This is a genomic window from Pseudoalteromonas sp. GW168-MNA-CIBAN-0100 (genome assembly GCF_040309225.1).
Lineage (GTDB): Bacteria > Pseudomonadota > Gammaproteobacteria > Enterobacterales > Alteromonadaceae > Pseudoalteromonas > Pseudoalteromonas arctica.
Genome location: NZ_JBEOOL010000005.1, coordinates 113517 through 171187 on the forward strand (window position 1 = coordinate 113517; position 57671 = coordinate 171187).

The window sequence follows — 57671 nt, forward strand, 5'->3', positions numbered from 1 at the left end:
AAAGTGATGCTGAAATAGAATCATACATAGAAGTTGTTAATCAGCTCTATGCAGGGAGGCGCATTTAGTGGCTAAATTTTGCGGAAACAGAAATTCAGAACACCTATTAAAAAACATAAAAGAGTTTAAGCAAAACTGTTTAATTGAAAGTAAATCTCTATTAACAGATGCTGTTATTTGGACAAGTGAATATTGTGAAGAATTAACTAAGTACTTTGTAGATAATCCTAATGCAGGTGAGGGGGATTTTTTTACAAAACTTGAAACTCAGCTAACAGATGCCTCGGCTGATGCCAAAGTACTTGCAGCTGAAATGCTGTGGCTAATGTTTTTATGCCCAAGTAATACAGGTGCAGCATCAAAGCGTGGGAGTGTTGAGCGAGTATTTGCTTGGAGTGGCTACAAAAGAGCTGAAGCCACAAAAGAGCGTTACTTATCTGACAATGCGCTTACAGGTGTTGGTAGTGCAGGTACGGCCTACAATACAATGCGTTGGCGTGAGTTAGTGTATTTAATTCGCTTCACAGAGTTGTTTTTAAAGCTGGATAAGCCTAAAAAAGAAGAGCTATTAAATAATCACATTAAATTTGCCCAGTGGTTAGAGCAAGTCCCTGATAATGAAAACCGCCAACTCCGTCACATGTTGGTGTTTTTATTCTTCCCTGATTCTAATGAACGTATATTCGGTAATACCGATAGATGTTCAATACTCGTCACTCTAGCTGGCCTTACTAAACCCCAATACAATAAAATGAAGTGCAGTGAAAGAGATGCTGCGCTTTTAAAGCTGCGCAAAGAATTTGAACATGAGTTTGGTACTACCGAGCTCGATTTCTATATTGAGCCGCTAAAAAGTAAATGGAAGAATACAGAAGTAAACACTGCTAAAGATGTGCAAGAACCTAAAGAGGATTACACTGTGGAAAAAACAATTAACAATACCACCAGCAGTTTAAACCAAATACTTTACGGGCCACCGGGTACAGGTAAAACCTACAACACAATAAATAAAGCGCTTGAAATAGTAGCCCCTGACTTTTTTGCTCACCACAAAAATGACCGTACTAAAATTAAAGCTCGTTTTGATGAGCTTATGAAGAAAAACCGCATAGGCTTTGTTACGTTTCATCAGAGCTTTAGCTATGAAGACTTTGTTGAGGGGTTAAAAGCCAATAGTAACAAAGCCCACCAGATAAGCTATGAAATTGAAGATGGTATTTTTAAGCGCATGTGTGATGCTGGTAATGCTCATACCGTTATATCTCAGCAAAAGCGCCCTGTAGATGTAACAGGACGGAAAGTTTGGAAAATGTCTTTAGGTGACACTCAAGGAGATGATGCTTACATATATCAGCAATGTATTGAGAACAATTATATTTTACTAGGTTATGGCGGTAATATTGACTTTAGCTCTACGAAAGACCGAAAGTCTGTTGTAGCTACATATGAAACGCATGGTATTAAAATAGAAAATGAAAGTAATGATTATAGTGCTATGTCAGTGGACTACTTTAAGAATGTCATGTCAATTGGTGACTTAGTTGTTGTATCTGAGGGTAATCGTAAGTTTAGGGCCATAGCTGAGATTATAGGTGATTATGAATACGCGCCTTCAGCAATTGATGATGAAAGTTACTCTCAAAAACGGGAAGTGATTTGGCATCGAGTTTATGAACCTTCGTTACCCGTTGATGAATTATTTACTAAAAATTTATCTCAAAGGACATTATATCGACTACAAGAGCCGGTGCTTATAAGAGACAAACTTAAAGAGCTACTTTCTGGTGATGATTTAAATAGTGATTCAATTCCGTCGTTGGCTGTAGGATCTAAAGTTTCAACTTATTTGGTTGAAGGTATAACAAACGAGATTATTAGCTTGAGAAAGCCAAATGGTGCTCTGCTACCAATGCCGCGAGTTATTGTTGACGAACTTGTGCTGTTGGTTAAACAAGGTAAAGCTTCTATTAGCGATATTCGTTCTAAAAAAGTGTTCGACTGGAACACTAGTACTGAAATGGAAAAATATATTGTTAACGGATACCCAAATGTTCTTGCGCCTTTAGTTGAGTCAATTGTAAATCATGGTATTAAAGATAAAGCGTTTAATAACTCAGAAAAACGAGTGTTGATTATTGATGAAATTAACCGAGGTAATATCTCTAATATTTTTGGTGAATTGATTACTTTAATTGAACCTAGTAAGCGTGCTGGTGGCTCTGAATCATTATCGGTAAAATTACCTTATTCAAAAGAGCCTTTATCAGTTCCTTCAAACTTACATATTATTGGCACTATGAACACGGCTGATAAATCATTGGCACAGGTTGATATTGCATTACGCCGCCGCTTTGAATTTGTAGAGATGATGCCAAATCATGAATTACTCGACGATGTTGAAGTTGATGGAATTAAAATAGCAAAATTACTAAAAACCATTAATCAACGAATAGAGCTTTTATATGACCGCGAGCATACCATTGGGCATAGCTTCTTTTTACCTTTAAAAGATGAGTCAACAATCGAGCGATTAGCAAAAATATTTGAGTTAGAAATACTTCCTTTACTTGAAGAATATTTTTTTGAGGACTGGGAACGTGTTGGCCAAGTGTTAGGTGATCACTTAAAAACAGATGCTAGCTTGAAATTTATAGAAGAAAAGTTCACTGACACTTCTATTGCCAAGCTTATGGGTCCTGAATGGCAGCAGGAGGGGATAACACCCTATAAGCGCAATGTTGAGGCATTAAACAACCCAGAAGCGTATATAGGTGTTTATGAAGCACTCTAAGGTTAATGATGTAATTGTTAGAGAGTATGCGCTTTTAACTAACGGTGGTGTTGATTGCAGTATTGATTGCCACTCAATTCCTCAGAGCGCTTTTGATTGGTTGTTAGTTAATGGTGTTAGTAATAATGAAAAGCAGCGTGAACTAGTTAAAGTAAAGCGACATGGTAAAGCGATTGCGTTACAAGTCGTGAATTTTGTTGGTGTACTAGAAACACCTTGTAAAACCAGAATCGAAATTTTACCTAAAATATCTATTCAAGACAGCAGCCCTAATAACTCACGCAAAGTATTAATGAAAATGCTTGCGAGTGTCGAGAAATTAACATTACAAGAGTTTCAACAATCGCATTTAGAGGTATTGAAACAGCCGCTGTATGAGTTGCTAATTAGTCACTTTTTAAATGCAGTATCTAAATTGGTAAAGCAATGCATACGTAATGAATACCAACGAGTAGAGCGAGAATCGACCTATTTAAAAGGTCAGTTGTTAGTAGCAAAACAACTTAGGCAACGACCGGGACGTAATCATCACTTTCATGTTTCTCATGATGTTTTTACATCTAATAGAGCTGAGAACAGGTTAATACACTCATCCTTAAAGTTAGTTTTAAAGTGGTCAAGATCTAGCGCTAATCAGCGCTTAGCGAGAGAGCTATTATTTGTATTCAATGAGATTGATGAATCAAAAAATATATCAAACGATTTTAGAAACTGGAAGACTGACCGCAGTATTGCGCACTACCGCCCACTTAAACCATGGTGTGAGTTAATTCTTAGTTATAAGTCTCCTATAGCTATGATTGGTAATCACAAGGGAATTTCGTTCTTATTTCCAATGGAAAAATTATTTGAGCGTTACGTAGCTAATCAGCTAGCTAAACAACTACCACCAGCTTTACGTTTGAAAGAGCAGCCCTCTACTTTTGGTTTGGTTGAGCATAAAGGTGATAAATGGTTTAGGTTAGAACCAGATATTGTTGTTTACGATAATGCCAGAGTAGTAATGACTGTTATAGATACAAAATGGAAGCGCTTAAATGAGTCACTGGGAAACGCCACTGATAAATATAATCTAAACCAATCTGACATTTACCAGTTATTCGCATATGGTGAAAAATACTTACAGGGCAATGGTGAGCTGTATTTGGTTTATCCCAAGTATGATGAGTTTAAATCTTCTTTAGATGACTTTTATTATCATGAAAATTTAAAGCTTAAAGTTGTGCCATATGACTTAGAGAGCGATAGTTGCTTTATTGATTTTTAAGTAGCTATAAAAGTATGCGTTCTAATGTATGAAATTAGGTAAGCAGCTTGTCATTATTTATTCGTAACAGCTTAGGTCCTGTCTGTATTGATAAAGCCTATACTTACATCCCTTAGCTTAACTTCTCTTCCATGAGCTTTATGTGCAACCTCTAAAAATGGGCGCATAAATTGCTGGTAATTAGGTATCACGAGCAGTCCTTTGTGTTGTTAGTACAATGGCCGACAATACAGCGCACTGTAATTTTTATACTATGTAGGTACAGTATTGTAATTTAACTACAGATACTCATTTTCAATATTCTTAGCTAATTGAATCAACAAGTAATGTTGCTTAGGGTTATCTATTGCTTCAATCGCTGAGCTATTCAGGTCGCCAAAGTATGACCCTAACCAAAGTACAATATCCCAGTCGAAATAGTATTTACTTACCTGTTCAATAATAGGTTCTAAAATAGGTTTAACGCGTCGTTTATAGATATCAAACTGAAAGGCGGGGTAGCCCTCATAGCCTGCGAAATTTGGTGCTGTTACAAAAAAGGCCTTATTTTCATCGACTAAGTTTTTTAAATCTTGTTCAGTAAATAGATTAGTGGGTGTCGAGAGTAAATCAATGACTTGAGCCGCCGATAAAAGAGCGTGATGCGATAAGAATAAGTTGATTTGGTTGTAATAAATACGGTGTTGCTCAGTAGGCGCATTTGTAAGTTTATTAAGTTTGAGTACTTCAGTAAAAAACTGGATGTACTGCTGAGTTCGCGAGAAATCATTCATTTTAATGCTCCTAAAAAGCGCTTTATATGTTGTTTTTTATTAGTACGAATAAAAAAATCGAGTTCCTTTTCGAGCTTATTCTGACCCTCTGGTGATTCAAGTAGATCAATTAGCGTTGTCATTTTGTTAAATTTTTGCTTTTTTATAAAAAAATAAAAATATTTTTTTTGAGAAAAAAGTCTGCTTTTAATCAGCTTTTCGAATAGTTTTAGCTTCGATTCAGTTATTACCATTTGGTTTACCCTTCCGATTTATTATTGATTAACTACTGCTTATATTGTTGTTATTTGTCGTTTTTTTAAGCTTTGTTGAGTCAAAAAAACTATGCTTTGTAAGAATGAGTTTGGTTGACAAACTTAAAATCCGTGTTATTAAGTTGCTGATTTATATGTGTTAATTTTTATTTTAGACTGTTTTTTGTACTTGACACTATTTTTTTGTGTATATAGATTTAAATACATATCAAGAGAAGGTTACGGGTATGAAAAATTATGAAGATATTAAAGACGGCAATAGTGGCTTAACTGCGAAAGAAAAAAAATCACCACGTATAACAGCTCTGACGTATAGGAAGCTAGAAGAGTGGAAGAAAAGGTGCGAAGAAAAAGGTTATTTAGTCCCTTACTTCCCAACTAAAGCAGTTTCATCTGTTGGATTAGCCACAAAGCATGCCCCTTCAGAAAAATCCATAGTGCCACTAGAGGCATTATCTAAATTAGAAAGTGGTTTTTTAAAAGCCCTGCTATTTTTACCAAATGTGAAAAAAATAGCGATGCAAATACCTTTAGATGATATTGATAAAACAGTCGAAATTGCCAAGAAAAAAGGCATTAGACATCCTGCCTATAAACCTAAAGGAAATATTTCGAAAGAGCATGCTGTATATCAGTATACTCCAATGACTACAGACGTTTTAATGAGGTACACCGATGCTAATAATATCGAAGTGTGGCATGCAATCTCATTAAAATGTTTGAATCGCAATGGTAGGTTAGGTGCCACAGATAAAAAAATTGAGCGGATAAACGATAAACATGAAATAGAACGCCAATATTGGTTAGATAAAGGAGTTAGCTGGAGCTTAATTACAAGCGAGCATTATTTATTAGGATATTACTTTCAAGAAAATTTAGCAGAAGCTTATATATTGGGACGCAGAGAGCATCCAAAGCAAAAGCTTAATAAGGTTAAAAAAGAAATTGTTATTATTTTTGAGCGTAGTGAGTATATAACTTTGCTCAAGTTATGCGAATTAGTTTCACAGACCACTAAAATTGAAACTAGCTTAGTAAGGGTTATATTTTGGTACCTTATTTGGCATAACGAAATCAGTGTTGACTTATATAGGGAGATTGGTAGTTACCACATTCTTTACCCTAAAAAGGGGGATGTATGGTCTTAAAATATCTTAAAAACCAGGTGCTCAAATATCCAGTAAAGAACGCTCATTTAAGTGTAAAGAATAATAAATGTAATGCAGTTAAAAAAGATATTAGATTTACGATCGTTGAATATCCATTTCTGAATAATTCAGAATGCATATTACTTTCCTTACAAGATAGAAATAAAATAAAAAAGCCATTTATGCATCAATTAAGTAAACCACTCCTTGGTTTTAGTATTGAAGAGTATGAATGTATCGGAAATGATTTTATTTCAGGAGAGCGCCAGCAATGGTATTCGGATCTATTTTTAGCGTCGAAAATGACTAGAAAAAAGAATACAGAAAAACGTGAGAGAGCTAAAAAGTTAAAAGAGCGATTAAATAAAAAAATGGATATGATTTTTGACTTTTTATCAATTCCTGATGCATTAGAGTTATATGTAAAAGGAACTTATCCAAGTCAAAATTTAAGAAAAATTTCCGAGAAATATAGTGTAAATTTATCTACTGTTTATAGAGCATTAAATACTTACTTTGCCTTTGGTCGTTGTAAGGATGCGCTTATTCCAAATAATCATAGAATAGGTAAAGGACGTGAAATTCCTAAAAATTTACACGAGGCTAAGACAAAGTATCCTTGTGGCTTAGGACGACCTAGGTTTGATGGGAGGTTGAATCAACGTGTTATAACTCAACTTGAACACGATGTTATGGAGAGTTTTGCTAAAAAACTATCCCTTTCTAGCCCTAATAAATTACATCAGCTATTCACTCTTTTTTGCATAGATTTACAAGACAGGTTAAAAAAAGATAATCCTTATCTGGATTGGGATAGTTACAGAGTTACACGTAACCAATTCCTCCAATTGTTTAATAAGTATGTAAGTAATAAGCAATTATCCATTGCAAATAAGGGCGTTAAGAATTACAAAAATAATCAAAGAGCTCTTACTTCAAGTGCACGCCACAATATTCCTTTTCCTACCGCAAGATATGAAATTGACTCAACAACTTTAGATTTATATCTACAATCTTTATTTACAAGTTTAGAGGGTAAAAAACCACTTAAGCGACCTACTCTTTATACCGTTTATGATACCTATAGTGGGTGTGTGGTCGGGTTTTATCTGACCTTAGATGGGAATACGGAAGAGTCACTCCTAATGGCACTCAATAATGCATTTACTAATAAAGTAATTTTTGCTGCATTGCATGGAGTTAAAATTGAAGAAAAAAACTGGCCTTGCCACCATATATGCAGTGAAGTTTTATTTGATCGTGGAACCGAATTTAAAGATAAAAAAGTCACTGAGTTAGTTGAGTCACAATTAGGAGTATTAGGGGTCTCTTTTACAGAATCTTACATGGGGAGTAACAAAGGCACTGTAGAGGGAGGCTTTAAATCGATGCAAGAGTCTATTACAGAATTTACGTCGGCTAGGATAGATAAAGATAAGCCTAAGAGTACACAGCATGCCTCTCAAAAGGCGCTACTTACAATGACTGATCTATATAAAATTTTAATAGCTCATTTTATTTTTCAAAACCACTCTAGAAATGCTATTGAGAAGCGAGATTTAGAAGATTGTATTAATAATGTAGAGCCAACACCTCAAGCTATTTTTAACTACAACTTAAATACAAAAGCTAATGGAGGAGTAGTTAGGTCTAACCAAGAGATTATGATGGCATTATTGCCGCGATGTAAAGTAAGTCTTGTAAAGCAATCGTTTAAGATAAAAAGACCTATCAAAGGTAGTGGTTCTATGTCTCTGAATTATGAAACTAGTAACCATGACCTTAACAAATATCGAGAGGTTGCGTGTAATGATGATGGGGATGGTGTTTGTGAGATTGAGGTAATGGTATTACCTAATTGGGTTGATCATGTTTGGTACTGCGGGCCGATCACGGGAGGAGAATGCGTTGAGCTTAGGTTAGCAGATAGGAGTAAACGATTTGCTAGTTTGTATGGTGATGATATCGAAAGTTTAATGAATCAAGATTTAGTATTTGATCGCCAGCTTAGAAATAAACGTCAAGATTACAAAGTATGTCTCGCAAAATTTATCAAAGAATCTGAGTCAAACAGAACGAAAGATTTAGAAAACGTTAAAAAGACAAATAATAAATCAATATCAAAACATCTAGATGACAATACCAAGCCCGATTTAATTGAAGAAATTCTATGTAATGCGCAAATGGTTTCTGCCACATTGATGGGCGGTAATTCCTCACTACTTGAAGGAGATGATTGAAGATGTTTAACCCATTAATTAATGCTTTACCTAGAATTGAAAGTAAGTCTAAATTTTATGAGGCTATGAGTAAGGCTAAAAATACCGAACTATCTCATCATTGCTATATATCAAGTCAAATAAAAGAGCATTTTTACGTTCCAACTGAAGATGCTTGGAAAGTTTATAAAGCTATAAAAACAATGATAATGGAGGGGTATAGGTATAAAAATATTAATAGCTCGGAATATTTTAAGGATGTAAATAAAGCTCTTTTTAATGAGGAAGATAAAGCTAGTGGTCACATCACGAATAAAGTTGAGTTCGGTGGATGTTTATTCGGGGAATCTGGTGTTGGTAAAACAAAATTAGTCAGGGAGTCTTTACGTTTATTTCCACAAAAAGTTAACCACCAAAGTTCGAGCAGCGTAACGAATACACCTTTAATTCAAATCCCTTGGATAATGATAACGTGTGAAGCAACAAGGAAAGCAACCCTTAGGTTAATTATTGAGGAAATCGATAGAGTTGCAGGAACTTGTAATTTAGCAAAGCTGAGTGAACGTGAGAGTATCCACAAATATTGCAGTGTAATACGTTTACTTTGTATTCAATATTCAATAGGGATTATTGTACTTGATGAGAGTCAGTGGTTTGATCAGAAATCACAATCGAATAGAGACTCTATTAACAGCTCTTTTTTACAGCAAATTTATAATCGATTTAATGTCCCTATTCTGCTTATTGGTACTCCTCAATTAGTTCAAGCTCTAATGCAAAGTCAAGCCACGTTGAGGCGTTTTAAAGAAGCTATATATCATGAGCTTCATTATTTTGAATCAGACTCTGAGGAATGGAAAGTAGCTATACAAACGTTATTTACTAATTTTATTTTCAATTCAGCGAAAAAGCCTCTAACAAAAAAGCAGTTTGATCTGATAGATGATTTTGCTTTTGGTTGTATGAATGAATTAATTCATCTCGCTTGCAAAGTATCAGAGCTTGTAGAAAACGGTCAGGCTAATAAGCCTACGGAAGCTATATTAAAAGCTTCTATTAAGGCACTTAAAAATAGTAATACAGATTTTAAGGTTGGCCTAAAAGGAGTCTCTAGAGCCAAGACTAACTCGAATCATACATATGAAGCTTTAAAAAATATCAAAAGGAGTAAGCGTACAAAAGATAAAGAAGAGCCGTATAAACCTCTAGATTTAGATCAATTTATGTAGAGTAAGGTGCCCAAATGACTGCTATTAAAGATTTAGGCAACTTCTTTCCTATTCAACCTAATGAATATTTTCCCGCCTATATAATGAGATTACGCTATTTAGGAAAGCATTTAAGCTTACCTAACGAAATGCTTATATCCGATATAAAGGCTTCAACAATACCCGATAATATCTATCCACGCTCCATTATTCCTTGCATAAAGATATTGGTGCCAACAAGTATTGAAAATAACAACGGGCCTATAAACCGCGCAGTATTAATTGATCATTTTAGTGCTAATTATTGGCAAGGCTTTATTAAACCCGGTGAGCTTAACCTTTACAATACAGCGATTATAAATGGTCACAAGGCAAGTAATAACCTATTTGAAGGTGAGCAGCTTTTAAAAGTATTTAAACCTCTTAAATTTTGTAGAATGTGTGCTGAAGATGATAGGAAATCAATAGGCTTGTCGTACTGGTACAGTGAGCATCAAATACCGACAATTTACACTTGCTCAAAACATTCTTCAGCATTAGAACATGCCGTATGGGAGCATAAAAAAACCTTAATCGATAATCCCATTATATCTTCTAATAATGCGTGTAAATTACCTAGGGTAGTTATAACTCCCTTACATGTTTGGTTGGATAAGCAATCTAAATATTTATTAACTCAGCCCTTACCAAACACTAGGGCATGGGTCGCCTCAGTTCGCGAAACTTTATATGAACTATTTGAGGCAAAATATACGTCAAGGGGCGTTGTGTTTTCATCTAGGTTAATTAACCAATGGGGTTTATTTCTAAGAGAATCATTTAACAAATTGGAGCCTACTAAGCGTTATAGTGCTGAACTTAAGAAATTTAAAATTCAACATATTTTATTTCCTAAAGCGAAGCAGACACACCCTATGATATTTTTGCTTTTAATTAAATTTGCTGAAGAATATACGGGTGAAAATATAGCTAGCTATCGCACTGAGCATTTTAAAAAATATTCACTTAACTGTAATTGGCTACTGAGTTAAAGCTAATGAATATACTGCCGTTGCTACCTGATGAGACAATATATTCATTTTTAGCACGGCTCAGAGTTTACTCGGGTAGCTATAATCATCGTTCAGCGAGCTTGCTCTGGTTTGAACAATATGGGCTAAGTTTAGACCAAAAGCTAGCCACCCACTTAGCGTATTTTTCTGCGCAAACGAAATTCCCAGTAGAACTATTACTTAATGATCATACTTACTACCCCTTATTTTCTTTAGCGGGTAATGAGCCTAAAAAGCTTAAAGACGTTATGCTCACTGGTCCATCTTATCGATTAGGCAATTACGCTAAAATCACCCAATCGGGTCTGAAAGCATTGAGCAAGGATAAATACTGTTTATCGTGCATAGAAGCTGATAAAGAGAAGTATGGCGTTGCTTATTGGCACCTGTCGCACCAGTTCACAGGCATACAAAGTTGCCATATACACAATACGTTACTTGTCGACACTTCGCCTTCATCAAGAGTATACAGCTTGCCTCCGCAAGCAATATCATCTTCTGATGTACCAGCGAGTGATTTACAGCGGTTTTTCACTACTTATGTGTTGGAAGTTAATGAGTCGGCTAAAAGTCAGAAGCGTAATGATTTGTTATTGGACAAAAGTAATTTGAATGCCCTGATTAGACAAAAAGGGTTTATGAGTAATGACAGTATCAGTATGCAACGTTTAATAGCAGTTATATCAAACATAACTGTGCGCCTGTTTAATAACGATGTTTTTACTGAACACGTAGTAAGAAACCTTATTCGCAAGCCTTACTACGCATGTCATCCGCTTAAACTTATATTATTTCGCTTTGCCTTGGAGCAACAGCCTGACATAGCGGCGCAAGAGCATTTACAGTTATTGAAACCAACAGATAAAGATAAAAAACGTGAGAAACAGTGTCTATTATTACTACAAGAAGGTGAATTAAATTTTACTGAAATAGCTAGGCGTGTCCGCTGCTCCATAGGTTATGTGATTAAGCTAGCTAAACAAGAAAATATAGCTTATTTAAAACGGACGCAATTTATTTCAGCTGATATAGAAAAGCGAATTTTAATGCGTTTAGTAAAAGGTGATGCTAGAGATGCAATAGCACGCGAAGAGCAAGTATCTGTTAGCTCTGTTGAGAAAATATGTGGTGAGCATTATCAGCTTTCAGAGTGGCGACAATACTTAAGGGCACTGGGTAAAAGAGACAAGTATCGTATTGAGATGCGTTCAGCCCTTAAAAAGCACTCCTTTTCTACACGTGCCGAAATTAAAGCTATGTACCCAGCTTGTTATATGTGGCTTTATAAATACGATACCCAATGGCTATATCTGCACCTACCGCCAGCATCCTATCGTTCAAAATAATTAATAGAGGTGTGAGATTGATGAGCCACCAAATCATTTGTATTCAAGTTAGCGAGCTAAATAAGAGTAGCCTCTATATGCATCATCGACTAACAACGCCTAGTTTATGTTTAATTGAATATAGCGATGATTTAATGGCTCAAATCGAACGCGCGCGGCAGGTACTTTCAAGCAATGAGCTAGAAGAAGTGGTATTAAAAGTAACGGGTATTAATTGGTTTTTTGAACTTACAAAAAGGTATGGGCACAACACAGTATCGTACTTACATGTAACACCCTACAAGATTGCTTTTTCAGGGTTAGTGCCACCTAATAAAGAGCCTTACTTTACCACTCCTTATATAGCTACAACTGACATCTTAATAGACGGTTGTACTCTTAAAAAACTCGAGCTAGATAAAAGACGCTATACGCTGGCTTTATCGATGGTCAAAGAGCTTGAATTAAAAGAAGTTGAACTCGAAGAATTATCTAATTTAATTTGGCGTTTAGACGAAGTAGGGAGCTCAATACACGAACTGGATAATGATTGTATAAATAGTTTATCCGCCGCTTGTGATTCCACTTTGCTAAGTATTAACGAGGAGATTAATCATTTAGAAGCAAGGCTGGAAAAGCTAGAACTTTATATAGAGCAGCTTCTAAGGCGTTTAGTAAAGCGCTTGTTTGGTATCGATTACGGTGATTGGTTAACACATATTAGTGCTGAGACAGGAAGTAAAGTCAGCTTACGTTTTGAGCATTGTAGTTATCATAATAAAGTAATTACATTTAGTGGTGTGGGTATTACTAAGGCAGGTAAAGTGGGTAAACGCTATCAATCAATTAGTGTTGATATTAGGAAAGAGGGATGAATATCCAATCCTTGATTTCAAAGCTAAAGCAAGCCAAAAAGCGCCGAGTTATATTCGATTACCATCGCTCACCGAAAAATGGGGTTGATATAAGTACCGAAGACTGGATATGGATAGCCCCTTTTTTGTATGGACTGTTTAAAGAGCTTAAATCAATGAAGTACACCATTACGATAACATGGTGGGGAGAGATTTTTGTTATTTACAAAGATGCTGATACTGCATTTGAATTGACTTTAAATTATCAATCCTCCGTTCTCTATACTTTTGAGTTCACGCAGCGATTACGAGATAAGACTCATGTAATACATACGATTTCAAATAGACAGACTGCTTTAAATTTGGGGCTGAAAGCCTATCGTACGGGAACCAAATGGTTCTATATACCTTTAAGGGAATCCGCAGTTACTCCAGCTAGTGCAGCATGTAAGATTAACGAAGTGATGCAAGCTCGACTAAAAGAATACAGTTTTGCTGGCTGGTCAGTAAAACCTGACATAGCGACTTCAGATGACATTGCAGCTGTTATTCATTATGGAGCAGCCTTATTTGGCTTAGGCTCCAGATTTGATTACATCTCTAAGAAGCTTCTTGAATTAATAATTTACCAAGACATTGAGTTAACCAATAATGCTATATACATAAAACGTAGCCCATATCTAAGCGGCTATGAGTTTTATCTAGATATTAAACACTTCTCTTTTATAAAAAAGTATTTACCCCTTCAATAACTTCATCCCTAAAAAGCATACTAGATATTTTAAATTTAAGTTCTACACTTTTAAATAAGCTTATTTGAAGTGACTTTGTATATATTAAAATTAAGGATATTTAAGATGGATCTATATTATGTAAACAATAACTCGCAGACTACTGGTGAACATGAAGTACATAAAAATGGCTGTAACTTTATGCCTTCAAATAAAGCAGAGCTAGGTATGCACAGCACATGCTCTTCGGCAGTACAAAAAGCAAAGAATATTTATCCTAATGTGGATGGGTGCAAGTTTTGCATTCCTAATTGCCACACTAGATAGCTGTTCCTTAAATGGGAAATAAAGGTGCTTTTTCGCAAACTTATTTATTTTTTTGCTGCCCGCCAGCCCAATAAAAATGGAGGGGGTATTCGCAAACTTATTTATCGTAAACATGAAAAAATTCCATGGTAAGTAAGTCCCATTATAGTTTGGGAATTTATCAAAATTATAAAAGCCGTTGCAGCAATGCAACGGCTTTTTTGTGTGTGGTGATTCCCCATAAATAATATGGGCGTAGGTTGGGAAGAGTGAAACGAAACCCAACAAATCACAAATATACTTACTCGCTCACAACCCAAGAGTATGTGTTATTTATTGTAGGCGTTTAGCTTGCTGACGCGTTGATTGTTAAATCAAAATTCGGTATTCCTTAAATATAATTGCACGCATGTAGCCTTTGGGCTACAATTGTTTTATGAAATATCGTATTAAGAAAACCGACGAGTTCGATAAATGGCTTAAAAAGCTCAAAGATCGTCAAGCTTTTATGGCAATAGCTAAACGTATTACACGTGCCATAAATGGTAATTTTGGCGATAGCGAATCTGTTGGTGGTGGCATATCTGAAATGCGAATTTTCGTAGGGAAAGGCTATCGTGTTTATTACATAATTAGAGGCGGTGAAGTTATTTTACTACTCAATGGTGGCCACAAAGGCACACAAGGTAAAGACATTACCAAAGCAAAAGCCCTTTTAAGAGAATTGGAGTAATTATTATGGCGCTACAAACATCAGATTTTAACCCGTTTGACTATATGGAAACACAGCAAGAAATTAATACATTTTTAGAAGAGTGTTTAGCTGATGATGATCCAAATACCTTTATTGAAGCACTTGGCTTACTAGTTAAAAAACATGGCGTGAGTGATATTGCTAAAGCAACGGGATTAAACCGTGAAAGCTTATATAAGGCAGTTAACGGTAAAACCAAGCCACGTTGGGAAACTATTTTTAAAGTGATGAAAGCACTTAACTTTCGCCTTACAACACAAGTAGCGTAAGTTAGGTAGAGTGAAACGAAACCCAACGAATCAAAAATATACTTACTCGCTTAAAAGCCAAGAGTATGTGTTATTTATTGTAGGCGTTTAGCTTGCTGACGCGCGGGCGGCAGCCCGAATAAGTCTTTGAATAGATGTTTGAGGTTTATCATCACCGATAGCGCGAATACGTTTCGCGTTTCACGCTTCTAGAAATTAGAAACCTTATTCAAGGTTTTTTGCCAGATTGCTGGCGGCAACCAAGGGGCGGCTACCGCCGACCGCCCCTTGGAACCCCACGGCGCCCCGAGCATCACGCTTAATCCTTCAACCACAATCGATGTAAACGTAAACGCCATGAAAGCACATCCATGTGCAAGCATGGCTTTCATTTCTCCATGAAATGAATTATTCATCAATCGCTTGTTTTCAGGGCGTAATGACGGGGAAGGGTGTTAAACGGAAAATTTGTATTTAATCTTGGCAATAAGCAATACTTGACCTTATTGAATTCACGGGAGAATATGCAAAAGCTAAGATATTTAATATTATCGAAAAGCTACAATCCTAAAAAATCGCCATTAATACACTGGCGATGTTTCACCAGCTAAGTTTAAATAAGCGTATTATTCTGAGTTAGAATCGGTCCAGTGTAATTAGGAAAGTCCACCTAACAGTCATCCCTTTTTTCTGTGGAACCTGACTTGGAAAGTTATTCTAGTAATTTAAATATTCATTTAATTACCTATTTATTTCAAAAATCGGAGGGATCCATATGAATGATGGAAAAAAATTTGAGCGTGAGGTTGCTGATGCTTTCTTAGCTTTAGGCTATAAAGTTGAATTAGATGTTCAAATCGCAGGTAAACAAATAGATTTAATTGCTCGCACTAAAACTCCAGGAATATCAAATGAAACGAAGCTGTATGTCGAGTGCAAGAATTATGTTAAGTCAAATTTGAACTCGGAGGATATAGATAAATTTTCATATTCTTATTCTCGGGTTAAAACATCAGTACCATCATTTACAGGCGGAGTCCTAGTTACACGAAAGGCTCTGAGCCCTAAAGTCGCGAATTCTATTGTTAACGCAGAGCTTTCAACAACGACACTATACGATCTTAAGAATGAATCCGTTGGAGTTTTAAGAGAGTTACGTGAATATTTATCTTCGTACAAATCCGATAAAGAAAACGAAGTCTACATACCTTTAAAGTATTCAAAAGCAAATCAACGGCAAGACTTATTGAAATATACTAATGATTGGCTCGAAAGTGGAGAAACGCTACTAGTTTTATTAGGTGATTTTGGTACAGGTAAAAGTACTTTCTTAAAGCGATTGAAATATGAGCTAGCAAGAAGTTATTTAGGTGAGCAGGCAAATCTGATTCCGCTTTATATAACTTTAAAGAATTTTGATACTTATACAACAGTAGAAAGCTTTTTTGAAGCTCAGCTAAGCACAGAGTTTTCTAGAAGTATTCGATTTGAAGAGTTTGCGAAGTTATCGAAAGAAAAAAACTTTGTTGTTCTGTTGGATGGCTTCGATGAAATGGGGTTACATATTGATAGTGAAAAAAGAAAAAAACATTTTGAACAGTTAGTTAATATTATAAGTAGATCGAAAAAAAGCATTCTTACCTGCAGACCCTCATATTTTTTGTCTAAATTCGAAATGACAAGTGTATTGGACTTGGTTAAATATCCCATCAACTTAGATTCTAAAAAGTACAAAAAAAACATTAGGGAAGAATACAATGATTTTGCTAAAAGTGTCTTTTCGGCGATTTCTAATGAAAAAGAATATACGGCAAGAGATTATTATTCTGTACTAAATTTGTCGGGTTTTTCTGCTGAAGATATTGATGAATATTTGAATAAATTTTATTCAAATGAAAGTAGCGATTTTGTAATCGAAATACGAAATCGGATTAGAAATACTTATGATCTGGAAGATTTAGCTAAAAGACCTATTTTACTATTTTTAATTGCAACCTCATTGCCTAATCTTTCTAATGATAAAGAGGCGACACCGTCACTTATATATTTTGTTTATACCAGCGCATGGATGAAAAGAGATGAAGATAAAGGTGAATTTAGAAAGTTAATAACTCAAGAAAATAAAAGAGATTTTGTATGTAACTTAGCCTGGAATATGTACGAAAATAATGTACTTGAATTAAGTTATCTTGAATTGCCTCAAGTTGTTCAGGATTATTTTTCAGATAAAGGGAATGCATTCGAGTACTTTGTAACTCATATTCAATCATGTGCGTTTTTAAACCGAGATGAAAGCAATGTCTTCAGGTTTGCCCATAAATCCTTTATGGAGTTTTTTGCGGCTTTGCATCTTGCGAACTTTATTAGTAAAGAGCGCGATTTTAGTTTGTTAGAAAATCTTAAGTTATCTAAAGAAGTTGGTTTTTTCTTAGGAGACATGTGTTACACCCAACCTGAACTTCTAAACTTGGTAGAAGAAAAATTTACAAGCGCAATTAAGAGTAGTTCAGCAGCCTCTGAAACATTAAAATCTAACATGTTATCAATTTATTCAAAGTCCAGAAAGCCATTCCCTAAGCATAAAATCTACGATTTAAAATTTAGCGATTTGGATTTTTTGAAAAATACATTTAGTAATTCAATGTATGGGTGTACTTTCACGAAATCAATCTTTAGAGAATGCGTATTTAAACAATTAGAGTTTATAAAACTTAGCTCTATTACTTCCACCATAAAAAAGAACTCTAGCTTAAAGAATGTATCTATCACATTTTCGGAAGAAGATAACGTATTAGATGTAGAGGATAGCCAACTACATAGTGTTGTAATTCAAGGAAGTGCAACCTTAACAATAAAAAACTGCAAAATATATGAGTCAAAATTTTCACAAATTAAACAACTGAATATTATTGGAACTGATATATTAAAATCACAGTTTGACACGTCAAAAATAGAAGGCGAGCATAAAGGAAGTTCACTTAAATCTTGTGTGTTTTTTAATTCTTCATACAAGGCACTTGGAAAGCGTAAAACCTTATCTTCTGCCTTTAAGCTACAAAAAGTGACTTACACTAATTGTACGTTTGTACTCTTAGATTTTTCAGTAATTAATATGGATAACTGCCTATTTAAAAATTGTATATTTATAGGATGTTGTTTTAGTTATCTAAAAGGTGAAGTATTCACGTCGGGAATGACTTTTGATAAATGTAAGTTCATGTTTTCAAATATCTCATTTAACTCTTGGCTTGAAGCTGAAAGTAACTATTTAGAGGTTAGGGAGTCGGAATATTATGAAGAGCTTTCTGATTTACGAAAACTAATTAGTATGAATAAAGCAAATAAAGAGAAATATAGTCGGATTTACAAAGAGAAAGAAGAGAAGCCACCTAAGCTACCACCTGAGCCGAAAACATTATCGGATAGATTTATAACCAACCTAGAAATGTGTATAGAAGCTAAAAGAACCGACTTGATCGTAGACGAAAAGTCTTTACCGTATAGCGAATGTATAACTAAAGACGTTAATTGGATTGAATGCGGTAATAATTTGTTTAATGTTTTTCTGAAGTATTTAAAGTAAAAGTTCAAATCTAAACTAACAGTCACCATTAGAAAAATGGGTAACTGTCAGATCAAGTCTGAGCTAGTACAAATAAAGGGCAATATTATTGCCCTTTTTTATGCGCTTAAATTGGTAGTTATAAACTATAGCGCGACTAAGCTTTGCTCTATCATTGCCTTTATTTTTTTACTATTTTGATCCCTTTGGCTTTGGTCTTCTGCGTTTACAAAACCTCACCAAATACGCCTCTGTTATTTATAAAGCCTAAGACTACTTTACTAATTAAATAGTTGTTTAATGCCATCTCATTTAGGATTAATATTAGGAACTACTTAAAACAATAATAAAAGTAAGAAGCAATGTGCCCTTACTAAAGAGGTATACATGGAAGATGTATTCATAGCCGTATTTGCAAATGTCGGCGTTATATTAATTTTAGCTTTAACATTAAAAGCATTTAATAAAGTCGATATAAATATAGCGTGGTCTTTAATCTCATTAGGTATTTTTACGTGTTACGTTTTTGCTTTATTTAGAGGCGCCGAGGTTATTCCTTTAGATATATTTTTTACTGATATGGCTTGGAATTGGTCAGGTAAAATAGCTGTAATTATCCTGTGGGGAGGTGTAATCCTAGCCTTAGCGAAATATAAACATGGCTTTCGTATTGCTGATGCTGGTTTTACTTTCAAACAAAGTGAAGGCTCTTTAAAACCTGCTTTCATTGTTTTGTGCTTGTTTGTAATTCTCCAAGTCATTGTTTCATGGTTCTGGAATGGAGAGCCTCGCTATGATTTAGAAACATTACTTTATCAAGCAACCATGCCAGGGTTTGACGAAGAGCCGATGTTTAGAGGGGTCTTACTATTTTGTATTTCTTTGGCAATAGTATCTAAGCGATACAGTTTGGCAAGCGCGCCGATAAATATAGGTGGATTACTGCTAGTTTTATTATTTGGCTTGGTGCACGGCGTTATGTTTAGCGATGGCGAGTGGTATTTTTCGTTTACCTCTATTTTATTAACTGGAGGTTATGGTTTTATTTTACTGTGGCTAAGAGAGCGAACGGGAAGCTTGGTATTCCCAATTATCGCTCATAATAGCGTTAACGTTGTTGGGCAATTAATTTAGGGGGAGGTTAAAACGTTTAGTTGCGCTAGATATTCCAGAATCAGCAAGGTTAGGTGTTTCTTTTTGCCTTTTGTGATTAAGGAAAAATGCAACACCTGCCCCTAGTAACCCCATTTAAAAAAGGGCAATGCTATTGCCCTTTTTACGCGCTTAAACTTGTTTTTATAACCTATAGCGCGACTAAGCTTTGCGCTAGCATTGCCTTTATTTGTTTTACTATTTTAGCTTCTGTTTCAGGTTCGAACTGTTGTATACGTGGGGTATGAATATGCCCTGTAGGTATACTTGAATTAAGCGCATCGCGCAGGCGAATACTTCGGTACGATATTTCGTTAGACAGGTAACCACCGCCGCCGCCATTAACCGCAATACTATTTTTAAGCTCGCCGTAAGAACCTGCTTTATAGGTTTTTTCAAGCGTGGTGACTTCGTGATTGTCGATAACTTTATAAGGGCCTTTGGCTTGTTGCATGGAATTTACAGGCAAGCTAAATTTTACAAACTCGTTGCCCGGGAGTGGTCGGCCATTAAGCTTTGGTATTACTGGGCTTGTTTGCGTTCCACCATACACAATATTGGCATTATCGGGGGCGGTTACACTGCGACGCTTACCTGGGAAGTGCTCTAAATCAAATTCTGTTCTGCCCATACTTACGGTTACTACCATGTCTACATTATTAAGTGCGTAGTAGGGAGCAAGTAGCGATTCTATTATACCTTGATCAAAATCTTCGTAGCGCACAGGCACCATAACGGTGTTAATTTCTGCGCTGGTGCCGTTGTAATTAATAACTTGGCCATCGAGTAATAACGCCGCAACACCTGAAGGGTTACTTTGGTTTATGTTTTTATCGAGTAAAAAAGGGTCAAAGCCCGTTAGTAATATTTTTTTAGTGCTGCCTGATGAAAAAGTAAGATCGGTACGACCTCTGCTACCTTCCTCAAGTAGGGTTAGTAAAGTATTTAGTTGAGCCTGTGTAATTGAAAATTTAGGTGAAGTTGTGCGTATTACTTTACTTGAAAGCAGGCGCGCCCAGTAAAGCTCTCGGTCGTCGTAGTTATTGGTTTTTATTATGCGTTGTTTGGCGTTTTCCCACAGTTCAAAGCTAAAGCTTTGTACTAATGCTTTTGCACTTTTAAAGTCGTTTAATTCTTTAAATTGTTGCTCAAAACTTGATACTTGTGGGGTGAATGCATTTAAAACATTTGGCATTGCTGATTGTGCTTTGTTGATACGCTGTTCTTCAACAGTTAAAGGATTACTTAAAGCAGCGAATGAAGAGGCAATTAAGCTGGTCGCTAATAATACTTTGATCATAATACTCCTAAGATAAAGCTATTGTTTTATGTGTAATTTACTATCCTACTATTGCTAACTTAGGGCAACCAATTAACGTTGAATCGACTGATATTTGCTTTTGCCGTGCATTAGTATTGTTTAACGGCCAATTAGTATCATCGGCTAATAAAAATCCCTGAGTCAAAAATTGATCTTTATAGGTACTACTTTAAGCTCTAATAAAAGTAAAAAGCCGTTACAGCAATGCAACGGCTTTTCATTATGTTTTTATGCGCTTCGACGATACGAGCGAAAGGCTTTATAGTCCTTTAAAAACCTCGTTTTAATCATCAGGTCCTTTTAAGGTAAACACTAAATGTTTACGCATATCTTTTAAAATCACGCCCTTTTTAAGCATTGTGCCGCTTAAGCGTTTTTGCCACTTTAATAAGTCAGGCTCTGCGGCCGCTAAGGCTTGCTCGTTTTCAAACTGAAAGCACAGCAGTAGTGTACTTGGAAATAAGTGGTATTCCACATCAAACCAGCATTGCAGCATGCCTGGGAGCTCAGCGCGGCCTTGTTCTTCTAATTTTTCAGCAGTATTAAGTACAAGTGCTTGCTGCTTTATTTGCACTGCAGAGAGTTTTTTCATTATTAAAATCCAAGTTAGCGGCTAAAAAATGCAGCCGGAATGCGTGCATTATACGCAAGCTTGTAGGTAAGCAACAACTTTGAAAGGGAGTTAATATTTAATAGAGTATATCTGTTTAAAATCTAGGAGGTCTTGTTGGAAAGCGCCTTTGGCTTTTACAACTTGCGTAGGTCGGATAAGCGGCGCAGCCGTGCCATCCGACATTTTAAATTTAACCACAGAACCCCGGTTTGGATATTAATATGTTTTTTAACTCAATAGTTAAGTAACCTCAAACAAGGTGTTTGCCAGGTTGCTTGCAACAACTAAGGAGTAGCTGTCGCAAGCCGTCTTAAGAGCCTTACCGTATTACGATTAATACTTATAAGAGGTATCAATCGGGTTGGTTTATTTGGATCGGCGCTTGTCTAGTACATAACGTACGGCCATTCTTGCAACACCCGCACCAATACCTGAGACCACTGCCCATGTAACGGCCTCTTTAAGATCTGTTTCTTCGCTTGGTCTATCTTTTGGGGCTGGTTCGTTGGTAACCTTTTCCCACGATTTTTGTAAAGTTTTCCTTGTTAACATACCTGCAGATGCAGCGGCGAGATCTATACCTATCGTTGTAATTAGCTGTTTATTACTCATAATGTTCTCCTTTTTATAAATAACGGCAGCGTTATTTATGTATAACTCTTTAAGTAAGAATATTAATAACAGCAATTTACGTACCGATATACGCCTGGGTAATAAGCACAGTTATATAAAAAACTCACTCAAAGTTTTACAAATTTAAGCGTAGAGCTTTGAGTGAGATTACGACAAAAGTAAGAGCGTTTAACTGAAAGGTTATTTTACTCACGCTTAGGAGGTTTATTAAGCTTGTGCTTCAGTTCCTAGTAAGGCACCGATATAGGCGAGTTCTTCGCTAAAAATACCATTCAAAAGAGCGTTTTGCTCAATTATTACAGCGTCATTAGGTTGGGCTTTGTATTCTTGCTGGCATCTTGTGAGTTCGGTGGCCAGCCATTGGCAAACATTAGTAGTTAATTTTATTGCTGTTTTTAAAAATAATGACCATTTTATTTTTTGTAAATTAAAGCGGTAAAGCGCGACAGCAATAACACCATAAGCTTGCTGTTCAGGTGTTGGCATGTTGTTAGTATTTATTGAAGTGCTGTTTAAAAGCTTGGTATTGACCATCGCTTGTTGCAGTGCAGCTTGTTGTGATTGACTTAAAAAGTGGTTTTCGTAATCCATGGGCGGCCTATATCTGCTGATAGCAGGGCAATATAAAAAAGAGATTTAGCACAGTATTTTACGATTCATGCGCACCGAAAAATGAACCACAGTGATAACAAAATTAGGCTGACTCTTTACTGAATTAATAAAACACAATTGTAACTGGGTAGGGGAATTGAAGAGGATAAGCGTCTTTGTTTTAACCTTCAAATCGCATGAAAAATAATGCTCTGTTGGTGTTTTTAATTTTATTGGTAAGCACGGTAATAACCATAAACAAGAGAGTGATAAAAACCTCTCTTTATTTCGTAAGGAATTTTGTTTATGTAGATAGGAGTTTTTTACAAAATTTAGCAATTTTTACTCTAATAATAAGAGTGTTAGTACAGGGCTTTGTTTTATCTTATTGATTTTAAATGATAATTTACTTGGTTTGAGTTTTGCTTGGTAGTAAGTGTATTTTCTTAAATAAATAAAGGAGTTATTATGAGTACCGTTATTACTGGGTTATTCGAAAGTGCATCACAAGCAACACTCGCAATTTATAGATTAGAAGCTTTAGGTATTAATGAAGCTGATATTAGTATTGTAGCCAACGACTCATACGCAAAGGAAGATTTTGCTGTAGACGAAGGTACTAAAGCTGCCGAAGGCGGCATTATAGGCGCGGCTTCAGGTGGTATTCTTGCTGCAATTATTGGCGGATTTACTGCCGTAGGGACTGTAGCAACAGGTGGTACGGGCTTATTAGTTGCCGGTCCATTAGTCGCTGCATTTGCTGCTGGTGGCGCAGGCGCTGCAGTTGGTGGTACTTTAGGTGCCGCAGTTGGTGCGTTTATCCCCGAGCACGAAATTAAGTATTATGAAGATGCCATTGAAAAAGGCTCTATATTAATTGGTATTAAGTACGATAGTGACAACAAAAACGCTATTGAAGAAATACTTAACAATGCAGGCGCAAGTAACGTTTCTACAGCGTAATGCTAGCTAATTAGTTTCAAAATTAATATGAAAGGTGAAACTTAGTTTCACCTTTTTTATGCTTTTTTTGATTAGGCATAAAATCTAACTTTAAGTAGCGCTTACAATTAAGTTATTATTTTAACTGTATTAATACCAAGCCCGAGAACACTTTGAATTATTTAGCTCACCTTTATTTAGCACAGTCTACAGCCGATTCTCACTTTGGGAACTTGTTGGGCGACTTTGGTGGTAAAAGGCATGTAGAGTACTTACCAAATACGGTTAAAAACGGGCTCGATAACCACTATTTAGTCGATAAATTTACCGACTCCCACCGCGCAGTTAAACACGCTAAACAGTACTTTTCACCTGAGCGTAAACGTTTTGCTGGTGTGGCTATTGATGTGGTGTTTGATCATTTTTTAATTGTGCATTGGCAGCGATTTAGCAAGCAACCTTTAAGTGATTTTAAGTACACCAGCTATCAGCTTTTGAATAATCGCATACCTGTTATGCCGCCGCGCATGCAGCATGTTGTAACAAGTATGACTAAAAACGATTGGTTTAAAGAGTACGAAACCGTTGAGGGAATAGGAGTAGCACTTGATAATATTGCTAACCGCATCCGTTTTACTAATAACTTTGCGGGGGCGGCTGATGATATAACGCGTAACTACGACGAATTAGAAGCCGTGTTTTTAGCGTTCTTCCCGGAGCTAATTAAGCATGTAAGTGAGTTTGACCTTGAAAGCACCCCAAAAAATGACATAAAGCGCATTATTTAAAGTTTTCATCAATTGTTAACCTTTTGTGATAATTTAAGGTGAAAAAAACGCTACTCTAATACAAATTAATTTTTGAGTGTTTTTAATGAATCGCAATTACTTGGTTATTGTGAGCTTTGCTGTTTTAGCGGCATTTCAATCTGGTGCTGTATTGGCTTTCGACTTTGACTTAAAGTCGGTACGAACCACTATTTCAAACCCTAACACTAGTCACGCGTTAATATACGACGACTTGGCTGGGAGTAATCAAAAAACACTGTTTTCGTTAGAGCCCATAAACAATCAACGTGTGGGTGTGTTTTTTGATATTAACGACATTGAAATTGGTTATTCAGCCGATATTTTCGAAGATGATGTTGAAACAAAAACACAAGATATACTGCTTGCTTATAGAAAATTTGAAAATTCTAAAATCACATTTAACTATCAAACGCTTGAAGGGCTGCAAAGCACGGCTAGCAATTTAAGCGGCAATCAAACGGATCAAATTTTCTCGCAAAATATACGTTCAACCAAGTTTGAGCTATCTGGCCAACACAACTTCTATACCTTCAATAATAAAGAGTCTTTGTTTGAGCATTTTTTTCTTAATAGGCCAAAGCTAAGCAGCAAATTTGATTTGTCGTTAAGTGTTGTTGGTGCTTGGTCTTTCAAGCATGTATCTCTTGAGAATAAAGATAATATTGTGTTTCAGGCTGATTTTTTAAATTCATCTGCACCACAGGTCACTAAGTTAATTTCTAATTCGTATGGGGCGAGTATTGGCTCGCTTTTATCATTTTCGTTACCGCATAATGTTCACGTATTTGCTGAATACAAAGTAGGTAAGGGAAATATTCGAAATACAGACCCTGGACTGGGGTTAAAAGATTCGGGCGGCGAAAAAGTTGAAGCATACGGCGGTGGAATTTCTTGGACTTCCGACAATAAAAAACTTATGGTTGTACTACGTGCGTGGGAGCAAACAGGCCGGCATATAGATACTTCTTTTGGTGATTTGTCAGTAATTAAGTTTTTTTAGTATTGAGCACCGAAATAGTGAATTTACCAGGAATATTATGAGTAAGAATAACGATGTACCTCAGGCTTATGTTAAGCAAGAGGAAGGTTATAGAATAAAAGCCTTAAGATTATACCCTTGGGTATGCGGGCGTTGTGCTCGTGAGTTTGAATACTCAAATTTACGTGAGTTAACGGTGCACCATGTTGATCATAACCACAGTAATAATCCTGAAGACGGTAGTAACTGGGAGTTATTGTGTATTTATTGCCACGATAATGAGCACAATAAATACCACGAGCATATTATGTATGGCGGGTCGACTACAGATCGCAAAGTGGAGGCTGCGACGCATTCTCCATTTGCCGATTTAAAAGCGATGCTTAATAAATCAAAGTAATATTAGTTAAATTAAGAGCTTAAACCTAAAATTTTATTAATTTAAATGGCTTTTGAGGATGAACGGTTATAAACCGAAGCAACCTCAAAAATTAACTTTAAATTGGTTTTATTAAAGCTCTTTAGCTGTTTTGTCTTTTATGTCAAACCAGTTTGAATCGGCTGAAGTAATAAAGCCAGGTACGTCTTTTAGCCATTGTTTTTGAACCGATTTATCAAGATTTAAATAAAGTTTGTTTTCAACAATTTTGAAAGCCTCTGGATCTACGTCAAACTTTTTCTCCATTGATACACCAAACGCACAAAAGCCACCAAATTGTGGTGCGTATTTTTCTGGGTTAGCTCTAAATAAGTCGCGGTGCTTAGCTGAGCTGAACTTATAAATGGCATTTTTATGCGTTGCAGTATATTCAGAACTGCCTGTTACCGCCTTGTTTTGGGTAAAGTAAGCAACGGTATCGTAACCACTAATTGCAATGTCGTTAACGTCGGCATTTGCGTCTATGTCTGCTGCAAAGCTTAGTGAACTTGCAAGGACTGATGCTGCAAAAAAAGCTGATTTAGTGAGTGTCGAAAATTTCATGTGTATCTCCAAAGGGTAATTTAATTAGTATGTTTGTTTAAAACTCAACTGTACTTTATCGTTATTGTTTGGTTAATATGCGTCTATTAGTCTGTATTTTCATACCAATAATCCAAGGAGGCGTTTATGGATGTACTTTCGAGTGTATTGAGTCACTTTTCGCTTAATGCCAATGTGTTTTTTAGTGGGAACATGTGCGGTACGAGTGACTTTAGTGACGATCAAGGTGTTGGGCATTTACATTTATTACGCTCAGGTACGTTAAAAGTGCGCAGTAATAGTGGCTTTGAAGTTGTTTTATCTACGCCTTCGGTTATATTTTTTCCTCACTCTACAGGGCACTGTTTATTTTCGGATAAGGGTGACGGTGCTGATTTAGTGTGTGCACAAATTAGCTATCAAAGTGGAGGGCATAGCCCTTTATTGCAGGCGCTGCCTTTTTGCTTAAATTACGAATTAACGGGTGATGGATTATTAGCGCAGAGCGCTTTTTGGATTTTTGATGAGGCATTTAAAGACGCCAGCGGTAAGCATTTAATTATAGATCGCTTATGCGATGTATTTTTAATTAGTGTGCTGCGTAAAGTACTAGAAGAAGGCGCAATTAAAAGCGGGATGATGGCAGGGCTTGCCCATCCTCAGTTGGCTAAGGTATTAATAAAAATACACCAAACCCCAGAGCAAAACTGGTCGCTTAGCGCTATGGCTGAGGAGTGTGGCATGTCGCGCTCTAAATTTGCCGATACCTTTAAACGTGTAATTGAGCAAACACCGGCTGATTATTTGGCTGATTGGCGTTTATCGGTTGCTAAAAAGCTTATTTTAAAAAATCAAAATATGGATTTAGTGGCTAATCAGGTTGGGTACGAAAATGGCTCTGCGCTTGCCCGCGTTTTTAGAAAAAAAACAGGTCAAGCGCCAAAAGAGTGGTTATTGAGTCAGCAGTAAGCTTTTATTTTTGTAAGCTTACTGCAATTAGTTTTTAATTAAATACTTTGAATCGAGCGACCAAAAGTTATTTTCGAGCTTTTGCAAAGGTCGTTTTTTAGAGCCTGGCGATGCTTTATATAATATCAAATTAATCAGATCAGAACTGACCGCAGGATCACTATGAAAGTAGTCATGGCCAATTAGGCTGCCAGATTTAGGTACTTTAATGAGGCTTACATTACCCACAGAGGTAAATATATCCTGCTCGTTTATACTTACATCTTTTGTGTTTAACCTGCCAAAACTCAAGCTGTTTGTTAGCCACTGTGAAATACCCAATGCACTATCTTCTTGAGAGGTGTAAATGGTAATTTTTCCAAATGCAGCTCCAAATTGCTCTGCCATCAACCTTTGCTTAATAATACCAAAATCGAGATCAGGGGCTGCTAAAATTAAGTTTTCAATACGCAGGTCTTCGCGGGGATTTCCGCCACTGGCTCTGTTTTCAATTATAAGCTCTCTAAGTGTTGTGGTTACTACATCTGTGCCACGGCTATGCGCAATAATATGAATGTTTTCAATTTCAGGATTTTTAAAAAGTAGTCGCAAGGTTTCTTTTAAATGAAAAATAGTAAATTGACCAGACTCTTTATCTTCAAAATAGCCGGTTAATCCTGTGGCAGCGGCAGGCCAAGAGTAAACAATAGGTACGCCTTGTCGGTTCAAAAAATGCCAAATACCGGCAAGGGTAAATACCGATTCGTTAAAGGTATTATTAAAGCCATGCACAAACAAAATAACATCTTTATTATTACTGTTTTTTAAACGCTGATTAATGTTTTTGTTTAACTGGGTTTCGTGAAAAATCTTTCGCTCTAAAATATCTTCGTCAATTTGGAGTTTGTCTCCTACACGTCTAAATTTATAAGGCGATAAAGGAAAGCGACCTAATTCATCTGCTTTTTCCATTACGTAAGTTAAATTAGCGGAGCGATTTTTAAGATTACTTTGCTGTAATAGCTCACGCCATTGCAAAGATTTATCGCCAAAATTTACTTTTGCTACACCGTATGCAATTGATGGCGAGCGACTTGCGTTATACATAACACCTTCTTTTTCAGAAACTGCACGGTCTGTAACATAGAGTAATTCCATACTTGTAGTATGTAAGTTTTTAGGTACTTGGGCTTCTGAATAAGGCGCACTTACATATATATTGGGTGTAGGCATTAAAGCTGGGTTTGAAGTACAGGCAGATAGCAAAATAATGAGCAAAAGACCGAAAATAGAGGATTTACCGTGAGGATGAAAAAGCATGCTTATTCCTTATTTCGGTTTGTAAATTATTTTAAAGAGGTTAAGTATAAAATTAGCATATAAAAAGTAACATATTTATTACCTTTCACACACTCTATACTAATTTTACAATTTATTGTTGCGTTAACGAGGATTTAAAATAAAAATACCCGAGCTTATAAGTAGAGAAAACTGCGGGCATTGTTTTTTGGTGAGGTTATAAAGTTAAATCTTAGTAGCCTCAGTAGGTGTTGTTGATAATCCACTAAAATACTTCATTACCAATTGGCCTTGACTGTTTTTTTCTATTACTAAGTAATTGTTTGAATTAGGGTAGTAAAAGCTATTTTTAGACATGGTAATAAGTTTTATTTTATCGCCACCAGTGCGCTTGGAGTACAAAACGTCATTTTCAAAAATTAGGCTGCGTAAGGTGTTTTTATCAATACGGTAATCACCTAATACGGGCGCTAATTGCTGCGCTGTTACCTCTGCTTTTTTAAACTCGGGGAGTGCAATGCCTAGTACTCTGGCTGTGAGTTTTTCGTTGATAAAAATAGGGTTTATGTGGTTTGAATTAGCCAGCACTGCAACATATAGCTTTTGCTCTGGTATATAGCGTGCATGTGCCAAAAAGCCATTTATTCCGCCAGTGTGTCTAATTACGGTGTATTCATTCAAAGGCTCAATAATTAATCCGTAACCGTAGGATGAAAAGCTGCCGTCGTTAAGTTTAAAAGGGCTGATCATTTTTTCATAACTTGCTTTACTAATAAGCTTGCCAGACGATAACGCATTAAACCAAATATTTAAGTCAGTTGGAGTAGATATAAGCGCACCTGCGGCATATGGCCAATCCATATTAATGTAGCTGGTGTTGATAAATCCTTGCTCTGTTTGTTCATACCCAGATGCGCGATGGGCAACAATTTCTTGTCCTTCATAACTACTCTGGTTCATTTTTAGCTTTTTAAATATGTGTTGTTCAATAAAGTCTTTGTAAGACTGGCCACTTGCTACTTCAATTATTTTACCAAGCAGTGAATAGCCCGTGTTCGAATAAGCCATGGCTTCGCCGGGTTTAAACACCATTGGGTGTTTGGCAAAACGCGCTAACGTATCGTCAACGCTGGTGGGTACTTGTATTTCTTTATCAAAGAGATCGTCGTCATCTGTGTAGTTGGCGATGCCTGAGGTATGGGTTAATAAGTTTTCGATTGTGACGAGGTTGCCCTCTGTTGGGAAGCTTGCAACATACTTATGAATATCATCGGTAACCGCTAGCTTACCTTGCTCTTGCAGCATCATAATTGCAGCTGCAGTAAATTGTTTTGAAATAGAACCTAAACGTAAAACGCTTTGCTCATTAAGTGCGATGTTATGTTCAAGGTTGGCAAGCCCTCGCGCTTCTTTAAAAAGGACTTTGCCATTTTTGCTTATAATTACCGATACCCCAGGCTCATTTTCAACTAGGTTCTCGTTAAGAATTTCCTGATACTGCGAGGCCGTCGGGTTTGCTTTTACAAGGCTGGGTGTTAATAGCGAGAGGGCTAACAAACAGCTAGCGTAAAATGGCTTAATCATATTCATCCTTTTTAGTTTTTATACCAAACCTGTAGATAGGCTTAGCGATCCCTGTGCTTCATTTAAGCGGTTATTTACTTTAATTTATAAGTATTATTTTTAGTTTATAGCCAGTTAATATTGCACAGCTAAAAAGTAAACTCAACGCTTCGCTTTAGTTACCCATATACATTCAAATTTTTTGTTAAATCAATAAACGCGCATAACCTTGGTGGCATATGCCGCTTAGTTAAATAGTTTAAGTAATTAGGCACTCCTCCCATTTTATATATATTAAGTAGCTACGATGATTTCAGCCGCTTGGATAAAAACAAGGTTGTTACATCAGCTACTTTAATAAGTGACAGTTTATCTGCATGGCTCCATGAAATTTTTGAGCCAACACTTTCACAACAAATAACACCTAGTGGCTTGTTATCAATAAAGTAGATGTAATCAAGCAAGGAGTAAATGTTTGATGGTTCAAAATAAACTTTGGTGAAGTTTTTAGTGATTTCGTGGTTTCTCGCATCTGATGCGTCTAATACTTTATGATCTAAAATATAGTCAAAGTATGCAGGAAAGTCTTCAGCTTTTAAAACTGCATTACTTACTATTTCATTTTTTTCATCAAGGCAAATTAAGCTATTAATGGCAGTATAGTCGTGATTAAACAACCAGAGACTGACTCTGTCGGCATTTGGAATTAACTTTTTTAGCTCATTGCATATCTGTTTTAGCTTACGTTCACTCGTAATGTTTGGGTTACTAACTTTAACTGCTAAATTTTTGAGATTTGAGTTTTTTGGATTATAGACATTGAGCAAGCTATTTAAATGCTCTTTATTAAATGGCTTCGTTAAATAGCCATCCATACCAATATCTAAATAGTGTTCAATATCTTGTTTCATGGTGTTGGCTGTCATGGCAATAATTGGCGTTGTTTTACCTGTTTGTTGCGCTCTAATTATTTTAGTGGCTTGCACTCCATCCATCACTGGCATTTGAATGTCCATAAAAATCAAATCAACATGGTTGGCAAAAAAGTAATCAACGCATTCTTTGCCATTTTCGGTAAATATTACTTTCGCATTATGGGCTTGTAGCATTTTACTTACGACAACTTGATTTACTTTATTGTCTTCGGCAACCAAAATAGTACACCCTTGTAAATCGGTTATTTCTTTATTTGGTTTTAATAATTCATCGAGTTCTGATGTTTCAAAGCTTTGTTGGTAAGTAAATACAGAACCTTTATCTTCTTTACTCGTGAAGTTGATTTTGCCATTCATTAAATCACTTAGCTTGGTGCAAATGGAGAGGCCAAGGCCCGTGCCCCCGTACTTTCTAGATGTAGATGAATCAGCCTGATGAAACTCTTTAAATAAATTTTGCTGTGCAGCTTTACTAATACCAATACCTGTATCGATTATTTCAAATACAATATTTTGCGTGTTTAAGGAGTTCTCTTTTACAGTGACTTTAAACTCTACCTGGCCTTGTTGTGTAAATTTAATCGCATTTGAGCATAAGTTATTTAAAATTTGTGAAATTCTGACAGGATCGCCTTTTAAGGTTGTAGCGATATTTTTATCTATAGATGGAATAAATTTTATTCCTTTATCTGTGGCTTGTTTCATTAGTGGATTAATTACATTGTTAATGACTTCGCTCAGGTTAAAGTTAATATTCTCAATATTTAATTTACCCGCTTCAATTTTTGAAAAGTCTAAAATGTCATTTACAATATTTGATAGTATATTCGCGGAGCTTAAAATACTTTTTAAGGCGTTATCTTTTTCTATATTTGAAGTCTCTGCCAGTCCAAACTCAGCTAAATTTAAAATACCGTGCAGCGGAGTTCTTAGCTCGTGTGACATATTTGCTAAAAATCGACCTTTTAGAGTGTTAGCTGTATCAGCTTCTTTTTTTAGTTCTTCAAGATTTTTATTATGTATTTGTTGTTGTTTTAATGCAGTGGCCAGCTTTCTGTTGTTTAACCTGAGCTCAAGTTGTGCGATAACTTCTTTGCCAAGTATTTTCAGTGCGTTAATTTGTGTTTGAGTTAGCTTTTTTGGCTGGTCGCTGATAACACATAATGTACCAATTGTGCTGCCACTAGGTGTAACTAGCGGTGTGCCCGCATAAAACCGAATGTTTGGATCGCTGGTTACTAGAGGGTTATCATAAAAACGTTCATCAAGTAGAGCGTTTTGTATTTCAAATACTTGGTCTTGCAGTATTGTATGAGAGCAAAATGCGATATCTCTTTCGGTGGAGTCTACATCGATACCATACTTTGATTTAAACCACTGCCTTTGTGGATCAACTAAGCTTATAAGTGATATGGGGGCTTCACAAATATCAGAAGCAAGTTGAGTTAAATCATCAAATACTTTTTCGGCTTCAGTATCTAATATTTCATACTCATACAGGGCTTTTAATCTAAATTCTTCGTCTACTGGTATTTGTGCTTTTATCATAGTATTGCTCAATATTTATATAGATTCACTATAAGAGTAATTTAGTGATAATGACAACTTTAACATGTAAATCAGGCTAATAAATAGATTCTGTATTTTGTTACTCTCTTATTATTTTTTTGAAGTGTTTTTTATAAAACCAGCGAAAGTAAAAAGGATCTTTCCATACTGAACACTCTCAGTAATTAACATCGGAATTAATAGGGATTAAACTAGTCTATAGTTTTACATCATCTGTAAATTTTGAAACTCAGCAGCTCTGCTGGTGGGCAAATTCTGCAACCTTGTGAATCATAAATTTCTAAAAGCATGTGATGGCTCGAAAAGGCTGATATTTTCCTTGGCATAAGTGATATTCACTAATGAAATATCACGAAATACTCACAATTGAATCACGTTTTAACTGTATATTTTACCTGGTTAAAACTTAATTTGAACACCCGCTCAAGTTGTGCTTTAATCGTTGCTCAATTATTGAGGAACTTTACATGATTAAATTTTATTTTCACCATACTCCTAACCCAATGAAGGTTGCACTCTTTTTAGAAGAAACAGGCTTACCGTTTGAACTTGTTCCTCTTGATACTTTAAAAGGTGAGCAACATACACCTGAATTTAAAGCAATTAATCCAAATGCTAAAGCACCTGCAATAGTTGATGGTGAAACTCGTGTATTCGATTCGAATGCTATTTTAATGTACCTGTCTGAAAAATATGGAAAGCTAGAAGGCAAGGGCGATGACCGCGCTGAAATGCTGTCGTGGTTAATGTTTATCGCATCTGGTTTAGGTCCGTATTCAGGGCAAAGTGTACACTTTAGGCACATGGCGCCAGAAGGGCTTGATTACGCGGTTAATCGTTATTTACGTGAAGCGCAGCGCCATTACGAAGTACTTGATACTCACCTTGAAGGTCGTGACTTTATTGTGGGTGACACGTATACCATTGCTGATGTATCTGCATGGGGCTGGATTGATAAAGCACCGGTTGTATTAGGTGAAGAGGGCTTAGCACCGTATCCAAATCTTAAGCGTTGGTTTGAAAGCATTGATAGCCGCCCAGCGGTTGCACGTGCACGCGTAATTGGTACTGATGTAGCCTTTAAAAAAGAGTTTGATGAAGACGCTAAAAAAGCGTTTTTCCCTTCAAATTACCCTAAAGTATAAAAAGTACTTAATTCTAAACAGCAGATCAGCTAGCTGATCTGCTGTTTAGTATTTCATGGCTGTGTTAGCACCTCTTTATTTTCATCTGCCACGAATAAATTAACTTCCTCTGTGTGCTGGCTTACGCTATTTCTTTTTAGGGCGATGTATAGGTCTGAGTGAATATATATACCTTCTTTTCCCGACTTCATTCCTGCAATTTCAAACCACGAAAGTAGTTGGCGTTTTCTACCTGCAAGCTCAAGCCTTATATCGCGCTTTTTAAATATAACATCTAGATCGGCAAGCATTGCCATTACGCTTAAATCTAAGTGAGTAAAGCAGGGCACAGCATCAATTATTACACAGTGGGTGTCGTCTTTTTGCCTTGCGTATTGCTCAAGTAATCTGCGTTTAAAGTAGCTGGCATTAAAGTAAGTTAAAGGTGAATTAAAGCGGTAGATAAACACGCCTTGCACTGCTTTTGCTTTATCTGTGGCGTCTAAACTTCTTACTACACCGTTAACATCTACGCCGAGTATATTGTCGGTTGGGCGCATTACAGTGCGAATAAATTGAAATAACCCCAGTAATACAGCAAGTGTGATCCCTGGTATAACGCCAATAAATAACACCGCAAGTAAGGTGGCTGAGGCGAGATAAAATGCCTGTTTATCTTTTCGTTTTAGTTGCCAAACAGCTTTTAAATCGAGTAAGTGTACAGAGGCAATAATAAGTACAACACCTAGCGCTGCGCTTGGAATAAATTCAAGTGGGGCTGTTAAAAACACGGCTATGACCGCAATAATGGCCGCTGCTATTATTGATACTAACTGCGTTTTACCACCTGTTGCATCGTTAACAGCGGTGCGTGAGTCGGCGCCACTGACTGCAAACCCTTGCGAAAGAGCTGACGCTATATTGGCAATACCTAGCGCTCTAAATTCTTTATCGGCGTCTATGTCGTAGCCATTTTTAGCGGCAAAGCTGCGCGCAGTTAGCATCATACTAACAAAACTCACGATGGCTAAGTTAAGTGCGGGTACCACTAGCTCACGAATAATCCCTAAATCAAAAACAGGGGTATTAAAAACTGGAAGCCCGCCAGTTACGGTGCCAATAGTTTTTATATCAAGTTGTTTTAAATCAAAAATCCATACTAAAATCGCACCAAATGCAATGGCAAACATTGATGCAGGCCACGTGGATTTTATGCGTTTCATGGCAAAGTAAACCGCCAATGTGAACAAGGCCATTAACAAGGTGGGAACATGTGTTTGCGCTAGGTATGTGGGTACACCACCTAGGCGTTCAAGTAGGTAGCGCTCGTCAAAGGTAAAACCGAATACTTTAGAAAATTGACCAACAATAATAGTGATGGCTACGCCATTTAATAAGCCCATTAAAATAGGTTTAGATAAAAAGTCGGCTAATACACCTAACTTAAATTTACTGGCTATAAAGCACCAAAAGCCGGTCATAGCGGTCATGGTGACAACAAGTTGCCAATGTTTAAAGCTGTCACCTGCAGCAAGAGGGGTTACTACTGCTGCAATAACGGCGCAGGTGGCGGCATCAGGGCCGACTATTAATTGTTTAGAAGTGCCAAAAAGCGCATATAGCATCATTGGCAGTATGCAAGAATATAACCCTACGGCGGCGTTAACACCGGTTAGTTGTGCGTAAGCAATGGCAACAGGTAAAGCTACGGCAGCTACCGATAGCGCCGCTCTTACATCATCAGCAAACCATTGTCGCTCGTAGTGCAGCAATGTATCTAAACCCGGCATAAAATTATATAAACGCGACAGCACTTCAGTATCCTTGCTAATAGTTACAACGTTTTGATAGTAAATTTAATATTCAAATAAGTATAGCTAGGAGGGAGTGTTTTTTACGTAATATAAAGCCACTTTTTTATAGACGTAAAAAAGCCTGCATAAAAGCAGGCTTTAGTTTCCAGGGAAAATTAAAATTTAGCGCGAATACCAAAGCTGTAACGGCGATCCGCTTCAGTGTACTTCCAAGTACCACCTAGTTCAGATAGGTAGATTGAAGGCTCACCCGTTAAGTTGGTCGCATTACCTACTAGCGTAATGTTTTCGTTAATATCCCAGCTTGCAGAGAAATCTAACTGGCCTCTGTCGTCACGGTAGTTATTACCGTAAACAGTGCCTTCTGCTGAAATACTGCCGTCTGAGTTAATATTTTCTACGCGTTTCTCGTTTTCAGTATCTAAGAAACTGTCACGGTAGTTATAAGCTATACGAGTAGAGAACCCTTCGTATTCCCAAAATACTTGTAAGTTGTACGTATTTTTAGAAATATCTAATAATGGGTTGCCGTTTGGTTGTTCGCTGTCTGCATACGTGTAGTTTGCATTAACACCTAAGCCAGAAAATGCACCCGGTAAGCTTGTGAAGAACTGTTGGTAACCAACTTCAAAACCTTGTACTGAGCCGTTTTCACCGTTTACATTTTTAACTGTATCAATACCCGTTAGTCCTGCGTCACGCAAGCCTGCAACATGGTTAAAGCCATCTATATCTACAGGGTAGTCAGTCGCATCTGAGTAAACTAGGTTGTCTTGAGATACACCTGCAACGTCAAGCTGACATACTTGGTTCCACTGAGTTACGTTTTGACCTGTTGAAGTGCTTGATGCTGCTACACAGCTACTTTCGTTACTTAAGAAAGACTCAACATCTTTATAAAATACTGCGAAAGATAGTACGTTACCTTCATCAAAGTAATGCTCTACAGATAAGTCGTATTGCGTTGCACGGTATGGTTCTAAATCAATAGAGCCTTGCGTTGCACCTGTAATGTCGTTATTAACGTCAAATGCAGGGCTTAGCTCGCTAAAGTCAGCGCGGCGCATAACTTTTGCAGCAGCAAAGCGGAATAATGTTTCGTCTGAGTAGTTATACGTAACGTTTAAGCTTGGTAAAAAGTCGCTGTAGTCATTGTCACCAGTTACTTTTTCGCCATTAAGAAATACGCTTGATTCTAAATCTGTAGTCACATAACGACCACCCACAATCGCAGTGATGTTATCAAAGTCTAAGTACGCTGATATGTACACAACAGCTGTATCTTCAACTACGTTACGGTATGCGCTTTCTTGGAACTCTTGGTTATCTGAAAGACTCCCCGTTGACGCTAGGTTAGTACCTGCAAGTAACTGCTGAAGTTGAGCGTAAGTATTTGCAGGGTTAGATAAACCGTTGTAGCTTAAAAACGTTAGTAGGTCATTTTGTCCCGAATGACCTAATTGGTCAAAAGAGTTGTCGTGTCTAACTGTTGTGAAGCTATTTGAAAAAGCAGCGTTGTAGTCATCAACCCATAAAGCAGCTAATGAACCATCTGAGTCGTTAAATGCATTTTTGTAAATGTCTTTAATTTCTACTTTGTATTGCTCATATTCGTAATCGCGGTTAGTAACACGTACACCTGCTTTTACTTTAGATACCCAGCTTAAGCTGCTGAGAGGTTCAAACATTTCAACGTCAAAACGAATAGCTGTTTCGTCATTGTCTGTTCTTCTATCTTCACTTTTGAACGTACGTAGTGCTAAGTTTTGTGGGTCAGTAAATGCATTTGGATCTGAATGAATGATGCTTGGTAATTTATTACCGTCTTGAGAAAATGCACCATCATATAAATGATTTGTTAGCTGAGTTCCGCCACTTGCTTCAAATGTTGATTTTTCGATTGGGCGAAGTGTAAATTCAGAATCAGGTCTTACGCTTTCTGATGATGCTACTGCAATTTCACCAGAGATTTTTATACTGTCAGTAAGGTTCCACTCTGCACCAAGTGCATTTGAAAACGAGTCAGTTTCACGAAAGTCACTGTATGTTTTAGGGATACCAAATTCGTTTGTTAGCGTGTAATTATTTACGCCGTTAGCATCTTGAGTTGTATTTGCATCTGTTGATAACGAACCCGCAACACCTAATATAGAGTTACCACTTTGCTCACCAGAGCGTTTAGTGCCACTTAAATCTAGATACACCATGCCATTACCAGATTGCGGTGCCCATTGAAGTGATAAATTTACAGCAGTACGTTTACGTTGTTCTACATATTGTTCAACACTGTGCTCGTCTCGTACGATAGCGTTGCCACTTGGTGTATTACCTTCTTGGCCATTAATATCAATGTCTTGAGGTTTAACACGGCTAGACGTTTCATCTTGACGAATTTCACGATCTTGATACGAAAACATAGCAATGGCACCAAAGGTACCCATTTCGTCAAAGTCCCAGTTGTTACCAAGTGAACCGCTAAAAATAGGCGCTACTTTTTCTGTTTTATCTGCGTATTCACCATCTAATGAAACTGCGCCAGTTAGTTTATCTAACTCTAATGGGCGAACTGTTTTTAAGCTAACTGTTCCGCCTAATGCACCTTCAATCATATCGGCAGTAGGAGACTTAACGACTTCTACTGTTTTTAAGAAGCTTGATGGGTAATCTTGTAAGCTAATACCGTCACGAGAGTCGCCAATAGTAGAGCGACCGTTTAATTCAACACGGTTTTGAGGTAAGCCACGAATCGAAACACTGTCACCCACACCAAAATCGGTATTAATAGATACACCTGTAATACGTTGCAGTGCTTCTGCAATATTATTATCAGGTAACTTACCAATGTCTTCAGCAACAATCGCATCTACAATACGTCCGTCAGTACGCTTAAGCATAGCGGCGGCTTTCATACTACCTAGCATGCCTTTTACTTCAATAACTTCAATATCTGCAGCTGCCGTTTCTGAAGCTGCCGGAGCCTCTTGCGCTGCAATAGTAGAAGAAGCCATTAATAAAAGGGCTGCTGCACTGATTGTTGTAGAGCTACTTCTTTTATGTTTATTAATTAATGTTGAAGTAATTTGATTGAGTTTCATGTATCTCTCCCGTTTGGGTACGACTTACGTCATTGTGTGTGTTGTTACTTGGTTTGGTTAACCAATTTAACTGCTGTTTCCCTGTAGCGTGTCATACAGGTGGTGTGGTTGAAATTAGTCCAATTCAGCTTTTATTACAACCTTTGTTTACCAAAAATTCACAAAGTGTATTACAAAGTGCTCTTTTGTTTTGCTTATATTTAATAAATTTAACGGCTTATGATGTGTTTTTATTTTTTATATTTTGAATGAATTTTATTGAAGTATGTTTACCAAAGACGTTTTTTTATATTATTTGTACTATTAAATACACTTTTTAGTGCTGTTTTTAAATTTTATGCCGCACTTTTATACGTATTTAGTTTGTTTTTTAAGTGATGTTAAAATAATAAGATGTTCATAAAAGGTTGGGTATGGCTTATAAATTTGCGAAATAGTAAGGAGTATAAAATCATTCAATTTTATTTTGGTTATTTGTTTTGGTAATACCAATTTTCTATTTTTTTTATATGGGTTTTGTATTAGAGCTTACTGATACATATCTATATATGATTATAAATAGAGTGATTTTTACGCAAAAAAAAGCCCAGCATATTAATGCTGGGCTTTTTTAGATTAAATATATTAGCTTTTTAACTCGCCTGTAGATGATTCTAAATGGGCTCTAATAAACCACTGAAATTGCTCTAGGTCAGCTAGTTGGCTGGTGATCATATCTTCAGACACCGGATCTAATTCAGAAAGAGTCTCAATTGCTTTGCGGTGATCGCCATTAACGCCGTTGTATACTTTATCAAGTGCGGCTAAATGCTCGGTTACTAACCCTTTACCTACTGAGTATTCGTTCCATGTACGACGATCTACAATTGATTTAGGCGTACCAACAGGCACTCCACCAAGAGTCGCAATTCGCTCTGCAATTGTATCTGTCATTTCGCGCACAATGTCTACTTGTGGGTCTATCATTTCGTGTACGCCAATAAAGTTAGGTCCCACTACATTCCAGTGAATATGCTTTAAAGTAAGCTGTAAATCTATCAATGCAACCATGCGGTTATCTAGCGTAGCTATTGTTTTTTGAGCTGATTCGTCACTCATACCTGGCGCGGTAAATTTAGTTGTTTTGTTTGATTCGTTATTGTTACTCATAATTTCTCCTACTTAAGTAATGTGTTGCTCATATAATATGTTGCGTTATGAGCATGACTTAAACTTAGTGAAGCAACTGTTATGCCGTAAGCTGATTGTTTTTAAAAGTGATTTAAAAACATGTGGTTATGTTTTTATTTAAGATTTCAGAGGCTGGAGGGGGGATTGGATTTTTGAAAAGCCTGCATACATTTGTAAAATCTGCAGACTTTAATTTAATAACGCTTAAGTGTATTTAAACTTTGGCTATATATTCGTGCGCTTTTAAAACATCGAGCGGCACTATTTCTAATGATTTTTTATTTGTGGCTTCAAGTACCACTGGTGGCGCAACGTTTGCTGAAATAGCATGAAGCCATCTTACTGCACACAAGCACCATTTATCACCGGCTTTTAAACCTTCAAAATCGTAAAGAGGGTTTGGGCTTATTAAGTCGTTACCTTGTGATTTTGAAAATTGTAAAAACTCGTCAGTCATAATTGCACACACACTGTGATTGCCAAGATCTGATTCTGGTACATAACAAAATCCTTCACGTGTGTAGCCACCATTACCGCAACATAGTTTTAAACGTGTGCCAAGTACATTAAATTGATTCGCCATGAAATACCTTAGTTTGTGGTGTTTAATAAATTTACTCTATCAGGAGTAACTCGCTTGAGATAGCTATAAAACTTAAAAGAGGGAAGGGGGTCTACACAAACTTAAGCCCGCAGCAAAATTGCGGGCTTAGTATTATTTATTTAATACGCAGTGCCATACAATCGCTATGGCCGTTTATGATCATGCTTTTATCAACACGTACGCCACCACCAGAGTATTTTCCGGCGGCTGTAAAACTACATATTTGTACAAAGTAGTCATCTACTTTAGGCAGTGCAAATAGTTGTTGGTATATTTGGTCTTGCTCGGCAAAGTGCCCCATTGTTTTTTCTATAACTTGCTGCTGTTCATCAACAAGTTGAATATTAGCACCACAACGTCCTACTATTGGTTTAACTACATAACCGGTTTGTAATAACTCGTCGTTAAGCTCAAACGCGGTATTAAGTAAATATTTATGATTAGGGAATAAACTCCACAGTATTGGTAAAATAGCCTTGTTACTTGGGATCAATGTCCACAGCGGTTCAAATACCATCACGTTTTTACGCAGCAGTACATCGACTAAGCGTGGCGTTTCACCAATTTTGAATTGTGGTTCAAAGTTATCACCTAATGATTGGTCGGCTTCACATTCTTCACGAATTTGATCAAGTGCGGTTTCCCACGACCACGTTTTCCACACGTAACTCAGTTGTGCGCCATCTGCATCTACTATGTTGCCTGATTCATTCCAGCGAAGTGTGCTTAAGCCAATTACTAACTTACACTCAAAGCCCGCGGCTTCAATGGCTTCTTTCATAAATAATGCGTGATAATGCTCTTCTGGTTCATCATCTTGCAGAATATGAACAAGACCTTTTACTTCACTTTTACGCCATGCTTTTACGAGATCTTTAAATAAATTTTGGCCTGCATCTACACCTGTTTTAACACCAAAGTGTTTTGCCCATTTACCCTGAACTTTGCCGCTCTCCATATAACACGATGCCGAATCGCAATTGTATTCGTAAACTTTTAAACCTGCTGCTGTTAAAGCAAAGTCAAACCGACTGGTAATTAATTGGTTTAAGCGGTTATCCCACGATTGGCGAATTTTATTAATCACAACATCGGGTAAATTAAACTTTTTTAATAACTCAGGGTGCTGCAGTACATAGTCGGTTGCATGCATAAATAAGCCATGCAGCTCATTTGTTGCATGCTCAATGCTTTGCTGCGCCGTTTGAGATATCGCAAAGTAATTATGCTGATCCTCAGCGACTGATGTAAGTTTATGACCTTGCATCATTTCTACGTAAGCAGCTTCATCGTCATTCGCAATATTTAACCATGACTTGTTTGCTTGCCCTGTATCTGCTGCTTTATGTGCTTCTATAGTAAATAGATCAGTGTTTAGCTCAGACGTTGGCTCAGCATATTCTGTTTCATCAGTTTGTGTCATCCAACCTAAAATAGTGGCGTCGCTGTAAGAGCACTCAATCCAATAGTCGTCATCTTTGGTTACTTTTGCTTTTAGTTCACGACACCAGCTTTGATCTTTTGGCCATATTTGATGTCCTACATTTTGCTCAGCAAGGCGTATTTTATCTTCATATACTTCAACAACGACAGCAACATGGCCTGTTTCTTCAAACTCGCCGCCTTCCTCCCAAATAAGTAAACTACCTACTTGAGGATGGTGTTTAGCACCATTTTTAAACGCGTTTAGTGGCAATCTGTTTTGGCTATTTACATCGCGCACTGAACGCAGCTCAAAAATATCGTAAGCCATAGCAATATCCTCAAAAATATAGCTATGGTTGAGATACATCCATCGACGTGCAAACTCAACGCATTGCCATTTATAGCCCATGTAAATGCCATCAAGGTAACTACGATAGGCGCTACGATTAGGATAAATGCTTTCGTCAGCCGTATCATAATCAGATGAATACACAGCAACATTACCAGGTGCATAACCTAATAAGGTACCAAAATCACTAGCAGGAGCAGAAGATTTCATAAACAAAGATGTTCAAAATAAAGGTGTGATAATTTGCTGACTATATGAGCGAAACTGCGTTATAGCAAGATATAAAATATGTTTTTACGAAGGGGGATAAGTAAAAAATTACTCATTCATTAAAGAGTGAAAATACGGGAGAGTACTTTTACTAATAGTGTTAGGTTTGGTGCTTTTTTGACTTGTAACTGTTTGAAAGTTATTGATACTTTTGAAGTGATTATTACTGTTTAAATCTCAACTAAAAAATGGAGAAGCTATAGGTAACTTCTCCACTTTTATTATTCATATTTAGTGATTTTTATAATATGTAAAGCAGGTTAACGCGCTGCTAAATCATTTCAGCATCTATATGGCGTATTAGGTTTGATACCCAATTAACATATTGGCGGTGAATTTTTTTGCCGTTGTAGTTTAAGTTAATAGAGTCTTTATAGTTGATTGAGTATGCCGTTTTTTCATATGCAATATCGACAGTTAATTGGTGTGTGCGAATATCCAGTACACCTTTTATTTTACCTTCACTCATAGGCGTACACTTCCAACCAAGCTGAATACATGCCTTTAGAATACCTTTTTCTACGTCAGCTTCACTGTTGGTAATTGTTGATGTTTGCGGAATAGGGTTTTGTTCAAAGTCTCTTACTGCAACAGATGTTGAACAACCAGCAAGTACAGTAAGTGCTGCCGCTGTAAGTAAAATTGAGTACTTTTTCATAATAATCCTTTGTTTTAATTTCATCCAATTGTGTTGTCTCGCCAATATATGCGCGCTTAGGTGAGATTATCGGTAAATTTATAGATGAGTGCCAGCAATAATTAGAAAATTAAAAGAGTTAACTGAGATTTATCTCGGGTATTAGCTTTATTTATGAACTAGTTAAAGTTTAATTATTTAAGCTATAAACCAAGGGTTAAAGCAAAATTATGTGTTGAAAGATTTACGTGAGCGATGACATGTTTTGAGGGAACGCTCTTTCTTTATGTTTTAAATTACTCCTATAGCCGTACTTTAGTTAATTTTTTGTTAAACTATTGCGATTAGTATGGATTGAAGTCAGTTAAAAGTTTTTAAAACAGGAAAAACAATGGAAGACATAATAAACAACATTGATATTAATCAATATTTACCCGCTGCAATTACGTGGGCAACCAACATATTACTGGCGATTGCAATTTTACTTGCGGGCTTATGGTTGGCAGGCAAAGTACGCAATTTAATTATTGGCTTATGCCATAAATACACTCATCTTGATGATACGCTTTTTCGCTTTTTAGGCAGCATGGCTCGCTACATCATATTAGCGTTCGTTATTATTGCTGTATTAAATCGCTTTGGTGTACAAACAGCCTCTATTATTGCTTTGCTAGGTGCTGCGGGACTTGCTATAGGCTTGGCGTTACAAGGTGCAATGTCGAACCTTGCCGCGGGCGTTATGTTGCTAATATTTAGACCTTATAAAGTGAATGACTTTATTGAGGCTGCAGGGCGTTTTGGTAAAGTAACAGAAGTAGATATGTTTACTACTATTTTACAAACGTTCGATAACCAACAGGTTATTATTCCAAATAGTCAAATTTGGGGCGCGCAAATTATAAACCATTCACATCATCCAATTCGTGGTGTGGATATGCATTTTGGTGTTGCATACGGTGAAGATACAACGGCTGTACGTAAAGTTATAGATGCCGTACTTGCAGCGCACCCACACATACTAAAAGATCCAGCTCCTTTTGTTGAAGTAGAAACACTTAACAACAGCTCAGTAGACTTTTTAGTAAGACCTTTTTGTAAGGGCGAGCATTACTTCGATATTCTTTACACTGTGCCAGAGTTAATTAAAAAAGCACTAGATGAAAACAACATCGAAATACCTTTCCCGCATCGTAAAGTTATTTTAGTTAACGAAAGCAAAGATTAACTAAATTTAAACCGATTTAAACTCAAGGGCACTTTTAAAGTACCCTTTTTTTGATCTTGAAAAACTTACAGGGCTCTGTAAGTTTTTCTATTTTTAATAACGCTTAAAACTCCTCTTTTAATCTGTACCCCGCGCTTTCATTGCTCTTATTGTTTGGTCTTTATTTTGCATTTAGCTCTGTTGCTTTTGCTGTTAAGCAAACTTTAAAAACTACCCCAATCACTTAAATTGTAATGAAGGATTAGACATGGCTGAATCATTTAAATACGCAGGTAAAAAAGGAAATGGCGGCGAGCTGCGCCAAAGTGCATCAGACGGCTACCCAACAATGACCACAGCGCAAGGTTGCCCTGTGAGCGACGATCAGAATTCGTTAAAAGTAGGCGAACGCGGTCCAGGTTTGATGGAAGATCAGGTGCTGCGCGAAAAGCTTTTCCATTTTGACCACGAGCGTATTCCTGAGCGAGTAGTGCATGCACGAGGTTACGGGGCACATGGGTACTTTGAAACTTACGACACGCTTGAAGATTTAACCTGTGCAGATATTTTTCAGCGAAAAGGTGAAAAAACCCCAGTATTTACTCGTTTCTCTACGGTTGCAGGTAATAAAGGGTCTCCAGATTTAGCACGTGATGTACGTGGTTTTGCGGTAAAATTTTATACCCAAGAAGGAAACTGGGATTTAGTGGGAAACAATATACCGGTATTCTTTATTCAAGATGCGATGAAGTTTCCTGACTTAGTTCATTCAGCTAAAGCCGAGCCAGACCGTGGTTTCCCCCAAGCGCAAACAGCACATGATAACTTTTGGGACTTTGTGAGCTTGTCGCCTGAGTCAATGCACATGGTTATGTGGGCAATGTCTGATAGAGCTATTCCGCGCTCTTTACGCTTTATGGAAGGCTTTGGCGTTCATACATTTAAATTTATTAATGCCAAAGGTGATGAGAAATTTGTTAAATTTCATTGGAAACCAAAAGGCGGCATGCAATCAGTAGTATGGAACGAAGCACTTAAGCTAAACGGCGCGGACCCTGATTTTCATCGCAGAGACATGTGGGAATCTATTGGCAACGGCGACTTCCCTGAGTGGGAGTTAGGGGTACAAGTATTTGATCAGCAATTTGCTGATGAGTTTGAATTTGATGTATTCGATGCCACTAAACTTATACCAGAGGAACAAGTACCAGTACAAATTGTTGGCCGCATGGTGCTTGACCGTGTTGTCGACAACTTTTTTGCAGAAACAGAGCAAGTTGCATTTTGTACACAAAACATTGTACCAGGACTCGATTTCACCCCAGATCCATTACTACAAGGGCGTAATTTTTCATACCTTGATACTCAAACAAAACGCCTTGGTGGACCTAACTTTACGCAAATTCCGGTAAATGCGCCTAAGTGCCCAATGAGGCATTTTCAGCAAGATGGGCACATGGCGATGCAAAATCCTAAAGGACGTGTTAACTACGAACCTAACTCATGGAGCGCAGGCGAAAATAATCCTCGTGAATGCCCTGTGCACGGGTTTAAAAGTTCATCAGAGCAAATGAGTGGGGATAAGCTACGTTATCGTTCAGACACATTCAGCGATCATTACAGTCAAGCTCGTCAGTTTTACTTAAGCCAAACAGAGGTAGAGCAAGCGCATATACAATCTGCGTACGTGTTTGAGCTTTCTAAAGTCGAGCATGTACCAATACGAGAGCGTTTGGTATCGCATTTATTAAATATTGACGAAACCCTCGCAAATAAAGTTGCCGAAGGACTTGGCTTGCAAGAAATGCCAGATCCAGCTGAAGCTGCTATGCCAACACGTAAAGACTTACCTGTATCTGATGCATTAAGTATTTTAAAAAATCCCCCGAATACATTTAAAGGCCGCAAATTAGGTATTTTAGTGAGTGATGGCTTTAATGCAGAAATTTTTGAATCGGTTACCAATACACTTAAAAGTGAAGGTGCAAACTTTGAAATTATTGCCCCACAAGTCGGCGGTGCTAAATGCAGTAAAGGTAAGCACTTTAAAGCTGATCAAGTTATTAATGGTGGTCCATCGGTTTTATACGATGCGGTACTTGTACTCACCACTGAAGAGGGAGCTGAAAAACTAGCAGCTATTGCAGAAGCTAAAGACTTTGTAAGTGATGCGTATGCACATATGAAATACATAGGTTTTACAAGTGAGGCTAAGCCATTATTTAAAGCAGCAGGGCTCGATGACAAAGCAGATGATGGTTGGGTAGATTTAGAGGCACATTCAGCCGATAAATTTATAAATACATTGCGTAATTTAAGATATTGGAAACGTTAGTAAGCTCAATAATTAAAAAACCACAGCATGTAATTGTTGTGGTTTTTTTAAGCTCACCTAGTTAAGGTATTAGTTCAAGCCAACAATAAAATTGGATATATTATGAAGCTTAATGGCGCTTGTCACTGTGGCAAAGTGGTATTTACGGTCAACTCAAAACACCCTTATCCTTATAATTTATGCTATTGCTCTGTATGTCGTAAAACCGCAGGGGGCGGCGGGTTTGTTATTAATTTGAACGCACAATACAGCACGCTTGAGGTTACTGGGCGTGAACACATAACTATTTATCATGCAAAAATAGGCGATAAAATCAGCCCTGCAGAGCGTCATTTTTGTAAGCATTGTAGTGCTAACTTGTGGTTATACGATGCACGTTGGCCTGAGCAAGTTCACCCCTTTGCAGGTGCAATAGATAGTGAGTTACCCATACCGCCAGAGCGCACTCATTTAATGCTTGGTAGTAAAGCAAATTGGGTAAATGCACCCATTAATGAAGGTGACAAGCAATTTGAAGAATATCCTGATGAAAGTATCGCTGCTTGGCATAAGCGTTTAAGCCTCGAAAAGTAACGCAATTTTTTGTATGAGCTAAGCTTAAATTTAGGGGCAATTAAACGCATATTTAGTTAATTAAATATTAAAAATCACCGCGTAAGTAAAGGAGAATATTATGGCAGTCCCAGCAATACCAAAAGGGTTTCATTCAGTTACACCATATTTAATTATGAATGACGCACAAAAAGCGATAGATTTTTATTGTGATGCATTTAGTGCTGAACATGTAATGCAGATGCCTTTACCTGATGGTGGAATAGCCCATGCAGAAATAATAATTGGTGATTCGCATATTATGCTTTCAGATATTGGTTCTGAAGAACATTTAAAAAGCCCAAAAGAACTAGGTGGTACAGCGCTAAGCCTTATGCTTTATGTTGAAGATGTTGATACCGTATTTAAAAAAGCAATTGAGCTTGGTGCAACACTAATAAGACCCGTACATGATCAGTTTTATGGTGATAGGACCGGCACGATACAAGACCCATTTGGTCATATATGGATCATTGGTACACACAAAGAAGATGTTAGTGACGAAGAGTTAAATATTCGAATAGGGGATATAACAAATCAAGAGCAAGACGCATAACTAGCATGCTTATTAGATTTATGTACCTTCCTAATTACGTTGACGGCTTTAATGGAAGGCTTGTAGCTTTTGCTTCAGCTTAACTAGGTTTTATCTTGTTATCGAAACCGTTTTCTTACCTCAAAATAGCTCACTTAATTAAGCGAATTGGTATAAATTACTAGTTAAATTTTAGGCATAAAAAAACCTCAGCCAATAATTAGCTGAGGTTCAAAAAGTGGTACCAGCGGCCGGACTCGAACCGGCACTCCTTTCGGAAGGGGATTTTGAATCCCCCATGTCTACCAATTTCATCACGCTGGCATAATTTTTCTTTAATCTTTTAAGCATAAAAAGATAAAGAAAAACCACTTAAAATAAAAAGGATACTTATATACCTCTTATTCTGTATCCGCATTATACAAACAAAAGAGGGGGCGGCAAGCCTTTTCTTTTATTTACATAAACAACTGGTTGATAATTAATCGTTTATAGCAAGGATACTCCACAGGTAAATTTTTTAAGTCTTTTTGGGCTGATATATAAAGCGAATATTTTGGGTTATGAGTGCTATTAAACTTGTTATGCGATTGAATAAATAAGCAATTGAACTATTGGTAATAGTTAATCGTACTACAATAAATATTCCTGCTTTATCCCGATGTTGCGCTTAATTCAGGTATTATTTGTACAACAAGGTTTTTAAGACATTATATATGACTCAATTAAGTGCCAAACAGAACATTCAATCGATTGTGAAAGCAATTAAGGCAGAGGAAGCATCACTTCGTCAAAAGTACCCATTACTTGCACATCAAAATACCTTAGGGTTAATTATTTTATTGCTATCGCTTAGCGCATTAATTGGTGTTGGTGTTTTATATTATTTAGCCATCATACCTGCTTGGGTATGTATAGTACTTGCGGCTATTGCAGCGTCTATTTCCCATGAGTTAGAGCACGACCTCATACATAAACAATACTTTAGTAATCAGCCGTTCATGCATGATTTTATGATGCTAACAGTATGGTTAATGCGGCCAAATACTATTAGCCCATGGTACCGACGTAAAATGCATTTACACCATCACAAAACCTCAGGCACACAACAAGACCTAGAAGAACGCTTGGTGGGTAACGGTATTAAAAATCCATTTTTACGTGCGCTAGTTATTGTAGATGGGTTATTAGGGTTAGTTATTTCTACTAAACGTTTTAGAAAAGAAATTAATGGCTTTAGTTTTTCGAGTGTTTTTAATGCGGGATTTCCGGTAACTACTGCGTATTTTGCTGTTTTATATAGCGTTATTTTATTTCATATCGTTGATTTATTTATACCACTTTCACTAAATTCGCCTAGCTGGTTGTTAAGTACAATGAATGTGTTCGAGTTTTTAATGGTTGTGCTCATTGTTCCTAATATTATTCGCTCAAGCTCGCTTAATTTTGTTACCTCAAGCATGCATTACTATGGCGGCGTTAATAACATGCTTGAGCAAACTCATGTACTAACGAGCCGTTTATTTATGCCGTTTCACTTGTTTTGTTTTAACTTTGGTAAAACGCATACTATCCACCATTTTGTGCCAAATCAGCCGTTTTATTTACGTCAAATGCTAAGTGAAAAAATACTTAAAGTAATGGCGCAACACAACGTGCGCTTTAACGATTTTGACAGCATAAAAAATGCTAACGCATTTAAATAATTACCCCCAACATAAGGGGAGGTTCTACATTGCTATTCTTATTTTATAGTTTGAATAGCAATTATGTACCAAACCTATTACTCGTTAACTTCTTCTATCCACCACCGCGCTTATTAAAACTCACTTTACGTGCGTTGGTTGACTATTCAATGCCATTTTTAAATCAATAAAAACAAAAATGGTAGGCTTAATTAGCGCTAAATCTTCAAACTAAAAATAGATAAAACCAGTGAAAAGTGAAGTGGCCCCCTATAGTTGGGCATCTAGCTTAAATGGGATTGATTATTGTAGAGCCTTCAGTAATAGTGGTTATAGAGCGAACTAATTATGTTCTCAATAATACATAAGGGCTCGTGCTCATCAATATTATAAAACCAATAAATATAATAAGGACAAACAGGATGAAAAAATCACTAATTTCAATAGCGCTGGGCTTTGCTGCCCTTAGTGCGCTCAATGCCAATGCAAACATTGATCAGCAAGTTAAAAAGATAGAGCAACAGGTTATTGATTGGCGACGTGATTTTCATCAAAACCCTGAGCTTGGAAATCGCGAAACCCGCACAGCAGGTATCGTAGCTAAGCACTTAAAGTCGCTGGGTATGGAGGTACAAACGGGGATTGCTTATACAGGCGTTGTGGGGTTATTAAAAGGCGCAAAGCCTGGTCCAACAGTAATGCTACGTGCAGATATGGACGCGCTGCCAGTTACTGAAAAAGCCGATGTTGATTTTAAATCAACTAAAACCACTAATTACCGTGGTGTAGATGTAGGCATAATGCATGCTTGTGGGCACGACACGCACGTGGCCATGCTTATGGGCGCTGCACAAGTGCTTGCAAACATGAAAGATGAGCTACACGGTAATATTATGTTTGTATTTCAGCCTGCAGAAGAAGGCGCACCAGAGGGGGAAGAGGGTGGCGCTGAGCTAATGCTTAAAGAAGGCATATTTAAACAATACAAACCAGAAGCTGCTTTTGGGTTACATATAACATCTAGTTTGCACAGCGGTAAAATTGGTTATAGAAGTGGCCCTGCAATGGCCAGTGCAGACCGATTTGAAATAATTGTACATGGCAAGCAGGCACACGGCTCTGCACCGTGGACTGGGGTTGACCCTATTGCTGCTGCCGCGCAAATAGTAACTGGCGTTAATCATATTGTTAGTCGCCAAATTAACATTACCAAAGAGCCCGCTATTGTCTCGTTTGGAAAAATAGCGGGAGGCGTACGCAATAATATTATTCCTGAAGAAGTAGAAATGGTGGGTACAATTCGTAACTTTGATATGGATAATCGTGCACAAATATTTGAAAAAATAAAAACCACAGCCACGCACATTGCTAAATCGTCAGGTGCAACTGCAGAGGTACACATTCACGAAGGTTATCCGGTAACGATTAATAACCCTGAGCTTACTGCGCAAATGTTACCTAGCCTTAAAAAAGCAGCAGGTAATGGAAACGTAGTGGAAATGGGAAAAATAACCGGCGCAGAAGACTTTTCGTTTTACGCATTAGAAGTGCCGAGTGTATTTGTATTTTTAGGCGGTACACCCAGTGAGCAAGATTTAAATACAGTGTCTAGCAATCACTCACCTTATTTTTATGCCGACGAATCATCGTTTAAAGTAGGCACTAAGGCGCTTAGTCTATTAGCCATTGATTATTTGAACGCACATTAATACCAACTCGCAATAATACATAATCAATTTGAGGGATTAAACCGCACGTTAACTTCGTTAAAAATTTCTCATATAGAACAACTAAATAACGAAATTTTTGCCTTGTTATCGACACGGTTTTCTTACCTCAAAATAGACAACTTAATTAAGCGAATTGGTATAAAAATAATTTAGACGCACCACGTTACGCTATTAGCTTAACGTGGTATTGCTGTTTTATTTAAAACATCGGATCATGTTTGTAGCACTTGTTCAACTTTGAAAATCACTCTAAAGAATTAAACATCTAGCCGAACATACAAATGAACCGGCGAGCAATTTTTTATATTTTAAAAATAATGAATCGATATTGCCGGTCTTATATCTCGATTCAATCTTCATAAGCATTAAGGATTTAAATAATGGAAATTACTGGAAGCTGTTACTGTGGTGAAATTAAATACCAGGCAAAGTCTCAAAATAACAATGCACTTGTTTGTCATTGTAGCGATTGCCAACGTATGTCGAGCGGCCCATTTAGAGCCGTTATAATTGCAGAGCCAAACTCGGTAGTATTTACCCAAGGTGAGCCAAAAGAGTTTGTTAAAACAGCTCAAAGTGGTAACAAGCGTGCGCAAGGTTTTTGTGGCACATGTGGTACAACACTATATGCAACTAACGAAGCTAAAGCTGACCGTGTATATGGCTTGCGTATTGGTGCGGTTGATCAGCGTGATCAGTTTACGCCAACAGCACAAATTTGGTCTAAATCGACGCTTAATTGGCTTAACGAATTACATCAAGTGCCTTCATTTGAAACCACACCACAAAAATAAGGTAAGCCAGGTAATGAGCTCACTGATAAAAACCGCTTTTTTAGCAAGCACATTAATTACCGGCAGTGCATTCGCAGCTTCGAGTAATGTAGACTTTTTAAATGCAGGCAAAGCTAATCCTAACTTGCCATTTTCGCAAATAGTAAAAGCCGGTAATACGCTTTATATGTCGGGGCAAATAGGGATTAACCCTGCAACAGGTAAGTTGGCTACAGGCGGTTTTGAAGGCGAGGCTAAACAAACACTTGAAAATATTAAACGCACTTTAGAGCAACATAACTACAGTATGGGCAATATTGTAAAGTGCACCGTTATGCTTACCAATATTAACGACTTTAAAGCATTTAATGCTATTTATACTCAGTATTTTAGTGCGCCGTATCCTGCACGGAGTGCCTTTGCAGTTAAGGCGTTAGCCCTTGATTCTTTGGTAGAAGTTGAATGTATTGGTGCTGTTTAGTTGATACTCAGCAGTATTACTTCTAAAAAGTAATACTGCTTTTGAAATTTTATATACAAAAAGGCTGTCTATTTGAGTAGTTACATAACAGAGGAAATATTATGTGTAGTTCACCTAAAAGCAGCCGAGCATTTAAAAAAACAGCCATTAGTTTTAATGATGAGCTTACTCAAGAACAGCGTTTACGTTTTGCTGCAAAGGCTAATTTAGCGCAAGAGCGCCGTGAACAGCGTGAAGCAACTAATAAACGCTATGAGCAAAAACACACGAGCAACAAAACTTCGTCTGGTTTATTTTCGTGGTTACAGCAGCTAGTTAGCTGATTTAGCTAAAGTGGTGTTTTTACCACTGCCTAAACCACATAATGCACACAGTACTCCGGCAATAGCACACAGCCATAATGGCGCACTCCAACTGCCTGTTGTTGTGTGTAATGCACCAGCGAGCATAGGACCAATAGCCGCGAGCAAATAACCTACGCTTTGCGACATACCTGAAAGCGACGCTGCTTGTTGCGAATCATCGGTTCGTAAACTAATAAACGACAGCCCTAATATAAAACACGCTCCAGAGCAAAAACCTAGCATTAGGGTCCAAACAAAAGCAAAGTTAGGCATGTAAAGTAGCCCCAATGCACTAAGTGCACTCAACATGGCTAAAATAAAGCTAAGCGCGCTTTGATCTTTTAATTTGGCAAGTAACGGAATTAATATTAAACCCGGTAATGCAGTCGCTATTTGAAAAGCCCCATGATAAGCACCTGCTTGCGTAGCACTTTGGCCGGTTTCGATTAATATACTAGGTAACCACGTAATAATTATATAATTTAAAAACGAGTTTAAGCCCAGCAGTAGGGTAATTTGCCATGCTAGTAAATAACGCCATACACTTTTTGACGTGTCAGCGTGTTGAGTAATACTCGCGGGTTTTGTGTGCTTACTTAATTGCGAGATCCATATAATAATACTCGCCAGAGTAATAAGAGCTGATGAGCCCAGCGCAAGTTGCCATCCTAATCCGTTTAACTGACTAAGCGGAAATACCAAAGTGGAAAACCCACCCGATACCACGCCCATAGTAAGCACGTAGGCTGAGGTCATTAACGCAACCTTTGCAGGAAAGTCGCGCTTAATTAAACTTGGTAATAATACGTTTGCAATGGCAATACCCACACCAATAATAGCGGTGCCCACAAAAAGCATGGCTGAGGTATTTATTACCCGCGCTGCAACCCCTGCAAGTATAAATAACAAAGCCACAAACAAGGTGCGCTCTAAACCTTGCTTTTTAGCAAGAGTTGCGGCCATTGGCGATACAACCGCAAAAGCAATGAGTGGCAATGTTGTTAAAAACCCAGCTTGCGATGCGCTAAGCCCAAAGTGATTAATAATTTGTTCAAGCACAGGTGCAATACCTGTAAATGTGGCGCGTAAATTTGCGGCAATAAGTAATATGCCAAGCACAAGTAATATGCCAGCAAAGCGTGATTTAGGTGTGTTATTTAACAAAAGGGAAGACCATTAAAGCTAATACTTAATGGGCGCTAGTATAAAGGCTTAGCAAAAACTATAATTTAGAGATAATGACATTAAATAACTAAAAACAGACAAAACTATGTTTGATGCAATTGGCTGGGACGACATTAAAAATTTTGAAACTATGGCGCAGCCCATAATAGCCAAAATAGAGCATGCCCATGCAAGTCACGAAATACCACTACACACTCATCCAAAGGGGCAGTTAATTTTAGCCCTGCATGGTTATGTAACCTGTGAAGTGTCAGCCAAAATGTGGATGGTGCCCACGCACAGTGCAATTTGGATCCCAGCACAAAAGGTGCATAGCAATAGGGCGTCTGATAACGCGCAGCTTTGTCATTTATTTATTGATAGTAGTAAAAACGGTATGCCGCTAAATACCTGTACGTTAGCTATTACGCCGTTGGTTAAAGAGCTAATGTGCGAGTTGGCTGCACATAATCAGCACTATACTTTAAATAGTAAAACAGCACGTTTAGCGCAGGTATTATTTGATCAACTTATTGAAATGCCAGTACAACCACTCGATTTTGTATTATCTAAAAATGAGGTAATTCAAACTATGAGCGATCAGTTAATAAACATGCCAAACAATCGAAAAACACTACCACAATGGGCTAAGCAGTTTGCATTAACTGAGCGCACATTAGCGCGGTTAATTAAAAAAGAAACAGGTATGACATTTGGAAAGTGGCGTACGCAATTGCATATAATTACAGCCTTAAAAGCGCTTTCTGATAAGCAAAGTGTGCAGCAGGTGTCGGAGTTATTAGGGTATGAGTCGGTGAGTGCATTTATTACTATGTTTAAAAAGGTAATGAAAAAGTCGCCCATGAAATACATGAGCGACTTAAATCAGTTAAATTAGCTTAGCTCTTAAATAAGTTTAGCCTTTAAGTAAGCATTACCACGTGTAAGTTGCCGAAAGCATGGCGTTACGTGGTTTGCCAGGGAAGTATCTGTCGCCGGTAAAGCTGGTGTAATCGGCGCGCTCTGCATAAGCCTCATTAGTTAAATTAATAATGCGGGCAAGCACTTCAAGGTTATTAGTAACTTGCCACTGTGCGCGTAGGCTTAAAACATCATGCCCTTGGTATTTATTTAAGTTTTCTGGGTCGGTGTAGTAGTTACCAACGCGGTGCCACTGCAAAGCAAATTGCGCGTTGTTTAATGCCTGCCATGTTAAATCGAGATTAGCAATATTACGCGGCGCGGTATCTATGTCGTTGCCGTTTATATTTAAACCGTTAAGTATTTGGTTGTTAGTGTAAGTATGCTTTGCGTGAGTGCCAGCAAAGTTAAGCGCAAGCGACTTAGTCAGCTGGTAGTCAAGCTCAAGCTCAATACCACGATGGCGAGAGCTGCCATTATTTACCGTAAAAAAGTCGCTATCGCGGTAAATCGTATTGTGTTTACTCATAGCGTAAACCGACACGCCATAACGTAGTTTTTCGTAAATCCCTTTAATACCTAGTTCTGCGTTATTGGCTATTTCGGCGCTTAAATTTGCAGTGGTTTGCTCGCGTTGCAATTGGTATAGCTCAGCCGCTTGTGGCGCTCTGTAACCGCGAGAAAAGTTTGCATAAAGCGTGTTATTTGTATTGTACTGATAACTAACCCCAAGCTTTGGCGATAGATTACTAAAACTATTTTTAGCACTCGCTGGGCGGCTATATCGGCAACCACCAAAGCCGCATTCTGTGCCGTCGTCTTTTGTTCTACCTGCTAGCATATTATTGGTGTAGTCGTACTGCATATGCTCGTAGCGCACACCTGCGGTAAGTAACCATTTATTTAATTGCCAATCAAGCGATGCAAAAGGGGCATAAAGCGTGGCGTTTACATCGTAATCGTAATGCTTACCTTGTGGCACTGTAGCAACTAAAAAAGCAGAACCTTGAGTGGGCTCGTTTTGGCTTTGAGTAAAGTCGGCTTGCGTGTATTCGCCGTCAAGCCCTAGGTTTATTTTTATATTACGTTGTAAATTATATTGATAAAGCGATTGTATGCCAAAACCAGTTTGACTGTTTTTTTCAAGCGGTGTGCCGGGTAAAAAGTGCTTAAAAAAGTCCATGCTTTGGTCGCGAAAATATAACGTAGTAGAGAGCACATCATCGTTATTTAATTGCCATGTTGCATTGCTCCATGCTCTAAATGCACGTGCTTTTCTAAATGCGTCTGGGTCAAAGTTTTTTTGCGAGAGGTCTTCGTTTTTATAGCTTTCAAAGCCTGTAATAAATCCAGCCGTTTGCTGATCAAGATTTGTGTAAGTAAGGCCTGAGGTAAGTAATAAATTATTATTTGAATAGCGATGGCGAATATTAACTTTTTGTTGTTCTACGCTTTCGTCGTCGCGGTAACCGCTATCGTCGGTAACACTTGCGTTAATGCCTATACCGCTGTTGCCGTAATCTTGTCCTGCACGTAATTTGTAGCGAGTATAACCGTACGAGCCATAATCTAAACCAACTAAACCACCGCCTTGAGTAGTGTCGGGCGTTATTACATTAATAACACCATGCACAGCATTTGAGCCATAAAGTGCAGAGCCAGGGCCTTTTAATACTTCAATGCGCTGCGCCATTTCGCTGTGCGCCTCAAATAGCTCGTTTATATTACAAAACCCAGCGGCTCTCAGTGGTATGCCATCTTCTAAGGTTAATATGCCACCACAAGCGCCTGCGCCCGAAAGCACTTGTGAGCGAAGCGCGGGTAAATACTCTTGGCCATTTCCGCGTTGAATATTAGCACCCGCTACACGTTGCAGAGCTTCTTCAATATGGGTAGGCGCTATGCTATTTAGCTGCGCTTGCGTTAGTGTACTTATTGATAAAGGGAGTGGGGTAGATAGCGCTTCAATACGTGATGCCGTAGTTGTTATGGTTTCTATTGCATCGTTGTTTTGATTATCGGCAAACGCAGTGTGGCTAAAGGGTAATAACAGCGGCAAAAAATAAGGTTTCATACATTCCTTGAAAGTAATCTATATTGCATTGCTTCTATAATATGCGGTTTTTATGTGCATTTAAACTTGTTGCGTTAAAGCGTACGTAGCCTATAAACCCGATACGTAATTGATAAAACAAAACAAGCCACAGCAGGAAACACCAAAGCCAGCACTAAGTAATGCTCAAATAAAACAAAACCGGTTATACCGCCTAGTAAAAAGCCTGCAATAATGAGTAAAAACATAACCCCTTTACGAGTATCAAATTGCTCACCTTTAAGAGCTTTACCTAGCATTAAACCAAGGTCAGTAAAAATACCGGTTAAATGTGTCGTACGTATAACAGCACCACTGTAATTAGTGGCTAGCGCATTTTGTAGCCCACACGCAGCAGACGTTAAAACAATGCCGTAAACGAATGTGTTTTTGAGTAAATAAGCACTCGCAAGTAGTAGCAATCCTTCAATAAAAAGCAAAGTGTCGTAATGACGACCAAGTTTTAATGAGCCACCAGAGAGTAAAAATCCCGACAGTGCCGAACCCAACATAAAGCTAAT

At 37.4% G+C, this 57671-nt stretch carries 48 protein-coding genes and 1 tRNA gene (2 of these 49 cut by a window edge); 30 read left to right on the top strand and 19 right to left on the bottom strand.

The window, feature by feature from the left end:
- The 3 genes in view from AAEY62_RS04415 to AAEY62_RS04425 are tightly spaced (each overlapping or abutting the next) and all read left to right on the top strand, a layout consistent with a single transcriptional unit that may run on beyond the window.
- A protein-coding gene (locus tag AAEY62_RS04415; RefSeq protein ID WP_350634637.1) for a hypothetical protein crosses the window boundary here: on the top strand, positions 1–68 show its 3' end. The gene continues 1021 nt to the left of window position 1, outside the view; the window shows 68 of its 1089 coding nt (coding positions 1022–1089); the start codon falls outside the window, past its left edge; it ends in the stop codon at positions 66–68.
- On the top strand, positions 68–2791 hold the full coding sequence (locus AAEY62_RS04420; RefSeq protein WP_350634638.1) for a DUF8426 domain-containing protein: 2724 nt from the start codon (positions 68–70) through the stop codon (positions 2789–2791). The genes AAEY62_RS04415 and AAEY62_RS04420 overlap by 1 nt, the downstream gene beginning before the upstream one ends.
- Positions 2778–4058 (top strand): McrC family protein, encoded by a 1281-nt coding sequence (locus AAEY62_RS04425; protein ID WP_350634640.1) that lies wholly within the window; start codon positions 2778–2780, stop codon positions 4056–4058. Before AAEY62_RS04420 ends, AAEY62_RS04425 begins: the two co-directional genes overlap by 14 nt.
- Before the next feature lie 278 nt (positions 4059–4336).
- On the opposite strand, the gene AAEY62_RS04430 is transcribed toward AAEY62_RS04425, so the two are convergent.
- On the bottom strand, positions 4337–4831 hold the full coding sequence (locus AAEY62_RS04430) for a hypothetical protein (RefSeq protein ID WP_350634642.1): 495 nt from the start codon (positions 4829–4831) through the stop codon (positions 4337–4339).
- Positions 4832–5312: 481 nt separating this feature from the next.
- Here AAEY62_RS04430 and AAEY62_RS04435 point away from each other — a divergent pair, with 481 nt between their 5' ends.
- The 11 genes from AAEY62_RS04435 to AAEY62_RS04485 all read left to right on the top strand — a co-directional run bounded on the left by AAEY62_RS04435 (position 5313) and on the right by AAEY62_RS04485 (position 19626).
- Complete coding sequence (locus AAEY62_RS04435) at positions 5313–6233, top strand: TnsA endonuclease N-terminal domain-containing protein (RefSeq protein ID WP_350634643.1); 921 nt, start codon at positions 5313–5315, stop codon at positions 6231–6233.
- A complete protein-coding gene (locus tag AAEY62_RS04440; protein ID WP_350634645.1) occupies positions 6224–8473 on the top strand; it encodes a TnsB C-terminal domain-containing protein in 2250 nt (749 codons plus the stop codon). Before AAEY62_RS04435 ends, AAEY62_RS04440 begins: the two co-directional genes overlap by 10 nt.
- A gap of 2 nt (positions 8474–8475) precedes the next feature.
- On the top strand, positions 8476–9681 hold the full coding sequence (locus tag AAEY62_RS04445) for an ATP-binding protein (RefSeq protein WP_350634646.1): 1206 nt from the start codon (positions 8476–8478) through the stop codon (positions 9679–9681).
- A gap of 14 nt (positions 9682–9695) precedes the next feature.
- A complete protein-coding gene (locus AAEY62_RS04450; protein WP_350634647.1) occupies positions 9696–10691 on the top strand; it encodes a hypothetical protein in 996 nt (331 codons plus the stop codon).
- Positions 10692–10696: 5 nt separating this feature from the next.
- Positions 10697–12058 (top strand): TnsD family Tn7-like transposition protein, encoded by a 1362-nt coding sequence (locus AAEY62_RS04455; protein ID WP_350634648.1) that lies wholly within the window; start codon positions 10697–10699, stop codon positions 12056–12058.
- Positions 12059–12078: 20 nt separating this feature from the next.
- Positions 12079–12912, top strand: a complete 834-nt coding sequence (locus AAEY62_RS04460; protein WP_350634649.1) for a KH domain-containing protein — start codon at positions 12079–12081, stop codon at positions 12910–12912.
- The gene (locus AAEY62_RS04465) at positions 12909–13643 is read left to right on the top strand and encodes a hypothetical protein (protein ID WP_350634650.1); all 735 of its coding nucleotides are present in this window, start codon (positions 12909–12911) and stop codon (positions 13641–13643) included. Before AAEY62_RS04460 ends, AAEY62_RS04465 begins: the two co-directional genes overlap by 4 nt.
- A 721-nt stretch (positions 13644–14364) precedes the next feature.
- A complete protein-coding gene (locus AAEY62_RS04470) occupies positions 14365–14661 on the top strand; it encodes a type II toxin-antitoxin system RelE/ParE family toxin (protein WP_197208817.1) in 297 nt (98 codons plus the stop codon).
- A 5-nt stretch (positions 14662–14666) separates the two neighbouring features.
- Positions 14667–14951, top strand: a complete 285-nt coding sequence (locus AAEY62_RS04475) for an addiction module antidote protein (protein WP_007579952.1) — start codon at positions 14667–14669, stop codon at positions 14949–14951.
- 754 nt (positions 14952–15705) lie between these two features.
- Positions 15706–18513: an NACHT domain-containing protein gene (locus tag AAEY62_RS04480; RefSeq protein ID WP_350634651.1), complete on the top strand. Its 2808-nt coding sequence runs from the start codon at positions 15706–15708 to the stop codon at positions 18511–18513.
- A 366-nt stretch (positions 18514–18879) separates the two neighbouring features.
- Positions 18880–19626: a CPBP family glutamic-type intramembrane protease gene (locus tag AAEY62_RS04485; RefSeq protein WP_350634652.1), complete on the top strand. Its 747-nt coding sequence runs from the start codon at positions 18880–18882 to the stop codon at positions 19624–19626.
- Positions 19627–19795: 169 nt separating this feature from the next.
- Here AAEY62_RS04485 and AAEY62_RS04490 read toward each other — a convergent pair whose 3' ends face one another.
- The 4 genes from AAEY62_RS04490 to AAEY62_RS04505 form a co-directional block, all read right to left on the bottom strand.
- Positions 19796–20944, bottom strand: coding sequence for a PA0049 C-terminal domain-containing protein (locus tag AAEY62_RS04490; protein WP_350634654.1), 1149 nt, complete (start codon positions 20942–20944; stop codon positions 19796–19798).
- Positions 20945–21248: 304 nt separating this feature from the next.
- Positions 21249–21557 (bottom strand): hypothetical protein, encoded by a 309-nt coding sequence (locus tag AAEY62_RS04495; protein ID WP_024590236.1) that lies wholly within the window; start codon positions 21555–21557, stop codon positions 21249–21251.
- A 387-nt stretch (positions 21558–21944) separates the two neighbouring features.
- A complete protein-coding gene (locus AAEY62_RS04500) occupies positions 21945–22190 on the bottom strand; it encodes a DUF4235 domain-containing protein (RefSeq protein ID WP_350634655.1) in 246 nt (81 codons plus the stop codon).
- Positions 22191–22418: 228 nt separating this feature from the next.
- A complete protein-coding gene (locus tag AAEY62_RS04505; RefSeq protein WP_101163401.1) occupies positions 22419–22802 on the bottom strand; it encodes a hypothetical protein in 384 nt (127 codons plus the stop codon).
- 468 nt (positions 22803–23270) lie between these two features.
- Here AAEY62_RS04505 and AAEY62_RS04510 point away from each other — a divergent pair, with 468 nt between their 5' ends.
- The 4 genes from AAEY62_RS04510 (at position 23271) to AAEY62_RS04525 (ending at position 25932) form a co-directional block, all read left to right on the top strand.
- Positions 23271–23765, top strand: coding sequence for a hypothetical protein (locus AAEY62_RS04510; protein WP_007378461.1), 495 nt, complete (start codon positions 23271–23273; stop codon positions 23763–23765).
- 152 nt (positions 23766–23917) lie between these two features.
- Positions 23918–24532 (top strand): acyl carrier protein phosphodiesterase, encoded by a 615-nt coding sequence (locus AAEY62_RS04515; RefSeq protein WP_350634656.1) that lies wholly within the window; start codon positions 23918–23920, stop codon positions 24530–24532.
- 85 nt (positions 24533–24617) lie between these two features.
- Entirely contained in the window at positions 24618–25553 is a 936-nt protein-coding gene (locus tag AAEY62_RS04520; protein ID WP_350634657.1) for a hypothetical protein, read from the top strand.
- 37 nt (positions 25554–25590) lie between these two features.
- Complete coding sequence (locus AAEY62_RS04525) at positions 25591–25932, top strand: YajD family HNH nuclease (RefSeq protein WP_007581433.1); 342 nt, start codon at positions 25591–25593, stop codon at positions 25930–25932.
- A gap of 111 nt (positions 25933–26043) precedes the next feature.
- On the opposite strand, the gene AAEY62_RS04530 is transcribed toward AAEY62_RS04525, so the two are convergent.
- Positions 26044–26514: a YHS domain-containing (seleno)protein gene (locus AAEY62_RS04530; RefSeq protein WP_008165251.1), complete on the bottom strand. Its 471-nt coding sequence runs from the start codon at positions 26512–26514 to the stop codon at positions 26044–26046.
- A 126-nt stretch (positions 26515–26640) separates the two neighbouring features.
- Between AAEY62_RS04530 and AAEY62_RS04535 the strand changes: the two genes are divergently transcribed.
- Positions 26641–27462, top strand: a complete 822-nt coding sequence (locus tag AAEY62_RS04535; RefSeq protein WP_350634658.1) for an AraC family transcriptional regulator — start codon at positions 26641–26643, stop codon at positions 27460–27462.
- 27 nt (positions 27463–27489) lie between these two features.
- On the opposite strand, the gene AAEY62_RS04540 is transcribed toward AAEY62_RS04535, so the two are convergent.
- From AAEY62_RS04540 to AAEY62_RS04550, 3 genes are all read right to left on the bottom strand, one after another.
- Positions 27490–28761 carry an alpha/beta hydrolase gene (locus tag AAEY62_RS04540; protein ID WP_350634660.1) on the bottom strand — a complete coding sequence of 424 codons (1272 nt, stop codon included), beginning with the start codon at positions 28759–28761 and terminating at the stop codon, positions 27490–27492.
- Positions 28762–28965: 204 nt separating this feature from the next.
- On the bottom strand, positions 28966–30324 hold the full coding sequence (locus tag AAEY62_RS04545) for a serine hydrolase domain-containing protein (RefSeq protein WP_350634661.1): 1359 nt from the start codon (positions 30322–30324) through the stop codon (positions 28966–28968).
- 281 nt (positions 30325–30605) lie between these two features.
- Positions 30606–32786: a GAF domain-containing hybrid sensor histidine kinase/response regulator gene (locus AAEY62_RS04550; RefSeq protein ID WP_350634662.1), complete on the bottom strand. Its 2181-nt coding sequence runs from the start codon at positions 32784–32786 to the stop codon at positions 30606–30608.
- 488 nt (positions 32787–33274) lie between these two features.
- Between AAEY62_RS04550 and AAEY62_RS04555 the strand changes: the two genes are divergently transcribed.
- Positions 33275–33952, top strand: coding sequence for a glutathione S-transferase family protein (locus AAEY62_RS04555; RefSeq protein ID WP_007581448.1), 678 nt, complete (start codon positions 33275–33277; stop codon positions 33950–33952).
- 53 nt (positions 33953–34005) lie between these two features.
- On the opposite strand, the gene AAEY62_RS04560 is transcribed toward AAEY62_RS04555, so the two are convergent.
- The 6 genes from AAEY62_RS04560 to AAEY62_RS04585 all read right to left on the bottom strand — a co-directional run bounded on the left by AAEY62_RS04560 (position 34006) and on the right by AAEY62_RS04585 (position 43316).
- Positions 34006–35745, bottom strand: a complete 1740-nt coding sequence (locus AAEY62_RS04560) for a SulP family inorganic anion transporter (protein ID WP_350634663.1) — start codon at positions 35743–35745, stop codon at positions 34006–34008.
- A 155-nt stretch (positions 35746–35900) separates the two neighbouring features.
- Positions 35901–38840 carry a TonB-dependent receptor gene (locus AAEY62_RS04565; RefSeq protein ID WP_350634664.1) on the bottom strand — a complete coding sequence of 980 codons (2940 nt, stop codon included), beginning with the start codon at positions 38838–38840 and terminating at the stop codon, positions 35901–35903.
- 624 nt (positions 38841–39464) lie between these two features.
- Complete coding sequence (gene dps / locus AAEY62_RS04570) at positions 39465–39989, bottom strand: DNA starvation/stationary phase protection protein Dps (RefSeq protein ID WP_010553097.1); 525 nt, start codon at positions 39987–39989, stop codon at positions 39465–39467.
- A 235-nt stretch (positions 39990–40224) separates the two neighbouring features.
- Positions 40225–40593: a DUF2237 family protein gene (locus tag AAEY62_RS04575; protein ID WP_007581464.1), complete on the bottom strand. Its 369-nt coding sequence runs from the start codon at positions 40591–40593 to the stop codon at positions 40225–40227.
- 136 nt (positions 40594–40729) lie between these two features.
- Positions 40730–42598, bottom strand: coding sequence for a bifunctional glutathionylspermidine amidase/synthase (gss, locus tag AAEY62_RS04580; protein WP_024590251.1), 1869 nt, complete (start codon positions 42596–42598; stop codon positions 40730–40732).
- Between the two features lie 331 nt (positions 42599–42929).
- Positions 42930–43316, bottom strand: a complete 387-nt coding sequence (locus AAEY62_RS04585; protein WP_024590252.1) for a hypothetical protein — start codon at positions 43314–43316, stop codon at positions 42930–42932.
- A gap of 370 nt (positions 43317–43686) precedes the next feature.
- On the opposite strand from AAEY62_RS04585, the gene AAEY62_RS04590 reads away from it, so the two are divergent.
- The 4 genes from AAEY62_RS04590 to AAEY62_RS04605 all read left to right on the top strand — a co-directional run bounded on the left by AAEY62_RS04590 (position 43687) and on the right by AAEY62_RS04605 (position 47981).
- Positions 43687–44520, top strand: coding sequence for a mechanosensitive ion channel family protein (locus AAEY62_RS04590; RefSeq protein WP_024590253.1), 834 nt, complete (start codon positions 43687–43689; stop codon positions 44518–44520).
- A 247-nt stretch (positions 44521–44767) separates the two neighbouring features.
- A complete protein-coding gene (locus tag AAEY62_RS04595; protein WP_024590254.1) occupies positions 44768–46834 on the top strand; it encodes a catalase in 2067 nt (688 codons plus the stop codon).
- A gap of 102 nt (positions 46835–46936) precedes the next feature.
- Positions 46937–47407 (top strand): GFA family protein, encoded by a 471-nt coding sequence (locus AAEY62_RS04600; RefSeq protein WP_024590255.1) that lies wholly within the window; start codon positions 46937–46939, stop codon positions 47405–47407.
- A 100-nt stretch (positions 47408–47507) separates the two neighbouring features.
- Positions 47508–47981 (top strand): VOC family protein, encoded by a 474-nt coding sequence (locus AAEY62_RS04605; RefSeq protein WP_024590256.1) that lies wholly within the window; start codon positions 47508–47510, stop codon positions 47979–47981.
- A 218-nt stretch (positions 47982–48199) separates the two neighbouring features.
- Here AAEY62_RS04605 and AAEY62_RS04610 read toward each other — a convergent pair.
- Positions 48200–48284, bottom strand: a tRNA-Leu gene (locus tag AAEY62_RS04610).
- Positions 48285–48676: 392 nt separating this feature from the next.
- Here AAEY62_RS04610 and AAEY62_RS04615 point away from each other — a divergent pair.
- The 5 genes from AAEY62_RS04615 (at position 48677) to AAEY62_RS04635 (ending at position 52952) form a co-directional block, all read left to right on the top strand.
- Positions 48677–49666: a fatty acid desaturase gene (locus AAEY62_RS04615; protein ID WP_024590257.1), complete on the top strand. Its 990-nt coding sequence runs from the start codon at positions 48677–48679 to the stop codon at positions 49664–49666.
- A gap of 401 nt (positions 49667–50067) precedes the next feature.
- A complete protein-coding gene (locus AAEY62_RS04620; RefSeq protein ID WP_024590258.1) occupies positions 50068–51354 on the top strand; it encodes an amidohydrolase in 1287 nt (428 codons plus the stop codon).
- A gap of 401 nt (positions 51355–51755) precedes the next feature.
- Positions 51756–52169: a GFA family protein gene (locus AAEY62_RS04625; RefSeq protein ID WP_010553118.1), complete on the top strand. Its 414-nt coding sequence runs from the start codon at positions 51756–51758 to the stop codon at positions 52167–52169.
- Positions 52170–52182: 13 nt separating this feature from the next.
- Positions 52183–52629 (top strand): Rid family detoxifying hydrolase, encoded by a 447-nt coding sequence (locus AAEY62_RS04630; protein ID WP_024590260.1) that lies wholly within the window; start codon positions 52183–52185, stop codon positions 52627–52629.
- 101 nt (positions 52630–52730) lie between these two features.
- Positions 52731–52952 (top strand): hypothetical protein, encoded by a 222-nt coding sequence (locus tag AAEY62_RS04635; RefSeq protein WP_024590261.1) that lies wholly within the window; start codon positions 52731–52733, stop codon positions 52950–52952.
- On the opposite strand, the gene AAEY62_RS04640 is transcribed toward AAEY62_RS04635, so the two are convergent.
- On the bottom strand, positions 52941–54137 hold the full coding sequence (locus tag AAEY62_RS04640; protein ID WP_024590262.1) for an MFS transporter: 1197 nt from the start codon (positions 54135–54137) through the stop codon (positions 52941–52943). The genes AAEY62_RS04635 and AAEY62_RS04640 overlap by 12 nt on opposite strands.
- A gap of 106 nt (positions 54138–54243) precedes the next feature.
- Here AAEY62_RS04640 and AAEY62_RS04645 point away from each other — a divergent pair, with 106 nt between their 5' ends.
- Positions 54244–55035: an AraC family transcriptional regulator gene (locus AAEY62_RS04645; RefSeq protein ID WP_024590263.1), complete on the top strand. Its 792-nt coding sequence runs from the start codon at positions 54244–54246 to the stop codon at positions 55033–55035.
- 36 nt (positions 55036–55071) lie between these two features.
- Here AAEY62_RS04645 and AAEY62_RS04650 read toward each other — a convergent pair whose 3' ends face one another.
- Together AAEY62_RS04650 and AAEY62_RS04655 are read right to left on the bottom strand one after the other, a co-directional pair.
- Positions 55072–57132, bottom strand: coding sequence for a TonB-dependent receptor (locus tag AAEY62_RS04650; protein ID WP_222713848.1), 2061 nt, complete (start codon positions 57130–57132; stop codon positions 55072–55074).
- A gap of 74 nt (positions 57133–57206) precedes the next feature.
- Positions 57207–57671: the 3' portion of a YoaK family protein gene (locus tag AAEY62_RS04655; protein ID WP_024590264.1), read on the bottom strand. 192 nt of this gene lie beyond the right edge of the window; the window shows 465 of its 657 coding nt (coding positions 193–657); its start codon lies beyond the right edge, outside the window; it ends in the stop codon at positions 57207–57209.

What these genes read in the sequence shown, in the direction of transcription:
- AAEY62_RS04425 (WP_350634640.1), top strand. Translation starts at nt 2,778, where the DNA reads ATGAAGCACTCTAAGGTTAATGATGTAATTGTTAGAGAGTATGCGCTT.
- AAEY62_RS04430 (WP_350634642.1), bottom strand. Translation starts at nt 4,831, where the DNA reads ATGAATGATTTCTCGCGAACTCAGCAGTACATCCAGTTTTTTACTGAA.
- AAEY62_RS04435 (WP_350634643.1), top strand. Translation starts at nt 5,313, where the DNA reads ATGAAAAATTATGAAGATATTAAAGACGGCAATAGTGGCTTAACTGCG.
- AAEY62_RS04440 (WP_350634645.1), top strand. Translation starts at nt 6,224, where the DNA reads ATGGTCTTAAAATATCTTAAAAACCAGGTGCTCAAATATCCAGTAAAG.
- AAEY62_RS04445 (WP_350634646.1), top strand. Translation starts at nt 8,476, where the DNA reads ATGTTTAACCCATTAATTAATGCTTTACCTAGAATTGAAAGTAAGTCT.
- AAEY62_RS04450 (WP_350634647.1), top strand. Translation starts at nt 9,696, where the DNA reads ATGACTGCTATTAAAGATTTAGGCAACTTCTTTCCTATTCAACCTAAT.
- AAEY62_RS04455 (WP_350634648.1), top strand. Translation starts at nt 10,697, where the DNA reads ATGAATATACTGCCGTTGCTACCTGATGAGACAATATATTCATTTTTA.
- AAEY62_RS04460 (WP_350634649.1), top strand. Translation starts at nt 12,079, where the DNA reads ATGAGCCACCAAATCATTTGTATTCAAGTTAGCGAGCTAAATAAGAGT.
- AAEY62_RS04465 (WP_350634650.1), top strand. Translation starts at nt 12,909, where the DNA reads ATGAATATCCAATCCTTGATTTCAAAGCTAAAGCAAGCCAAAAAGCGC.
- AAEY62_RS04470 (WP_197208817.1), top strand. Translation starts at nt 14,365, where the DNA reads ATGAAATATCGTATTAAGAAAACCGACGAGTTCGATAAATGGCTTAAA.
- AAEY62_RS04475 (WP_007579952.1), top strand. Translation starts at nt 14,667, where the DNA reads ATGGCGCTACAAACATCAGATTTTAACCCGTTTGACTATATGGAAACA.
- AAEY62_RS04480 (WP_350634651.1), top strand. Translation starts at nt 15,706, where the DNA reads ATGAATGATGGAAAAAAATTTGAGCGTGAGGTTGCTGATGCTTTCTTA.
- AAEY62_RS04485 (WP_350634652.1), top strand. Translation starts at nt 18,880, where the DNA reads ATGGAAGATGTATTCATAGCCGTATTTGCAAATGTCGGCGTTATATTA.
- AAEY62_RS04490 (WP_350634654.1), bottom strand. Translation starts at nt 20,944, where the DNA reads ATGATCAAAGTATTATTAGCGACCAGCTTAATTGCCTCTTCATTCGCT.
- AAEY62_RS04495 (WP_024590236.1), bottom strand. Translation starts at nt 21,557, where the DNA reads ATGAAAAAACTCTCTGCAGTGCAAATAAAGCAGCAAGCACTTGTACTT.
- AAEY62_RS04500 (WP_350634655.1), bottom strand. Translation starts at nt 22,190, where the DNA reads ATGAGTAATAAACAGCTAATTACAACGATAGGTATAGATCTCGCCGCT.
- AAEY62_RS04505 (WP_101163401.1), bottom strand. Translation starts at nt 22,802, where the DNA reads ATGGATTACGAAAACCACTTTTTAAGTCAATCACAACAAGCTGCACTG.
- AAEY62_RS04510 (WP_007378461.1), top strand. Translation starts at nt 23,271, where the DNA reads ATGAGTACCGTTATTACTGGGTTATTCGAAAGTGCATCACAAGCAACA.
- AAEY62_RS04520 (WP_350634657.1), top strand. Translation starts at nt 24,618, where the DNA reads ATGAATCGCAATTACTTGGTTATTGTGAGCTTTGCTGTTTTAGCGGCA.
- AAEY62_RS04525 (WP_007581433.1), top strand. Translation starts at nt 25,591, where the DNA reads ATGAGTAAGAATAACGATGTACCTCAGGCTTATGTTAAGCAAGAGGAA.
- AAEY62_RS04530 (WP_008165251.1), bottom strand. Translation starts at nt 26,514, where the DNA reads ATGAAATTTTCGACACTCACTAAATCAGCTTTTTTTGCAGCATCAGTC.
- AAEY62_RS04535 (WP_350634658.1), top strand. Translation starts at nt 26,641, where the DNA reads ATGGATGTACTTTCGAGTGTATTGAGTCACTTTTCGCTTAATGCCAAT.
- AAEY62_RS04540 (WP_350634660.1), bottom strand. Translation starts at nt 28,761, where the DNA reads ATGCTTTTTCATCCTCACGGTAAATCCTCTATTTTCGGTCTTTTGCTC.
- AAEY62_RS04545 (WP_350634661.1), bottom strand. Translation starts at nt 30,324, where the DNA reads ATGATTAAGCCATTTTACGCTAGCTGTTTGTTAGCCCTCTCGCTATTA.
- AAEY62_RS04550 (WP_350634662.1), bottom strand. Translation starts at nt 32,786, where the DNA reads ATGATAAAAGCACAAATACCAGTAGACGAAGAATTTAGATTAAAAGCC.
- AAEY62_RS04555 (WP_007581448.1), top strand. Translation starts at nt 33,275, where the DNA reads ATGATTAAATTTTATTTTCACCATACTCCTAACCCAATGAAGGTTGCA.
- AAEY62_RS04565 (WP_350634664.1), bottom strand. Translation starts at nt 38,840, where the DNA reads ATGAAACTCAATCAAATTACTTCAACATTAATTAATAAACATAAAAGA.
- dps (WP_010553097.1), bottom strand. Translation starts at nt 39,989, where the DNA reads ATGAGTAACAATAACGAATCAAACAAAACAACTAAATTTACCGCGCCA.
- AAEY62_RS04575 (WP_007581464.1), bottom strand. Translation starts at nt 40,593, where the DNA reads ATGGCGAATCAATTTAATGTACTTGGCACACGTTTAAAACTATGTTGC.
- gss (WP_024590251.1), bottom strand. Translation starts at nt 42,598, where the DNA reads ATGAAATCTTCTGCTCCTGCTAGTGATTTTGGTACCTTATTAGGTTAT.
- AAEY62_RS04585 (WP_024590252.1), bottom strand. Translation starts at nt 43,316, where the DNA reads ATGAAAAAGTACTCAATTTTACTTACAGCGGCAGCACTTACTGTACTT.
- AAEY62_RS04590 (WP_024590253.1), top strand. Translation starts at nt 43,687, where the DNA reads ATGGAAGACATAATAAACAACATTGATATTAATCAATATTTACCCGCT.
- AAEY62_RS04595 (WP_024590254.1), top strand. Translation starts at nt 44,768, where the DNA reads ATGGCTGAATCATTTAAATACGCAGGTAAAAAAGGAAATGGCGGCGAG.
- AAEY62_RS04600 (WP_024590255.1), top strand. Translation starts at nt 46,937, where the DNA reads ATGAAGCTTAATGGCGCTTGTCACTGTGGCAAAGTGGTATTTACGGTC.
- AAEY62_RS04605 (WP_024590256.1), top strand. Translation starts at nt 47,508, where the DNA reads ATGGCAGTCCCAGCAATACCAAAAGGGTTTCATTCAGTTACACCATAT.
- AAEY62_RS04615 (WP_024590257.1), top strand. Translation starts at nt 48,677, where the DNA reads ATGACTCAATTAAGTGCCAAACAGAACATTCAATCGATTGTGAAAGCA.
- AAEY62_RS04620 (WP_024590258.1), top strand. Translation starts at nt 50,068, where the DNA reads ATGAAAAAATCACTAATTTCAATAGCGCTGGGCTTTGCTGCCCTTAGT.
- AAEY62_RS04625 (WP_010553118.1), top strand. Translation starts at nt 51,756, where the DNA reads ATGGAAATTACTGGAAGCTGTTACTGTGGTGAAATTAAATACCAGGCA.
- AAEY62_RS04630 (WP_024590260.1), top strand. Translation starts at nt 52,183, where the DNA reads ATGAGCTCACTGATAAAAACCGCTTTTTTAGCAAGCACATTAATTACC.
- AAEY62_RS04635 (WP_024590261.1), top strand. Translation starts at nt 52,731, where the DNA reads ATGTGTAGTTCACCTAAAAGCAGCCGAGCATTTAAAAAAACAGCCATT.
- AAEY62_RS04645 (WP_024590263.1), top strand. Translation starts at nt 54,244, where the DNA reads ATGTTTGATGCAATTGGCTGGGACGACATTAAAAATTTTGAAACTATG.
- AAEY62_RS04650 (WP_222713848.1), bottom strand. Translation starts at nt 57,132, where the DNA reads ATGAAACCTTATTTTTTGCCGCTGTTATTACCCTTTAGCCACACTGCG.